This window comes from Mycobacterium toneyamaense, from assembly GCF_055384815.1.
Window position 1 is genome coordinate 2544779 of sequence record NZ_AP040333.1, and the last position, 57671, is coordinate 2602449.

Annotated in this window: 53 protein-coding genes and 1 pseudogene (2 of these 54 running past the window's edge); 37 read left to right on the plus strand and 17 right to left on the minus strand. The window is 68.5% G+C overall.

What is annotated here, in order from left to right; all coding sequences use genetic code 11:
* Both ACZ5IQ_RS12295 and ACZ5IQ_RS12300 read right to left on the minus strand, forming a co-directional pair.
* Nucleotides 1–804: the 5' portion of a DMT family transporter gene (locus tag ACZ5IQ_RS12295; protein ID WP_407665082.1), read on the minus strand. It extends 183 nt beyond the left edge of the window; the window shows 804 of its 987 coding nt (coding positions 1–804); it begins with the start codon at nt 802–804; the stop codon falls past the left edge of the window.
* A 64-nt stretch (nt 805–868) separates the two neighbouring features.
* Nucleotides 869–2281 (minus strand): aminotransferase-like domain-containing protein, encoded by a 1413-nt coding sequence (locus tag ACZ5IQ_RS12300; protein WP_138248871.1) that lies wholly within the window; start codon nt 2279–2281, stop codon nt 869–871.
* Nucleotides 2282–2528: 247 nt separating this feature from the next.
* On the opposite strand from ACZ5IQ_RS12300, the gene ACZ5IQ_RS12305 reads away from it, so the two are divergent.
* The 4 genes from ACZ5IQ_RS12305 to ACZ5IQ_RS12320 are packed head-to-tail and all read left to right on the plus strand — an operon-like array spanning nt 2529 to nt 7244.
* Nucleotides 2529–4274, plus strand: a complete 1746-nt coding sequence (locus ACZ5IQ_RS12305) for a penicillin-binding transpeptidase domain-containing protein (RefSeq protein ID WP_464481465.1) — start codon at nt 2529–2531, stop codon at nt 4272–4274.
* A 13-nt stretch (nt 4275–4287) separates the two neighbouring features.
* Nucleotides 4288–4869, plus strand: a complete 582-nt coding sequence (locus ACZ5IQ_RS12310) for a DUF1707 SHOCT-like domain-containing protein (protein ID WP_020101980.1) — start codon at nt 4288–4290, stop codon at nt 4867–4869.
* A 25-nt stretch (nt 4870–4894) separates the two neighbouring features.
* On the plus strand, nt 4895–5752 hold the full coding sequence (gene map / locus ACZ5IQ_RS12315) for a type I methionyl aminopeptidase (protein WP_133426004.1): 858 nt from the start codon (nt 4895–4897) through the stop codon (nt 5750–5752).
* A gap of 1 nt (nt 5753) precedes the next feature.
* The gene (locus tag ACZ5IQ_RS12320; protein ID WP_133426005.1) at nt 5754–7244 is read left to right on the plus strand and encodes a cobyric acid synthase; all 1491 of its coding nucleotides are present in this window, start codon (nt 5754–5756) and stop codon (nt 7242–7244) included.
* On the opposite strand, the gene ACZ5IQ_RS12325 is transcribed toward ACZ5IQ_RS12320, so the two are convergent.
* The 4 genes from ACZ5IQ_RS12325 to ACZ5IQ_RS12340 all read right to left on the minus strand — a co-directional run bounded on the left by ACZ5IQ_RS12325 (nt 7245) and on the right by ACZ5IQ_RS12340 (nt 11889).
* Nucleotides 7245–8825, minus strand: coding sequence for an amino acid permease (locus ACZ5IQ_RS12325; RefSeq protein ID WP_133426006.1), 1581 nt, complete (start codon nt 8823–8825; stop codon nt 7245–7247).
* Between the two features lie 103 nt (nt 8826–8928).
* Nucleotides 8929–9858 carry a TAXI family TRAP transporter solute-binding subunit gene (locus tag ACZ5IQ_RS12330; RefSeq protein ID WP_133426007.1) on the minus strand — a complete coding sequence of 310 codons (930 nt, stop codon included), beginning with the start codon at nt 9856–9858 and terminating at the stop codon, nt 8929–8931.
* Nucleotides 9855–11228, minus strand: coding sequence for a sensor histidine kinase (locus ACZ5IQ_RS12335; protein ID WP_464481314.1), 1374 nt, complete (start codon nt 11226–11228; stop codon nt 9855–9857). The genes ACZ5IQ_RS12330 and ACZ5IQ_RS12335 overlap by 4 nt, the downstream gene beginning before the upstream one ends.
* A gap of 1 nt (nt 11229) precedes the next feature.
* Complete coding sequence (locus ACZ5IQ_RS12340; protein WP_061001804.1) at nt 11230–11889, minus strand: response regulator transcription factor; 660 nt, start codon at nt 11887–11889, stop codon at nt 11230–11232.
* 153 nt (nt 11890–12042) lie between these two features.
* Here ACZ5IQ_RS12340 and ACZ5IQ_RS12345 point away from each other — a divergent pair, with 153 nt between their 5' ends.
* The 3 genes from ACZ5IQ_RS12345 to ACZ5IQ_RS12355 all read left to right on the plus strand — a co-directional run bounded on the left by ACZ5IQ_RS12345 (nt 12043) and on the right by ACZ5IQ_RS12355 (nt 16518).
* Complete coding sequence (locus ACZ5IQ_RS12345) at nt 12043–12294, plus strand: hypothetical protein (RefSeq protein WP_133426009.1); 252 nt, start codon at nt 12043–12045, stop codon at nt 12292–12294.
* Between the two features lie 410 nt (nt 12295–12704).
* Nucleotides 12705–13241 (plus strand): alpha/beta hydrolase, encoded by a 537-nt coding sequence (locus ACZ5IQ_RS12350; protein ID WP_464481466.1) that lies wholly within the window; start codon nt 12705–12707, stop codon nt 13239–13241.
* A 40-nt stretch (nt 13242–13281) separates the two neighbouring features.
* The gene (locus tag ACZ5IQ_RS12355) at nt 13282–16518 is read left to right on the plus strand and encodes a DEAD/DEAH box helicase (RefSeq protein WP_464481315.1); all 3237 of its coding nucleotides are present in this window, start codon (nt 13282–13284) and stop codon (nt 16516–16518) included.
* 31 nt (nt 16519–16549) lie between these two features.
* Here ACZ5IQ_RS12355 and nicT read toward each other — a convergent pair whose 3' ends face one another.
* From nicT to ACZ5IQ_RS12375, 4 genes are all read right to left on the minus strand, one after another.
* Nucleotides 16550–17710, minus strand: a complete 1161-nt coding sequence (gene nicT, locus ACZ5IQ_RS12360; RefSeq protein ID WP_464481316.1) for a Nickel transporter NicT — start codon at nt 17708–17710, stop codon at nt 16550–16552.
* Nucleotides 17711–17827: 117 nt separating this feature from the next.
* Nucleotides 17828–18172 carry an ArsR/SmtB family transcription factor gene (locus ACZ5IQ_RS12365; RefSeq protein WP_061000198.1) on the minus strand — a complete coding sequence of 115 codons (345 nt, stop codon included), beginning with the start codon at nt 18170–18172 and terminating at the stop codon, nt 17828–17830.
* Between the two features lie 40 nt (nt 18173–18212).
* Entirely contained in the window at nt 18213–19589 is a 1377-nt protein-coding gene (gene mtr, locus ACZ5IQ_RS12370) for a mycothione reductase (protein WP_464481317.1), read from the minus strand.
* Between the two features lie 4 nt (nt 19590–19593).
* Entirely contained in the window at nt 19594–20628 is a 1035-nt protein-coding gene (locus tag ACZ5IQ_RS12375; protein WP_464481318.1) for an alpha/beta hydrolase, read from the minus strand.
* Nucleotides 20629–20769: 141 nt separating this feature from the next.
* Between ACZ5IQ_RS12375 and mqo the strand changes: the two genes are divergently transcribed.
* The 11 genes from mqo to ACZ5IQ_RS12430 all read left to right on the plus strand — a co-directional run bounded on the left by mqo (nt 20770) and on the right by ACZ5IQ_RS12430 (nt 33811).
* The gene (mqo, locus tag ACZ5IQ_RS12380; RefSeq protein WP_318984334.1) at nt 20770–22266 is read left to right on the plus strand and encodes a malate dehydrogenase (quinone); all 1497 of its coding nucleotides are present in this window, start codon (nt 20770–20772) and stop codon (nt 22264–22266) included.
* 6 nt (nt 22267–22272) lie between these two features.
* Nucleotides 22273–22740, plus strand: coding sequence for a GNAT family N-acetyltransferase (locus tag ACZ5IQ_RS12385; protein ID WP_212811805.1), 468 nt, complete (start codon nt 22273–22275; stop codon nt 22738–22740).
* A complete protein-coding gene (locus tag ACZ5IQ_RS12390) occupies nt 22740–24587 on the plus strand; it encodes a magnesium chelatase subunit D family protein (protein ID WP_212811804.1) in 1848 nt (615 codons plus the stop codon). Before ACZ5IQ_RS12385 ends, ACZ5IQ_RS12390 begins: the two co-directional genes overlap by 1 nt.
* 10 nt (nt 24588–24597) lie before the next feature.
* Nucleotides 24598–25212: a cob(I)yrinic acid a,c-diamide adenosyltransferase gene (gene cobO, locus ACZ5IQ_RS12395; protein ID WP_212811803.1), complete on the plus strand. Its 615-nt coding sequence runs from the start codon at nt 24598–24600 to the stop codon at nt 25210–25212.
* 19 nt (nt 25213–25231) lie between these two features.
* Nucleotides 25232–26596 carry a cobyrinate a,c-diamide synthase gene (locus ACZ5IQ_RS12400; RefSeq protein ID WP_212811802.1) on the plus strand — a complete coding sequence of 455 codons (1365 nt, stop codon included), beginning with the start codon at nt 25232–25234 and terminating at the stop codon, nt 26594–26596.
* A 22-nt stretch (nt 26597–26618) separates the two neighbouring features.
* Nucleotides 26619–27848 (plus strand): uroporphyrinogen-III C-methyltransferase, encoded by a 1230-nt coding sequence (gene cobA, locus ACZ5IQ_RS12405; RefSeq protein ID WP_212811801.1) that lies wholly within the window; start codon nt 26619–26621, stop codon nt 27846–27848.
* Between the two features lie 55 nt (nt 27849–27903).
* Nucleotides 27904–29439 carry an MFS transporter gene (locus ACZ5IQ_RS12410; protein WP_244872949.1) on the plus strand — a complete coding sequence of 512 codons (1536 nt, stop codon included), beginning with the start codon at nt 27904–27906 and terminating at the stop codon, nt 29437–29439.
* 33 nt (nt 29440–29472) lie between these two features.
* Entirely contained in the window at nt 29473–30840 is a 1368-nt protein-coding gene (locus ACZ5IQ_RS12415; RefSeq protein ID WP_212811799.1) for an alpha/beta hydrolase, read from the plus strand.
* Nucleotides 30841–30900: 60 nt separating this feature from the next.
* Entirely contained in the window at nt 30901–31317 is a 417-nt protein-coding gene (locus ACZ5IQ_RS12420; protein WP_213020312.1) for a hypothetical protein, read from the plus strand.
* Between the two features lie 80 nt (nt 31318–31397).
* Entirely contained in the window at nt 31398–32054 is a 657-nt protein-coding gene (locus ACZ5IQ_RS12425) for a VOC family protein (RefSeq protein ID WP_212814845.1), read from the plus strand.
* Between the two features lie 11 nt (nt 32055–32065).
* On the plus strand, nt 32066–33811 hold the full coding sequence (locus tag ACZ5IQ_RS12430) for a proline--tRNA ligase (RefSeq protein ID WP_464481319.1): 1746 nt from the start codon (nt 32066–32068) through the stop codon (nt 33809–33811).
* A gap of 64 nt (nt 33812–33875) precedes the next feature.
* Here the strand turns inward: ACZ5IQ_RS12430 and ACZ5IQ_RS12435 are convergent, their stop codons facing one another.
* The 3 genes from ACZ5IQ_RS12435 to ACZ5IQ_RS12445 form a co-directional block, all read right to left on the minus strand.
* Complete coding sequence (locus ACZ5IQ_RS12435) at nt 33876–34808, minus strand: type IV toxin-antitoxin system AbiEi family antitoxin domain-containing protein (protein WP_133426017.1); 933 nt, start codon at nt 34806–34808, stop codon at nt 33876–33878.
* 118 nt (nt 34809–34926) lie between these two features.
* Nucleotides 34927–35400, minus strand: coding sequence for a ferritin-like domain-containing protein (locus ACZ5IQ_RS12440; protein WP_029118349.1), 474 nt, complete (start codon nt 35398–35400; stop codon nt 34927–34929).
* Nucleotides 35397–35933 (minus strand): hypothetical protein, encoded by a 537-nt coding sequence (locus ACZ5IQ_RS12445; protein ID WP_133426018.1) that lies wholly within the window; start codon nt 35931–35933, stop codon nt 35397–35399. The genes ACZ5IQ_RS12440 and ACZ5IQ_RS12445 overlap by 4 nt, the downstream gene beginning before the upstream one ends.
* A 168-nt stretch (nt 35934–36101) precedes the next feature.
* Between ACZ5IQ_RS12445 and rimP the strand changes: the two genes are divergently transcribed.
* From rimP to ACZ5IQ_RS12480, 7 genes are all read left to right on the plus strand, one after another.
* The gene (rimP, locus tag ACZ5IQ_RS12450) at nt 36102–36656 is read left to right on the plus strand and encodes a ribosome maturation factor RimP (RefSeq protein WP_061006985.1); all 555 of its coding nucleotides are present in this window, start codon (nt 36102–36104) and stop codon (nt 36654–36656) included.
* The gene (nusA, locus tag ACZ5IQ_RS12455) at nt 36653–37690 is read left to right on the plus strand and encodes a transcription termination factor NusA (RefSeq protein ID WP_133426019.1); all 1038 of its coding nucleotides are present in this window, start codon (nt 36653–36655) and stop codon (nt 37688–37690) included. Before rimP ends, nusA begins: the two co-directional genes overlap by 4 nt.
* Before the next feature lie 167 nt (nt 37691–37857).
* The gene (locus ACZ5IQ_RS12460) at nt 37858–38064 is read left to right on the plus strand and encodes a DUF448 domain-containing protein (protein ID WP_306307993.1); all 207 of its coding nucleotides are present in this window, start codon (nt 37858–37860) and stop codon (nt 38062–38064) included.
* A 133-nt stretch (nt 38065–38197) separates the two neighbouring features.
* Nucleotides 38198–41041: a translation initiation factor IF-2 gene (infB, locus tag ACZ5IQ_RS12465; protein WP_133426020.1), complete on the plus strand. Its 2844-nt coding sequence runs from the start codon at nt 38198–38200 to the stop codon at nt 41039–41041.
* On the plus strand, nt 41042–41518 hold the full coding sequence (gene rbfA, locus ACZ5IQ_RS12470) for a 30S ribosome-binding factor RbfA (RefSeq protein ID WP_060999649.1): 477 nt from the start codon (nt 41042–41044) through the stop codon (nt 41516–41518).
* Nucleotides 41493–42494: a DHH family phosphoesterase gene (locus ACZ5IQ_RS12475; RefSeq protein WP_464481320.1), complete on the plus strand. Its 1002-nt coding sequence runs from the start codon at nt 41493–41495 to the stop codon at nt 42492–42494. The genes rbfA and ACZ5IQ_RS12475 overlap by 26 nt, the downstream gene beginning before the upstream one ends.
* 85 nt (nt 42495–42579) lie before the next feature.
* A complete protein-coding gene (locus ACZ5IQ_RS12480; RefSeq protein ID WP_267325578.1) occupies nt 42580–43878 on the plus strand; it encodes an MATE family efflux transporter in 1299 nt (432 codons plus the stop codon).
* 162 nt (nt 43879–44040) lie between these two features.
* Here ACZ5IQ_RS12480 and ACZ5IQ_RS12485 read toward each other — a convergent pair whose 3' ends face one another.
* Nucleotides 44041–44790, minus strand: a complete 750-nt coding sequence (locus ACZ5IQ_RS12485) for an enoyl-CoA hydratase (RefSeq protein WP_020101948.1) — start codon at nt 44788–44790, stop codon at nt 44041–44043.
* A 71-nt stretch (nt 44791–44861) separates the two neighbouring features.
* On the opposite strand from ACZ5IQ_RS12485, the gene ACZ5IQ_RS12490 reads away from it, so the two are divergent.
* A complete protein-coding gene (locus ACZ5IQ_RS12490; protein WP_060999751.1) occupies nt 44862–45128 on the plus strand; it encodes a DUF2277 domain-containing protein in 267 nt (88 codons plus the stop codon).
* Nucleotides 45125–45673: a DUF1802 family protein gene (locus tag ACZ5IQ_RS12495; RefSeq protein ID WP_060999651.1), complete on the plus strand. Its 549-nt coding sequence runs from the start codon at nt 45125–45127 to the stop codon at nt 45671–45673. The genes ACZ5IQ_RS12490 and ACZ5IQ_RS12495 overlap by 4 nt, the downstream gene beginning before the upstream one ends.
* Here the strand turns inward: ACZ5IQ_RS12495 and ACZ5IQ_RS12500 are convergent.
* Entirely contained in the window at nt 45662–47305 is a 1644-nt protein-coding gene (locus ACZ5IQ_RS12500) for a CocE/NonD family hydrolase (protein ID WP_464481321.1), read from the minus strand. The two genes, ACZ5IQ_RS12495 and ACZ5IQ_RS12500, sit on opposite strands and share 12 nt — an antisense overlap.
* Before the next feature lie 63 nt (nt 47306–47368).
* Nucleotides 47369–47944 (minus strand): DUF3558 domain-containing protein, encoded by a 576-nt coding sequence (locus ACZ5IQ_RS12505; RefSeq protein WP_212811786.1) that lies wholly within the window; start codon nt 47942–47944, stop codon nt 47369–47371.
* A 156-nt stretch (nt 47945–48100) separates the two neighbouring features.
* On the opposite strand from ACZ5IQ_RS12505, the pseudogene ACZ5IQ_RS12510 reads away from it, so the two are divergent.
* The 3 genes and pseudogenes from ACZ5IQ_RS12510 (at nt 48101) to truB (ending at nt 50611) form a co-directional block, all read left to right on the plus strand.
* A pseudogene (locus tag ACZ5IQ_RS12510) lies at nt 48101–49047 on the plus strand (metallophosphoesterase family protein).
* Nucleotides 49047–49712, plus strand: a complete 666-nt coding sequence (gene pptT / locus ACZ5IQ_RS12515) for a 4'-phosphopantetheinyl transferase PptT (RefSeq protein ID WP_212811784.1) — start codon at nt 49047–49049, stop codon at nt 49710–49712. Before ACZ5IQ_RS12510 ends, pptT begins: the two are co-directional and overlap by 1 nt.
* A complete protein-coding gene (gene truB / locus ACZ5IQ_RS12520) occupies nt 49709–50611 on the plus strand; it encodes a tRNA pseudouridine(55) synthase TruB (RefSeq protein ID WP_212811783.1) in 903 nt (300 codons plus the stop codon). The genes pptT and truB overlap by 4 nt, the downstream gene beginning before the upstream one ends.
* A 73-nt stretch (nt 50612–50684) precedes the next feature.
* Here the strand turns inward: truB and ACZ5IQ_RS12525 are convergent, their stop codons facing one another.
* Nucleotides 50685–51623 (minus strand): AraC family transcriptional regulator, encoded by a 939-nt coding sequence (locus tag ACZ5IQ_RS12525; protein WP_464481322.1) that lies wholly within the window; start codon nt 51621–51623, stop codon nt 50685–50687.
* Between ACZ5IQ_RS12525 and ACZ5IQ_RS12530 the strand changes: the two genes are divergently transcribed.
* From ACZ5IQ_RS12530 to ACZ5IQ_RS12560, 7 genes are all read left to right on the plus strand, one after another.
* Nucleotides 51585–52532, plus strand: a complete 948-nt coding sequence (locus tag ACZ5IQ_RS12530) for an SDR family oxidoreductase (RefSeq protein ID WP_464481323.1) — start codon at nt 51585–51587, stop codon at nt 52530–52532. The two genes, ACZ5IQ_RS12525 and ACZ5IQ_RS12530, sit on opposite strands and share 39 nt — an antisense overlap.
* A 185-nt stretch (nt 52533–52717) precedes the next feature.
* Nucleotides 52718–53383: a TetR/AcrR family transcriptional regulator gene (locus ACZ5IQ_RS12535; protein ID WP_212811779.1), complete on the plus strand. Its 666-nt coding sequence runs from the start codon at nt 52718–52720 to the stop codon at nt 53381–53383.
* A gap of 122 nt (nt 53384–53505) precedes the next feature.
* Nucleotides 53506–54711 carry a lipid-transfer protein gene (locus ACZ5IQ_RS12540; protein WP_212811778.1) on the plus strand — a complete coding sequence of 402 codons (1206 nt, stop codon included), beginning with the start codon at nt 53506–53508 and terminating at the stop codon, nt 54709–54711.
* A 55-nt stretch (nt 54712–54766) separates the two neighbouring features.
* On the plus strand, nt 54767–55207 hold the full coding sequence (locus ACZ5IQ_RS12545; protein WP_212811777.1) for a type II toxin-antitoxin system Rv0910 family toxin: 441 nt from the start codon (nt 54767–54769) through the stop codon (nt 55205–55207).
* Between the two features lies 1 nt (nt 55208).
* A complete protein-coding gene (locus tag ACZ5IQ_RS12550; RefSeq protein WP_212811776.1) occupies nt 55209–56084 on the plus strand; it encodes a MaoC/PaaZ C-terminal domain-containing protein in 876 nt (291 codons plus the stop codon).
* Between the two features lie 22 nt (nt 56085–56106).
* Nucleotides 56107–56973, plus strand: a complete 867-nt coding sequence (locus ACZ5IQ_RS12555) for an SDR family oxidoreductase (RefSeq protein ID WP_318984340.1) — start codon at nt 56107–56109, stop codon at nt 56971–56973.
* Nucleotides 56970–57671, plus strand: partial view of an acyl-CoA dehydrogenase family protein gene (locus ACZ5IQ_RS12560; protein ID WP_318984341.1) — the 5' portion only. 567 nt of this gene lie beyond the right edge of the window; 702 of the gene's 1269 nt are visible here — the first part of the coding sequence; it begins with the start codon at nt 56970–56972; the stop codon falls past the right edge of the window. Before ACZ5IQ_RS12555 ends, ACZ5IQ_RS12560 begins: the two co-directional genes overlap by 4 nt.

A 57671-nucleotide genomic window follows, 5' to 3' on the forward strand; every position in this document is an offset into this window, starting at 1 on the left:
CAGCACCGGCTGCGTCAGTTGGGTTTGGCTGACCTGTGCCATGGGTCCGATCGCCAGTCCGCGGTACCACGCGAAGAATCCGAGAAACATGCTGACCGCGGCGAGGTAGGCGAACGACGCCCATTCCGTCGGGCCCGCGACGGGCGGACCCGTGGCCACCGACACCGCGGTGAGCGCGACCATGAGCGGGGACGCAGCCACCAGGGCCCACGAAATCGTCTGCCACGCACCGAGTTCGCGAGTCAACAGACCACCCTCGGCGTAGCCGACCGCCGCGGCCACCACCGCGCCGATCAGCAGCAGATCCGAGATGTGCAACGTCCCCAGGCCGTCGCCCTGCAAGCCGGCGAAGGCGACGGCGGCGACCGCGCCGAGCGCTGCCGCGAACCAGAAGCGGCTCGGCGGACGTTCCCCGGTGCGCAGTACCGAGACGACGGCCGTTGCCGCGGGCAACAGCGCGATGACGACGGCACTGTGCGCGGCGGACGTGGTGGTCAGCGCATACGTCGTCAGCAGCGGAAAGCCGATCACCACGCCGCCGGCCACGATCAGCAGACGTCCCCACTCGACACCGCGGGGCAGCCGCTGCCGGGTGACGGCGAGGGCTCCGGCGGCCAGCAGCGCGGCGACGACAGCTCGACCCGAGCCGACGAACAACGGAGACATGGCCCCGTGCTGCACGGCGATGCGGGTCAGGGGGACGGTGAACGAGAATGCGAGGACACCCAGCATGCCCCAGGCAAAGCCGGAGTTCGCGGATAGCGGTTCCAGCCGATTATGGATAGCGCTACTTTGTACTTTCACATTTGACGATGGCAGTAGCGCCCGGGCGTGAGCCATTGAAATTTGGGCCGCCGGGGCCGCGGCGTCAGGTCAACTGAGCGGCCAAAGCCTGCCCGAGCACGCGCACGCCATCGGCGAAGCGCGCGGGATCCGCGCCGGCGTAGCTGAGTCGCGTGTGGTTTCCGACCGGTTCGGCCGGAAACCACTCGATGCCATCGGGGATGAGGAGGTCGGCGCCGGCGCAATCGCGTACCAGTCGGTCCAACTCCACGTCGTCGGGCAGCCGGACCCAGAGATACAGGCCGCCTGCGGGAAGGTGGTCCACGACGGCTTGTGGTGCGTATTCGGCCAGGCAGTGCGCAAGCAGATCGCGGCGCTCCCGCAACTGCCGGCGCAGGCTGCGGAGATGCGTTCGCCATGCCGGCTGCAGGACGACGTCCAGGGCGGCCGACTGCAGAACGCCACTCACGTACATGGACTCGGCGGCCCGGTCCGCCAGGATCCGGTCGCGCACCGGGCCGCGGGCGATCACCGCACCCACCCGCACCGCCGGTGACATGCTCTTGGTCAGCGACCGCAGATACACCACATGCCCGACGTCGTCGTACGCCGCCAAGGGCAATGGGGTGCTGTCGATGCCGAAGTCGTGGGCCCAGTCGTCCTCGACGAGGAAGGCGCCGTGCTCTCGCACCACCGCCAGGATTTGTTCGCGCCGGGCCGGAGACCATTGCGCACCAGTCGGATTCGCGAAGTTCGGTTGTGCGTAGAACACGCGCGCACCCGTCTCCGTGAAAGCCCGGGCCAGGTCGTCGGGGTCAGGGCCGTCGCTGTCGCCGGTGACCGGGGCTGTTCGCACGCCGGCGTGTGCCGCCGCCAGGATCGCGCCCCAGTACGTCGGCGATTCCATGATCAAGGGCTGTCCGGGTCCGACCAGCGCGCGGAAGATGGAACTCAGCCCACTTTGCGTACCGGGGACGACGATGACATCGCGCGGCGCGGGCGCGGCGACTCCGGCCGGCGTCACCGCGGCCAACTCGTTGGCGAACCACGTCTGCAACGCCGGCAGTCCCGTGACGGGGGACCTGGTCATCGCGGTATCGGCGCGCGCGGCGCGAGCCAGCGCGGTCCGCACGGCGCGGTCGGGGAGCAGGTCGACGGCGGGGAAGCCGGAGTGCAGCCCGATCGCGTCCTGGGTGATGTCGCGCAACGCGGTGGGCAGGCTCGGGGTCCGGGCATTGGCGCTTCGCAGGGCGCCGGCCTGCCAATTGACATTCAACGGGCGCGCGGCGCGAGCGCCCCTGACGAAGCTGCCGGCGCCGGGCCGGCTTTCGACCAGGCCGAGGCCGATCAACGTCTGCATGGCCCGCTGCACCGTCACCGGGCTGGCCTCATACCGGGCCACGAGTGTGCGGCTCGACGGGAGTTGCGTGCCCGGCGCGGCATCGCGGATCCAGGTCCGCAGGTCGGCGACGATCCGGTCAGCGCTGCTGTGCCCCATCGCGGAATGGTAGCGCTTTCCTGGGACATCGTTTCGCTCGTCGCGCTGCCGGCCGGCTGATCGACTGCGTCCCCGGGCCGATGCCGTCCCAGGGTCGACGGATCTCACAAAACTGTCACGGTTGCGTCTCGGTGTGCCTCCGTGCCGCGCGCTGGTCACACTTCTAACATCAGCCCCAATGGCAACGCACACATCATCCGTTTCACGCTCGGCCGCGTTGTTGTCGGTGGTGGCGGTCGCAGGAGCGATGACGGCCTGCACCCCGAAACCCAACGGCCCCGAGCCCACCGCGCAGGCGTTCTTCGCCGCGCTCGGCCGCGGCGACACCGGCGCCGCCGCCGAGCTGGCCGACAAGCCCAACGATGCCCGCACCGCGATCAATCAGGCCTGGTCGGGTCTGCAGGCGACGAAGCTCGACGCGCAGGTGCTCGGCTCCAAGTACACCCAGGACACCGGCAAGATCACCTACCGGTACACCTGGCATCTGCCCAAGGACCGCACCTGGGCCTACACCGGGCAGCTCAACATGATCCGGCAGGACGGCCGGTGGCAAGTCCGTTGGGGCAGCACGGATCTGCATCCCAATCTGGGGGAGCACCAGAGCTTCCAGCTGCGCGCCGACCAGCCGATCCGTGCCTCCGTCAACGAACTCGGCGGCACGAACGTTCTGGTACCGGGGTACCACTACAACTACGCGCTGAACGCGCGTTCCGCGGCGGGCGAGCTGATGCGGACCTCCCGCGTGGTCGCCGATGTCCTGCGGCAGTTCGACAACACCATGGACGCCCAGCGGCTCGCCGAACAGGCCAGCTCGTCGACCGGGCCGCTGAACCTGATCACCCTGCGCCGCGAGGACAACGACAAGGTCTCGGGTGCGCTCGGCCACCTGCCGGGCGTGGTGATCACCCCGCAGCCGGAGATGGTGCCCACCGATCCGCGGTTCGCGCCGGCCATCGTCACCGAGGTCAAGAAGCAGGTGGCCGATCAGCTGGTCGGCCAGCCCGGCTGGCGCGTCGTCAGCGTCAACCAGAACGGCGCCGACATCGACGTGCTGAACGAGGTACCGGGTAAGCCGGCCCCGTCGATCACCATCAGCCTGGACCGCAACGTGCAGAACGCCGCCCAGGATGCGGTGAACATGGTGGGCCGCAAGGCGATGATCGTCGCGATCAAGCCGTCGACCGGCGAAATCCTGGCGGTGGCCCAGAACGCGGCAGCCGACGCCGACGGCCCGACCGCCACCATGGGCCTGTACCCGCCCGGGTCGACGTTCAAGATGGTCACCGCCGGTGCCGCCATCGAATCGGACATGGCCGGACCCAACACCCTGCTCGGGTGCCCCGGCACCATCGACATCGGGCACCGGACCATCCCCAACTACGACCGGTTCGATCTGGGGGTGGTGCCGATGTCGCGAGCCTTCGCGAACTCGTGCAACACCACCTTCGCCGAGCTCGCCAGCCGGATGGCGCCGCGGGCTCTGACCAACGCGGCGGCCCAGTACGGCATCGGCGCCGATTACCAGGTCGCCGGCATCGACACCGTCACCGGAAAGGTGCCGCCCACGGTGAACCTGGCGGAGCGCACCGAGGACGGCTTCGGGCAGGGCAAGGTCGTGGTGAGCCCGTTCGGGATGGCGCTCGCGGCTGCCACCGTCGCGGCCGGCAAGACGCCGCTCCCACAGCTCATCGAGGGCCGCCCGACAACGGTGTCCGGCAACACCGCGCCGATCAGCCCGAAGATGGTCGACGGCCTGCGGCCCATGATGCAGCTGGTGGTGACCAGCGGTACGGCCAAGGATCTGCACGCCAGCGGCGACGTTCGCGGAAAGACCGGTGAAGCCGAATTCTCGGGTGGCTCACATGCCTGGTTCGCCGGCTACCGTGGCGACATGGCCTTCGCGGCCCTGATCGTGGGCGGCGGCGGGTCGGAGACCGCGGTGCGCATGTGCCGGGACATGTTCAAGGGACTGCCGCCGGATTATCTGGCCTGAGTAACCTGTTTGGGTGACCAACAGCGACGAGATCGCGGTCCTGCGCGTCTCCGACGCCGACCGCAACGGCACGCTCCGGCGGCTGCACAACGCGGTGGCCCTGGGGCTCATCGACATGGACGAGTTCTCCGAGCGGTCCGCGCTGGTCGCCCTCGCCCGGCAGCAGGCCGAGCTGGCCGTCCTGGTCGGCGACCTGCCCGCGCCCAACGCGATCGTGACGGGCTCGGCCGACCGCGTCGAGCTGCGCGGTGTCATGGGGTCGCTCAAGCGGCAGGGTGAGTGGGTCGTCCCGACCCGGCTCGCGCTGGTCCGCCGCGTCGGCTCCATCGACCTGGATCTGACGCGGGCCCGGTTCGGCGGGCCGATCGTGGTCATCGAACTCGATCTCAAGTTCAGCTCGCTGGACCTTCGGCTGCCCGACGGCGCCAGCGCCTCCATCGACGACGTCGAGGTGGCCGTCGGCAGTGCCACCGACCACCGCAAGGACGCGCCCGCCGACGGCACTCCGCACGTCATCCTGACCGGGCGGGTGGTCTTCGGTTCGGTCGACATCCGCGGACCGCGCCGGACCTGGTTCGGCCGCGGCGACCGCTAACTGCGGCGCCCGTTAAGCTGGGATGATGTCAGTTCGTACCGCGCTTCGCCCCGGCGAGGTGTCTCCGACCCTGCCGGTGCCCAAGTCGATCCCGCGTCCGGAGTACGCGTGGAAGCCGACGGTGCGCGAAGGCAGCGAGCCCTGGGTGCAGACCCCTGAGGTGATCGAGAAGATGCGCGTCGCCGGCCGCATCGCAGCGCAGGCGCTCGCCGAGGCCGGCAAGGCCGTCGCACCCGGCGTCACGACCGATCACCTGGACAGGGTGGCGCACGAGTACATGCTCGACCACGGCGCCTACCCGTCGACGCTGGGCTACAAGGGTTTTCCCAAGTCCTGCTGCACCTCGCTGAACGAGATCATCTGCCACGGCATCCCCGACTCGACGGTCATCGAGGACGGTGACATCGTCAACATCGACGTCACCGCCTACAAGGACGGCGTGCACGGCGACACCAATGCCACCTTCCTGGCGGGGGACGTGTCGGAGGAGCATCGGCTGCTGGTCGAGCGCACCCACGAAGCCACCATGCGGGCCATCAAGGCCGTCAAGCCGGGACGGCAGCTGTCGGTCGTCGGCCGGGTCATCGAGTCGTACGCAAACCGGTTCGGCTACAACGTGGTTCGCGACTTCACCGGGCACGGCATCGGCGAGACCTTCCACAACGGCCTGATCGTGCTGCACTACGACAAGCCCGAGGTCGAGACCGTCCTGGAGCCGGGCATGACCTTCACCATCGAGCCGATGATCAACCTCGGCTCGCTGGACTACGAGATCTGGGACGACGACTGGACCGTCGCGACCGTGGACAAGAAGTGGACGGCGCAGTTCGAGCACACCCTCGTGGTGACCGACGACGGCGCCGAAATCCTGACCCTGCCCTGACGTGACCGGCGGGGCGCTGCTGGTCGCCGGGACGACGTCGGACGCCGGCAAGTCGATGGTGGTGGCCGGCCTGTGCCGGCTGCTGGCGCGCAAGGGCGTGCGGGTCGCGCCGTTCAAGGCGCAGAACATGTCCAACAACTCGGCCGTCACGGTCGAGGGCGGCGAGATCGGCCGGGCCCAGGCGATGCAGGCCCGTGCCGCCGGATTGGCGCCGAGCGTGCGGTTCAACCCGATCCTGCTCAAACCCGGCGGGGACCGGACGTCGCAGCTCGTGGTGCGTGGCGTCGTCTCCGGCACGGTGGCAGCGGGGGACTACTTCACCCGGCGGACCCAGCTGGCCGCCGTCGTGGCCGACGAATTGGCTTCGTTGCGAAGCGAATTCGATGTGGTGATCTGCGAGGGCGCAGGCTCGCCGGCAGAGATCAACCTGCGGGCGACCGACGTGGCCAACATGGGGCTGGCCCGCGCCGCGAACCTGCCGGTGGTCGTCGTCGGCGACATCGACCGGGGCGGGCTGCTGGCGCACCTGTACGGCACCGTGGCGGTGCTCGAGCCCGATGACCAGAAACTGATCGCCGGCTTCCTGGTCAACAAGTTCCGCGGCGATCCGGCGCTGCTGGAACCCGGTCTGCGGCAACTGGAATCGCTCACGGGCCGCCCGACCTACGGCGTGCTCCCGTACTGCGACGACCTGTGGCTCGACGCCGAGGACTCGCTGTCGGTCACGCCGCGCGGACAGCTGGGCCGGCCGGCGGCACCGCGGGGCGCGGAGGCACTGACCGTCGCCGCGGTCCGGTTGCCCCGCATCTCGAACTCCACCGACGTCGAGGCCCTGGCGTGCGAGCCGGGTGTGCACGTCCGCTGGGTCGACACCGCGGCCGAGCTGGCCGGCGCCGACGTGGTGGTGCTGCCGGGCAGTAAGGCGACGGTCTCGGATCTGAATTGGCTGCGCGACCGGGGACTCGCGGAAGCCGTTGTCGCGCATGCCCGGTCGGGCCGCGCGGTGCTGGGCGTCTGCGGCGGGTTCCAGATGCTGTGCTCGACGATCCACGACACCGTCGAGTCCGGCGCGGGCCGGGTGGCCGGTCTGGGTCTGCTCGATGCCGACATCGAGTTCGACGCCGACAAGACTCTGAAGCACTGGGATACCCCGTTGTACGGCTACGAGATTCACCACGGCCGCCTCGCGCGGTGCGCGGAGCCGGACTGGCTGGGGGTCGGCATCCGGCGGGGTCAGGTGTACGGCACCCACTGGCACGGGCTGCTGGACAACGACGCCGTGCGGCGGACCTGGCTCGCCGAGGTGGCGGCCGGTGCCGGCCGCAGTGGGTTCGTGGTGTCCGACGACGTGAACGTCGCGGCCCTGCGCGACGCGCAGCTCGACGTGATGGCCGATCTGCTTGCCGCACATGTGGACATCGGCGCCGTGCTGGGACTGGTCGAATCCGGTGCGCCGGCGCGTCCGGTTATCGCGAGCAGCCTGCTCCCGTGATCAGCTCGGTTCGCCCACGGGCTCCAAGGGGTCGAGCGGCTCCTCGACCTGCTTGATGGGGCCGGTGAACCAGTTCTTCACCGACACGTGCCAGTAGACGTAGAGCAGCAACAGGACGCTACCGACCAGCAACGGCGTGTAGTTCACGAACTTCCACTCGAAACTCGGGTCCCACGGCACCCCGCCGAGGGATGTCGGGAACATCGCGATGACCGAGGTGATCGTGATCTCGGCCAGCGCGACCGGCGCCATCCACCGGTGGTGGCCGCGCAGATTCCAACTGCCCGTTTCGAATTCGTCACCGGCGCGCCAGCGGTAGTAGATCGGCACCGCGAAGCACAGGTACACCCCGACGACCCCGATGGAGACGACGGCGTAGAACGCCACCGGGGTGGGCGTGCCGTTGATGTCGACCTTCACCAGGGCCGGCAGGGTCAGCGCGGCGGCCACGACCGCGGTGATCGTGACGCTGTGTGTCGGCACCCGGTGCTTGTTGACCTCCGACCACCACCGGTGGCCCGGCACCGCGCGGTCGCGGCTGAAGGCGAACAGCATCCGGGATGCGCTGGTCTGGCAGGCGACGGCGCAGAAGAACTGGCCGGCCGTCGAGATGAACAGCACCGCCGTCGCCCAGCCCGAACTCATCGCCTGGTTGAAGATGGCGGCCACGGCGCCGCCGCCCTTGGACACGCCGTCGGCGTCCTGCACCGCAAACAGGAAGGCCAGCAACAGAATCCAGCCGCCGACGGCCGAGTAGAAGATGGACCGCCAGATACCCTTGGCGGCCGCGCCCGCCGCGCTCTTGGTTTCCTCCGACAGGTGGGCCGACGCGTCGTAGCCGGTGATCGTGTACTGCGTGAGGATCACCGAGATCGGCAGCACGACCAACAGCCAGCCCGCGCCCGAGGTGGCGCCGCCGAACATGCCGCTGTTGTTGATCGTCTTGGCGAAGACGTCCGAGAAACTCGCGTGGTGGCTCGGCACGAAGATCAGGATGCCGATGACGGCAGCCGCACCGAAGACGTGCCACCACACCGAGACGTTGTTGATGATCGCCAGCAGGTGGCTGGAGAAGATGTTGATCAGCGCCGAGATACCGAGGATGGCCACGAAGATGACGAATGTCCGGGTGAGGCTGTATCCCGCCAGCCAGTCGGCGCTGAGGGTGCCCAAGGTGAGGTCGATGAACGTCGCGCAGCCGTAGGCGACGGACGCGAGGATTGCCACCAGGCCGATGAGGTTGAGCCAGCCGGCGTAGAAACCGGCCTTTGCGCCGCCGAGTTTGGCTGCCCACCAATAGATTCCGCCGGAGGTGGGAAAGGCTGACACCAGCTCGGACATACAGAGGCCGATGACGAGGATGAACGCCGCGACGATGGGCCAGCCCCAGGCGATCGCGGCCGGTCCGCCGTTGTTCCAGCCCAGCCCGAACGAGGTGAAGCACCCCGAGAGAATGGAGATGATCGAGAACGAGATGGCGAAATTGCTGAAACCGGACCAGGAGCGCTGCAGTTCCTGGCTGTATCCGAGCTTGGCCAGTAGCAGCTCGTCCTCGGTAAGTGCTTCGTGTCCTTCTGGCACTGCGGCCTCCTTAGGCGCCCCCGGATGTTGAAGAACAATATGGCGCGTCCGGGTTTCGCGCTGGCCAACCGGTGCCGGCGTTACGGCGATGTTTCGGCCCCGCTCAGCCGTGCAGGATGCGGTATTGCTCGATCGCCCCGGGGTGCAACGGGGTTCGGCCGGTCTGGATCATCGACGGGGGTTGCAGGTACTGCAGACCGCGAACCTCGGGGGGCATGAGTTGGGTTGCGTCCGTGGCCAATACATCGACGGCGGCGGCCACCAAGGGGTTCGGCAGGCCGGGCTGGCACAGCAACAGATCGGCGGAGCCGATGGTGTACACGTTCGCCGGAACGTAGGCGCCGATCGGCGCGCGCAGCAGCAGGTAGGGGTAGGACGCCAGTTCCGACATCGGCGCGACCCATGGCGTCAGGTCCAGGATGCGCAACGGCAACGTCTTGTCGAGCTCGGCGATGGCGGGCGTCGGGATACCGCCCGACCAGACCAGCGCGTCGATGGTGTGGTTGCCCAACGCGGCCACTGCCTCGTTGAGGCGCATTTCGGTGCGCCGGAGCCGGTCGGTCAGGTTCGCCGCACGAAAGAGCACCGTGGTGACGGCCGCGACGCCGGAGCCGGCCGGTCCCGTTGAAACCGTCAGTCCGGCAAGGTCGTTCACCTGGCGGATGGCGGAGTGGTCGGGGACGACCAGCTGTACGTAGTTCTCGTAGACTCGCGCGACCGCCAGTGGCGCATCGGGAGCCGGCCCGGATCGCAACCGCTGCTCGACCACGTCTGCCTGCGCGAGCGCCATGTCGGCCTGGCCGGACCGCAACAGCTCGAGATTGTCGACGCTGCCTGCGGTGGACATGACGGTGACCGTGATGCCGGGATACCGCACCCGTAGGCGCTCGGCGAAGATTTCGCAGACCGCCAGGTACAGACCACCGCGATCACCCGCGGCCAGCCGGATGGTGCCGCGCGTGCCGTTCGGCAGGCAGGCCGCGACGACCGTCGCGGCCGAGGAGGCGAGGAAAGCGCGCCGGGTCAGGGTCATGACGTGCTCGCCGGTAGCTGATAGCGGACCGCGAGACCGCCGTCGGGGGAGCGGCCAACCGACGCCAATCCACCGTTGGCGGCGGCGATTTCGGTGGCGATGGCCAGACCGAGGCCCGTGCCCTGGCTGTCGTCGTGCCCGCGCCAGAAGCGGTTGGCCGCCTGCGAGACGGCGTCGGCGGGTAGGCCGGGGCCGTTGTCGCTGACGGTGAGATCGATACCGGCGTCGGTGGGCACCGTCGACACGATGACGGTGGTACCCGTACCGGAGTAGCGCAACGCGTTGTCCAGCGCGATGTCCAAGAGCTGCTCCACATCGTGGCGCGGCATCTGGACGGCGAGGTGCGGGTGGGCGGTCTCGAAGCGCAGTCGCTGCTCGTTGGGGTCGGCGGTGGTCTGCCAGAAGTCCAGCCGCTGTTCGACGACACTGTCCAGATCTGTTGAATCATGAACTGCCGCAGCCAGACCGGTGCGGTGGCTGTGACTGGCTTCCTCGGCGCGCGCCAGGCGCAGCAATTGGGCCAGCAGGTTCTCCAGGCGGTCCAGCTCCGCCGACATCGACTCGTAGGTCGGGCGTCCCGAGTCGGCGACGTGGTCCTCCAGGGTGTCGGCCCGCAGCCGCACGGCCGCCAGCGGGTTGCGCAACTGGTGGGAGGCATCGGCGATGAGCCGGCGTTGATGGTCGAGCGAGGCGTGCACGGCCTGTGCCATGGCGTTGAACGCCGACGTGAAGCGCCGCAGCTCAGGCGGTCCCGACACGTGAGCCGGCTGGCCGGCGATGCCGCCGGCCATGTCCTCGACGGCCCGCTCCAGCCCGACCAGCGGCCGCAGCACCCACCGGGTCACGCTCTGCGCGGTGACGGCCGCAACCCCGAGCAACACGATGCAGCCCGCCGCGATCCACAACCAGTCCACGGTGATGTCGTGTGCGGCGGTGGCCGGGTCGACGCCCAGGACCACCGCTCCGACCAGCTCGCCGTTGCGCCGAATTCCCTTGGCCTGCAGCATCGGTCGCCGGTCCCACGGCATGATCCGGCTCCGCGGTGCGGCGGGAGCGTCGGACAGCGCGCGCTCGGCGGCCGTCGTCACCCCGGGATCGGTGACCGACAACCCGGCGGCGGCGAGCGTCCGGCCGTCCGCGTCGACGATCAGCACGCCTTCGCCGTACACCCGGTGGTAACGCTCGACCAGTTCGGTGTCGAGTGCGCCCGCGCTGGCAGCGACGTCGGCCAGCGTCGTCAGTTGCCGCTCGCGTTCGGTGTGCAGCACGTTGGTGCGGTGGTCGGCCAGGCTCAGGGCAAGCGGGATCGCCAACGCCGCCGTCGCGATGAGCAGCAGCGTCATCAGCAGCGCACGAACCCGCAGACCCACGTCAGTGATCCAACCGGTAACCGAAGCCACGCACGGTGTGCAGCGGTATTCCGGCCAGCTTGGACCGAATCTGGCCCACGAAGAAATCCAGGGACCGGGAGCGGCCCACCACCGCGGTGCCCCAGCACTCGAGCATCACCTCTTCACGGCTGACCGCCTCACCCTGACGGGCGGCCAGCGTCGCCAGAATCTGGTACTCGGTCTTGGTCAGCGCCTGCGCCTGTCCGGCCACGGTGACCTCGTGCCGGTCGCGATCGATGGTCACCGGCCCGGCCACCACGGGCGGGCGCGCGACGGGACCCGTGCCACGCTGCACGCGTCGCATGACGGCCTCGATCCGGGCCAGCAGCACCGCCTTTCGGACGGGCTTGACCAGGTAGTCGTCGGCCCCGGCGCGCAGCCCCAGCACCACGGCGCCGTCGCTGTCGCGTGCCGTCATGATGATGACCGGTGCGGTCGACGCCCGGCGCAGCGTGCGCAGCACGTCCAGCCCGTCCATGTCGGGCAGGCCCAAATCCAGTAACACGAGGTCGCAGCCCTTGACGCGATTGAGTGCGTCGTCGCCACGAGTGGTGTGGGTGACGGTGAGCCCGGTCTGTTCCAGCAGCTCGACGAGCGCAGCGGCGACCCCCTGGTCATCCTCGACGAGCAGCACGCGCATGGGCCGATGGTAGGGCGCGTGCTGGGCGGACCCGCTGATTTCGCGCCGAATCTGAGGATCGTGCAAGGAAAGACCCGGCGCGGGCCGCGGAGTCTTCCGGTGGACCCGGCGCGCGGAAACCATGTGCTCATCAACAGGCACGAGGAGGTCACGATGTACGCGAACACCCATTTCTCCCGGGCGGCGGTCTCCGTCGTGGCAGGTGCCCTGATCGCCATCGGCGCCCACGGGTCTGCCTGGAGCACAACTGGATTCATGCCCGCGGCGGATGCCGTGGCGACCGGTCATTCCTGCGACGTCGTGGTCGTGGCGAACACGCTGTGTCAGAGCGGGCAGCACCGGCACGGCACGGCGCCCACGGTCGGCCGGGCCTACCTCGACCTGAACCCGCGGCCGACGGCCTGAGTGACGAGCGGACGGAGCAGATCATGAACGTGGCACTCGCAAGCAGCGCGGCTCGGCTGGCAGCCGTCGCAAACCAGGACTCCTCGTGGATCCCGATGGTCGTGTGCTTCGCGGTCGTGGGCATCATCGTCGGCATGGCGATCCTGATGGGCCGGCGACAGCCCGCCGCCGCGCGGGGACAGGCCGGCGCGCGGGCGCGGCCGGCGCCTACGGCTACGGCTACGCCGGCTCCGATGGCGGCGGCTGGGACGCCGGCGGGTCCGCGTGCTCGGACGGCGGTGGCTCGAGTGGCTGCTGCGGCGGCGGAGGTTGCGGTGGCGGCGGGTGCGGGGGCGGCGGTGGCTGCGGCGGTGGTGGCGGCTGCTGAATATCGGTACCGGCGGTCCGGTGGTGTTCGCTACGGTGGCGTCATGCCAATCATCCCGACCGTCGACGGTTTCGGCGCCACCGTCGACGTGTCTGGCCCCGACGCCGCCACGACAGTCGTCATGCTCACGACCAAGCCGGCGACGGGCGCCCTGTGCGAATTGCTGCACACCGCATCGCTACGCACCGTGGTGATCGAGGCCGACGACCGGCTGACCGTGAATTCGGTTGTCGGCATTCTGGATACGCTCGGGGTGAAGTGGGCACTGTTGTTCGCCGACGGCGGTGCGGGAGAGCTGGCCTGGCGGCTGGCGGCCACCCGACTGGACCGGTTCACCGCCCTGGTGGCCATCGACGGCAGCCATCCGCGCGCCGCCGGGGACGCGGGCGACGGGTGCCCGCCGGTCGAGATCAACACCACCGTCGTTGTAACCAGCGCCGATGCCCGCGCGCGGGCGCAGGCCGGGCAACGGTTCATCTATGGCGAATTCCGGATGTCCGAGCTCATGGGCCGGCGCAGTGCCGAGGAGTTCACGGCCCAGGTGGCCAACGAGATCGTGCTGCGTAGCAGTACCTGGTGACCGGCCGGCCACTGTCGGTCCCGGCCGTTATCGTGACGACATGGAAGGCACGGACTCGACGGCCGGGCTAGCGCTCGCGCCACACGAGTTGCTTCGTGCCTTCAACGCACAGACCCTGGCCCGCGGCGAGACCTATGCGAACCAGGGGCGCGTGGTCGCCGCCAGGTACGACCGGGTCGACGGCACGCTCACCGGCTCGTGCCTGGGTTCGAAGTCCGAGTACTACGACGTCGAAGTGGCGTTGTCGGGTCCCCGCACCGGCCTGGAGATCGAGTACACCGTCTGCACCTGCCCGGTGGGGCGGTACTGCAAGCATGCGGTGGCCCTGCTGTTGGCGGCCGTCCCGAGCGCACCCGACCGCGCGGCCCCACAACGCTGGCAGGTGGTGCTGGGTTCGCTGCTCGACGAGATGACCGGCGCCGACACCGACACCGGCGGCAAGCCGCTGGCCCTGGAGTTCGGGATGCTGCCGGCGGGCCGGTACCACACGACGCCGATCGCGACGCTCCGGGCGCTGACGGTCGGCAAGCGCGGAAACTGGATCAAGAGCGGCATCAACTGGCGGCGCCTGTTCGACACGGCCGATCCGGGGGAGTTCGACCGGGACCAGTACAGCGCGCTGCGGGCATTGGTGCTCGCGGTGCCCGGTTACTATCCGTACAGCAGCGACCAGTTGGTGCTTTCGGCTGTGGGACAGAGCTTTTGGGCCGATCTGGACCAGGCTGTGGAGGCCGGCGTCACGCTGCTTCCCGGCGCGCAGATCCGGGCCGTGGAGTTCGCCAAGGACGTTCGGCTGCGGCTGGACTTCGCGGTATCCGACACCGGCGGCGCGCAGATGTCGACGGTGCTCGTCGTCGATGGCGAACCGCGGTCGCCCCAGGGCATCGGGCTGGTGGGCACCCCGACGCCGCACGGCTTCCACCAATTGGTGGACGGCATCCTGCATCTCGGCGCCTTCGCACCGGCGCCCGGTCCCACGCTGCTCCGGCTGATCGCCGGCGGCGAGAAAGTACAGATCCCGCCCGAGGCGCTGTCCGAGTTCGCGGTCGACGTGCTGCCGCGGCTGCGCCGGACGGTGGCCGTCGACATGCCCGAGGGGCTGTTCGCCGAACCGGACATCGTGGGGCCGTTGCCCGTCCTGAGCATCACGGCCGGCGAGGTCGACGGCCACGTGAAGTGGCGCACCCGCTACGAGGTGAACGGGCAGCGTCAGGAGTTCGACGCGGTGGGCGTCACGCGCACGAGCGGTATCCGGGACAACGCCGCCGAGGACGCGATGTGGCGGGCGATCGCGCCGGCGCTGGAACTGATCTCGGGTCTGTCGGCGACGGACGATCCGCTGGCCTCGCTGCTGCTGTCGCGCCGGCTGTCCCTGCCCCAGATCGCGGTGTTGTGCCACGAGGTGCTGCCGCAGCTCGCCGGGTACGAACAGCTCATCGTGGAGATCGATGAGCGGGCCGCGGCATTCCGGCGCTCGGTCGCCGGCGCGCAACTCGGATTCGGCACCGCGTCCTCCGACGAGGCGCCGGCGCAGGACTGGTTCGACCTGCACATCACCATCGACGTCGACGGCCACCCCGTGGCGCTGTCTGCCGTCATCGCCGAACTGGCCCTCGGCGCCACCCACATGCTGCTGTCGAACGGGGTCTACTTCCGGCTCGACACCCCCGAGCTGCTCAAGTTGCGCTCGCTGATCGACGAAGCCCAGGCGCTGGGCGAGCTCGACGGCGACCGGGTGAATGCGGCATCGCTCAACGCGACGTTGTGGGACGAGCTGCTGGGCCTCGGCGTCGTCGACCGGGAACTGGCGCAGTGGCGCGACAACATGGCCCGGCTGGCCGCGGCACAGCCGCCCGTTGCCGTGCCCACGCCCGCCGGACTGCAGGCCGAGCTGCGCGACTACCAGCGCGACGGGCTCAACTGGCTGGCGTTCCTGTGGGACAGCGGACTGGGCGGGGTGCTGGGCGACGACATGGGGCTCGGCAAGACGGTCCAGACCCTGGCCCTGATCAGCCGCGCCGTCGAGCAGGGTGCGGGCAAGTTTCTCGTCGTGGCACCGACCAGCGTGGCCTCCAACTGGGCCGCCGAGTGTGCGAAGTTCGCACCGGGACTCACGACCGTCGTCGTGTCGAGTACCGAAGCCCGCGGCGCGGTGCCCATCGCCGAGCAGGTCGCCGCGGCCGACATCGTCGTCACGACCTACACGCTGCTGCGGATCGACAACGACAAGTACCGCGAAATCGCCTGGGCCGGAATGATTCTCGACGAGGCGCAGTTCGTGAAGAATCACCACAGCAAGACGCACCAGTGTGCGCGTCGCCTCGATGCGCCGTTCAAACTGGCCATCACCGGCACTCCGATGGAGAACAACCTGATGGAGCTGTGGTCGCTGCTGTCGATCACGGTGCCGGGCCTGTTTCCCAGCCCGAAGATTTTCGAACGCTACTTCCGCAAGCCCATCGAGTCCGACGGCGAGCCCGGCCGCCTGGCGCTGCTGCGGCGCCGCATCAAGCCGGTGTTGTTGCGCCGCACCAAGGATCAGGTCGTCAAGGAGCTGCCGCCCAAACAGGAGCAGATGCTGGCCATCGAGTTGTCGGCCAAACACCGCAGGATCTACGACACCCGGCTGGCGCGTGAGCGGCAGAAGGTGCTCGGCCTGCTGGGGGAGTGGGAGAAGAACCGCTTCCAGATCTTCCGGTCTCTCACCCTGCTGCGGCAGCTCAGCCTGCATCCCGGCCTCGTCGATCCCGAGACCATGGAGGCCGGGTCCACCAAGGTGGACTTCCTGATCGAACAACTGGACCAACTGGTCGCCGAGGATCACAGCGCGCTGGTGTTCAGTCAGTTCACCGGTTTTCTGGCGATCCTGCGCGACCGTTTGGACGCGGCCGGGATCGGGTACAGCTATCTGGACGGCTCGGTGGACGCGCGGGGCCGGGCGCAGGCCATCGACGACTTCAGCGGCGGGCGGACCAAGGTGTTCCTGATCAGTCTGAAAGCCGGTGGTTTCGGACTCAATCTCACCGCGGCCGACTACTGCTTCCTGTGCGACCCGTGGTGGAGCCCGGCCGCCGAAGCGCAGGCCGTCGACCGGGCGCACCGCATCGGTCAGCAGCGGCCGGTGAACGTCTACCGGCTGGTCTCCGAGAACACGATCGAGGAGAAGGTCATCGCGCTGCAGGAGCGCAAGCGCGCGCTGTTCGCCGCGGTGATCGACGACGGCGACATGTTCGGCACCGCAATCACCGCCTCCGACATTCGCGAACTATTGCGCTGAATCGCCTTACCCGCCATGGATTTTGTCGCCACTATGCGGGGTCTGCGAAGGCGGGCTCGGTGAGTTTTGCCGACCAGCGTTCTTCGACGTTGCCGAAACGCCACACGGCCAGCGCGGTGAGCCAGGAGACCACGAACAGGGCGACGATGCCGTAGCCGACGAAGTCGAGGTTGATGTTGGCAATCCAGGCCAGGGGCCCCGCGTCGATTCCCAGGCGCTCGGCGATGACGCCGACGAGTTCGATGGTGCCGATCACCAGCGCGACGGCGACGGAGATCGAGGTGATGGTCAGGTTGTAGAACACCTTGCGTACCGGTTTGGCGAAAGCCCAGCCGTAGGCGTAGTTCATGAACACGCCATCGGTGGTGTCCATCAGGCACATTCCGGCCGCGAACAGGATCGGTAGTACCAGGACGGCGTAGAAGGGCAGATTGAACGCCGCGGCGCCGCCCGCGAGGACGAGCAGGCCGACTTCGGTGGCGGTGTCGAACCCGAGCCCGAAGAGCACGCCGATCGGATAGATGTGCCAGGGCTTGGTCACGGATTTGGTCAACCCGCCGAGGAATCGGTTCATGAAGCCGCGGGAGGCGAGGTGCTTTTCCAGGGCCGCCTCGTCGTAGTGGCCGCGGCGGATGTCCCGGAAGACCTTGATGATGCCCACCAGGGCAACAAGGTTCAGGATGCCCAGGATCCACAGAAAGATGCCCGAGACAGACGGCCCGATCAGCGCGGTGACGGTGTGCAGTGTGGACCGTTCGTCTTCGACGGGCCCGACGAGAGCCTTGACTCCCAGTGCCAGCAACAGGGACAGGGCGAACACGATGGTGGAGTGCCCGAGGGAAAACCAGAACCCCACCGAGAGCGGCTTGCGATCCATCCCGTTGTCGAGGTTGTCGGCGATCAACTTGCGGGTGGTGTTGTCCACCGCGGCGATGTGGTCGGCGTCGAAGGCATGCCGGAGCCCGAGGGTATAGGCCAGGATTCCCACGCCCACCGTGAAGACCGGATGGTCTCCGCCCAGGTGATAGTTGTTGGGCGCGATGAACGCGAAGAGCACCACGAAGCCCACCGCGTGCAGTAGGACGATGAATCCGTACATCCCCCAAAGGGATTGCTTGTCGCCCCGGGACAGGCTGCGGCGGAACTGGGCCAGCCCGGATGCGGTTCGATCGGTCACGTCGCTGGTTGTCATGTGACCGTCCCCCATCGTGGTGTGTCCGTGCGGGCACCCACAATCGGGGCTCAGGAGCACTTTCGGATCAGGCTATCCACCACCTGTTCACCTGTCCACGTGAACAGATATCTGCCATCAGCCGTGCTGTGCGCCGAGCCAGTGCAGCAATTCGTGCACTGTGTCATCGGCCAGCCGGTAACTGACGGTGCGCCCCACTCGGGTGGCCGTCACCCAGTGCTGGCTGCGCAGAACGCGCAGTGCCTGGGATACCGAGTTCTCAGATCGGCCGACCGCGGCGGCGAGATCGCCTACGCAGATTCCGGGAGCGCGATGCAGCGCCAGCAGGATGTCCAGACGATGCGGGTCCGAGAGGAGTTCGAACCGCATCGACCATGCGGCTGTGTCGACGTCGGCACGAGCAGACTTCGCCGAATCGACTTTCGCCGCATCGACCTTTGCGGCTGCGTCCGAGTCGCTCATCAGCACAATCTAGCCATAGCGCTCGGCGACTGGCACGGCGTCAGACCAAGCCCAGCAGCGCGTTTTCGATCACCTCGGACAGCGCCGGGTGAATCCAGTACTGGCCGCGGGCCACGTCCTGTGCCCGCTGTCCGAACGACATCGCCTGGATCAGGGGCTGAATCAGTGACGACGCCTGATAGCCCATCAGGTGCGCGCCCAGAATCCGGCCGGTGCCGCGCTCGCCGATCAGTTTGACGATGCCCGTCGTGTCCTCCATGGCCCAGCCGTACGCGGTGTCGCCGTACTCCTGCACCTTGACCACGACGTCGAAACCGGCTGCGCGCGCCTCGGCTTCGTTCATGCCGACCATCGCGACCTGCGGGTCGGTGAACACCGCGGCGGGCACGAACCGGTGGTCGCTGGCCACCAGCTCGCCGTCCCAGTCGCGCAGCAGGTTCTCCTTCACGGTCCGGGCCTCGTGGTTGGCCACGTGCTTGAGCTGGTGGTGCGACGAGACGTCACCCAGCGCGAAAACCCCACGCGCCGTGGTGCGTTGGAACTCGTCGACGACGACGTAGCCGTCGTCGTCGAGGCCCACCCCGGCGAGCTGCACATCGAGCAGATCGCCGTTGGGCACGCGGCCGGTGGCGACCAACAGGGCGTCGGCACGCAGGGTCTCGCCGTCGTCGAACTCGAGCACGACGCCGTCACCATCGCGCTGTGCGCCGACGACGTTCTCCTGCGTCCGCAGATCCCATTTCTTGCCGACGACCGTGCTGAACCGCCGGCAGATCTCCTCGTCGCAGCGCCGCAGCAGCCGGTCGCCGCGCAGGACGATGGTCACCTTCGAGCCGAGGGACGAGAACACATGCGCGAACTCCACCGAGATGAAGCCGCCGCCGATGATCACCAGATGGTCGGGCAGCGCCGGGATGCGCATGATGTCGTCGCTGGTGAAATACGGGACGCCGGAGCCGGCGATGTTCGGGGGAATCCAGCTGCGCGAGCCCGCCGCGATGACCACCTTGTCGGAGCTGAACTCGTCTCCCGCGGCGGTCCGCAACGTGTAGGTGCCGTCGGGCAGCGTCGGCCCGAAGCGGGTGTGGCTGCCGTAGACCGTGACGTTCGGCAGTCCGCGGCGGTACTCCTCGCCACCGGCCGCGATGGGGTCGATTCGGCCGAAGACGCGCTCGACGATGTCCGGCCAGCGCACGCCGTCGAGGTGCGAGTCGACGCCGAACGTCGCGCTGTGCCGGATGGTCTGCGCCACGTCGGCGGCGTAGACGAACATCTTGGTGGGGATGCACCCGACGTTGAGGCAGGTGCCGCCGAAGGTGCCCTGCTCGCAGATCGCGACCTTCAGACCGTCGTACCGCTCGTCGAGCACGCTGTTGCCCGAGCCGGTTCCGATGATGGTGACGTCGTAGTGCTCCATGAGTTCAGGCCTGTTCGTGTTGCGTTGTGCGGGAGACCGCTTGGGGGAGATACCAATCCAGCCAGTGGTTCAGCTCGCCGAACGCGACGGCACGCGGCGCCGGGAGCGACAGGAACACGTCGTGTTTGGCGTCGGGGACGGGGACGACGGTGCTGCGGCTGCCGACACATCCCGCCCAGCGGGCGATCTGGCTGACGTCCAGCACGGCGTCGCCGCGCTCCATCCCGACCGAGGTCGTGGTCTCGGCGACGGTGTGGTCCGAGCGCAGAATCAGATTCGGCACCCCGACGTCGAGTCCGCGATGCAGCTGCAGTTGTCCGCGCCGGATGGCGTTGATCCAGCCGACGGTGACCGGGAAGCCGCCCAACGGTTTCCAGTCCAGGTTGTAGTCGAACTCGCCGCCGTGGTCGCGGTGCAGGCTGGTGCCGTAGCCGCCCTCGGTCGGCTGGCGGATCACCGCCAGCTTGCGGAAGCGGGCCAGTGCCCGCAGGGTGCCGGACACCGGAGCCGAACGCAGGACCGCCGGCCCGTGCAGATCGAAGAACGGGCTGTTGAGGATCAGGCCCGTCACGCGGTGGGCCGCCAGTGCGCTGTCGCGGCGCAGTCGGTCGGCGAACAGCGTCGCGATCAGTCCGCCGGCGGAGTGGCCGTACAGGCACACCCGGGCGCCGGCGGTGTCCGCGGCGATGAGCTGCAGGGCCCGACGGAGTTCGCCGTGGTATGACGCCAGGTCGGTGGTGAAGTGCGGGGTCTGTCCGGGGCGCCGCGACCGTCCGCACTTGTGCAGGTCTATCGCGTAGAACGCCATGCCTCGGGCGGCGAAGCGATCGGCGAGCTCGGTGTGGAAGAAGTAGTCGGTGTAGCCGTGGACCACCAGCACGGCGTGCTCGGCCCGGCCCGGCTGACCGCGCCGCACGACGGTGGCGACCAGGTCGCCCTCGCCGTCGGGGTCGGGACCCAGTGCGATGGTCTGCTGCCAGTACCCGGGCAGCACGTCCGGCTGCCACTCGGGTTGTCCCTGTGGCTCCTGCGGCGTCACGTGTTCAACCCTAACTGCGACGAACATCATGGTCGATGGGAGGAGATAGCGCGTCAGCGGCGAAAGCGGTCGCGATAACCTTGAGCACCGAGCATCCGTCAATACCGGCGGGTAACCCGAGTGCGAAGGACGAGCGATCACGTGTCGAATGCAAACGTAGCTGGGAGCGCACAGACCGACGTCGTCCTCGTGGGCGCGGGGATCATGAGCGCCACCCTCGGGGCACTGATCCGGCTGCTCGAGCCGGAGTGGTCCGTCACCATGATCGAGCGCCTCGACGGCGCCGCCGCCGAGAGCAGCGATCCGTGGAACAACGCGGGCACCGGCCACTCGGCGCTGTGCGAGCTCAACTACACGCCGCAGAACTCCGACGGCACCATCGACATCAAGAAGGCCGTCACCGTCAACGAGCAGTTCCAGGTGACGCGGCAGTTCTGGGCGTACGCCGTGGAGAACGGCGTGCTGCCGGACGTCAAGAGCTTCCTCAACCCCATCCCGCACGTCAGCTTCGTGCACGGTGCCGACAACATCGACTACCTGCGTAAGCGGCGCGAGACGCTGGTGACCAACCCGCTCTTCTCCACCATGGAGTACATCGACGACAAGGACGAGTTCGCCCGCCGGCTGCCGTTCATGGCCGAGCAGCGCGACTTCAGTGAACCGGTCGCACTGAACTGGACCACCGACGGCACCGACGTCGACTTCGGTTCACTGTCCAAGCAGCTCATCGGGTTCGCCGCGCAGCGCGGCATGGAGACGCTGTTCGGGCACGAGGTGACCAACCTCAGCAAGCAGTCCGACGGCAGCTGGAAGCTCAACGTCGTGAACCGGCGCACCGGCGACCGGCAGAAGATCAACGCCAAGTTCGTGTTCCTCGGCGCCGGTGGCGGTGCGCTGCACCTGCTGCAGAAGGCCGGCATCCCGGAGGCCAAGGGCTTCGGCGGTTTCCCGGTCGGCGGCGCGTTCCTGCGCACCGACAACCAGGACCTGACGGTCAAGCACCAGGCCAAGGTGTACGGCCAGGCATCGGTCGGCGCCCCGCCGATGTCGGTGCCGCACTTGGACACCCGCATCATCAACGGCCAGTCCTGGCTGCTGTTCGGGCCGTTCGCCGGCTGGTCGCCGAAGTTCCTCAAGCAGGGCTCGATCACCGACCTGCCGTTGTCGGTCAAGCCCAACAACCTCGCGTCGATGCTCGGTGTGGGCGTCACCGAATTGGGCCTGGTGAAGTACCTGCTCGAGCAGCTGGCCCTCAGCGAGGGTGAGCGGGTCGATTCGCTGCGCGAATTCGCCCCCAGCGCAGTCGATTCCGACTGGGAGCTGGATGTCGCGGGTCAGCGCGTGCAGGTGATCCGCCGCAAGGGCATCGGTGGCGTGCTGGAGTTCGGCACCACGGTCCTGACCGCCGAGGACGGCCGGATCGCCGGTCTGCTCGGTGCGTCGCCGGGCGCCTCCACCGCGGTGCCGGCCATGATCGAGGTGCTCGAGCGCTGCTTCGGCGACCGCTACCAGACCTGGCTGCCCAAGCTCAAGGAGATGGTGCCGTCGCTGGGCGTGAGCCTGTCCGGCGAACCCAAGCTGTACCGCGAGGTGTGGGACTGGGGGACCAAGGTGCTCAAGCTCGACCAGCCGGCCTGATCGCGCATGACGGTCGCGCCGAGGCGCAGCTGGGCCAAGGATCTCGATGCCGCAACGCTTTACGAGCTGCTCAAGTTGCGGGTCGAGGTCTTCGTGGTCGAGCAGGCGTGCCCGTACCCCGAACTCGACGGCCGCGACCTGCTGGCGGAAACCCGGCACTTCTGGCTGGAAAGCCCTGACGGAGAAGTCATCTCGACGCTGCGGCTGATGGAGGAACATCCCGGCGGTGAGAAGGTGTTCCGCATCGGCCGGGTGTGTACCAAACGCAGCGACCGGGGGCAGGGCCACACCACCCGGTTGATGCAGGCGGCCCTGGCCGAGGTGGGTACCTACCCCTGCCGGATCGACGCCCAGACCTATCTCGAGGACATGTACGCCCGCCACGGATTCGTCCGCGACGGTGAAGAATTTCTGGAGGACGGCATACCGCATGTGCCGATGATCAGACCAGGTCTGGGAGCGGGGCAGCAGTAGTGACCTATCCGTTCAGCGCGCTGGTGGGCCAGGACCAGCTCCGGCTGGCGCTCATCCTGTGCGCGGTGCGTCCCGATATCGGCGGCGTGCTGATCCGCGGCGAGAAGGGCACCGCGAAATCGACCGCGGTGCGTGGTCTGGCCAAGGTACTGGCCGCCGTGGACGCCGACGCCCGACTGGTGGAGCTGCCGATCGGCGCGACCGAGGACCGCGTGGTCGGGTCGATCGACCTGCAGAAGGTGCTGCGCGACGGCGAACACGCCTTCTCGCCCGGCCTGCTGGCCCGCGCGCACGGCGGCGTCCTGTACGTCGACGAGGTGAACCTGCTGCACGACCACCTGGTCGACGTGCTGCTGGATGCCGCTGCCATGGGTCGGGTGCACATCGAGCGTGATGGCGTCTCGCATTCGCACGAGGCCCGATTCATGTTGGTGGGCACCATGAATCCAGAGGAGGGGGAGCTGCGTCCGCAGCTGCTCGACCGTTTCGGATTGACCGTCGACGTCTACGCCTCCCGGGACGTCGACGTCCGGGTCGAGGTGATCCGGCGCCGCATGTCCTACGAGGCCGACCCGGCCGGTTTCGCCGAGCGGTACGCCGTTGATGACGCCGAGCTGGCCGGCCGGATCGCCAAGGCCCGTGCCGCGGTGGCGTCGGTGTCGTTGCCGGACAACGAGTTGCGCCGGATCGCGGCGCTGTGCGCGGCGTTCGACGTCGACGGCATGCGTGCCGACCTGGTGGTGGCCCGCACGGCCGTCGCCCACGCCGCCTGGCGCGGCGCGTCCGCGGTGGATGCGGAGGACGTCCGGGTCGCCGCGGAACTCGCGCTGCCGCACCGGCGCCGTCGCGACCCCTTCGACGACCCGGGCCTGGACCCGCAGCAGCTCGACGACGCCATGGCGCAGGCCGAAGCCGAAGCGCAATCTCAGCCGGAGCCGGATCCCGAATCCGATCCGCCGGGCGGCGGCGTCTCCGCGGACAGCTCGGAAGAGGCGGCGCCGCAAGGAAACTCGGCCGGGCCCGGCAGTGCGTCGCGGCCCAGTGCGCCGCCGTCGGCGACGTTCCGGACCCGGGCGCTGGTGGTGCCCGGCGTGGGGGAGGGCGCTCCCGGCCGGCGGTCGCGGGCGCGCAACCGCACCGGCACCCCGATCTCGGCGACTGACGACGCCCAGGCCGGACACGGCGTGCATGTGTTCGGCACGCTGCTCGCCGCGGCCGACCGCAGGCCACAGGCCGGACGCCTGCAGGTGGCCCCCACCGACGTCCGCCACGCGATTCGCGAAGGGCGCGAAGGCAATCTGGTGATCTTCGTGGTCGACGCGTCGGGCTCCATGGCCGCGCGGGACCGCATGTCCGCGGTCAGTGGCGCGACGCTGTCCCTGCTGCGTGATGCCTACCAACGCCGCGACAAGGTCGCCGTCGTCACCTTCCGCGGCGCCGAGGCCGCCCTGCTGTTGCCGCCGACGTCGTCGGTGCACATCGCGAGCCGGCGCCTGGCCCGTTTCGACACCGGCGGGAAAACTCCGCTGGCGCAAGGGCTTCTGGCCGCGCGGGATGTGGTGCTGCGCGAGAAGACCCGGGACCGGGCCCGTCGTCCGCTGGTGGTCGTGCTGACCGACGGCCGCGCCACGGGTGGCCCCGATCCACTCGGCCGGACCCGGACCGCCGCCGGCCTCCTCGTCGCCGAGGGCGCAGCCGCCGTCGTCGTCGATTGCGAAACCTCCTATATTCGACTGGGATTGGCGCAGCAGTTGGCCGGCCAGCTCGGTGCGCCCGCCGTGCAACTGGCGCAGCTGCGCGCCGACAACCTGGCCCGTGTGGTCCGGGCCGGGCAAGCCGCCGCGTAAGGAAACTGTTATGCCACAAGGACAACCGCTCGTCGTCCCCAACGACGGACTGACCACCAGGGCGCGCCGCAACGCGCCGATCCTGGCCGTGCACACCGGCCCGGGCAAGGGAAAGTCCACCGCCGCCTTCGGGATGGCACTGCGCGCCTGGAACCAGGGCTTCGACGTCGCGGTGTTCCAGTTCGTCAAGAGCGCCAAGTGGAAGGTCGGCGAGGAAGCGGCATTCCAGACGCTCGGCCGCCTGCACGACGAGCAGGGCGTCGGGGGACCGGTGCAGTGGCACAAGATGGGCTCGGGCTGGTCGTGGACGCGCCGGCAGGGCTCCGACGAGGACCATGCCGCTGCGGCCGTCGAAGGCTGGGCCGAGATCTCGCGGCGGCTGGCCGCCGAGCAGCACGACTTCTACGTACTGGACGAGTTCACCTACCCGCTCAAGTGGGGCTGGCTCGACATCGATGAGGTGGTGTCGACGCTGACCCGGCGTCCCGGCACCCAACACGTCGTCATCACCGGCCGCGACGCCCCGCCGCAGCTCCTCGACGCCGCCGACCTGGTGACCGAGATGACCAAGGTCAAGCACCCGATGGACGCGGGCCGCAAGGGCCAGCGCGGCATCGAATGGTGAGTTCTCCCGCGGGGACGAAGTGACCACGAATCCCGTCCCGGCGGTCGTGATCGCGGCGCCGGCGTCGGGTAGCGGCAAGACCACCGTGGCCACCGGCCTGATGGGTGCCCTGCGCCGCGCCGGCCACACGGTGAGCGCCGCGAAGGTCGGCCCCGACTTCATCGATCCGGGCTATCACGCACTGGCCACCGGCCGGCCGGGCCGCAACCTGGACCCGGTCCTCGTCGGCGCCGAACTGATCGGTCCGCTCTACCGGCACGGCAGTGCGGGCGCCGACGTCACCGTCATCGAGGGCGTCATGGGCCTGTTCGACGGCCGCATCACCGAGCAGGCGATGTCGCCGGCGCCCGGGTCGACCGCCCACGTCGCCGGGCTGCTCGGCGCGCCGGTGGTGCTGGTCGTCGATGCCCGGGGACAGAGCCAGAGCATTGCCGCTCTGCTGCACGGCTTTTCGACGTTCGACCGAGCTGTGCGGATCGCCGGGGTGATCCTCAACAAGGTCGGCTCGCCGCGGCACGAGGAGGTCTTGCGGCAGGCCTGCGAGCAGGCGGGCGTCCCGGTGTTCGGCGCCATCCCGCGCAACAGCGGGCTGGAGATTCCGTCGCGGCATCTCGGTCTGGTCACCGCCGTCGAACACGGCCGCCGGGCGCACGAGGCCGTCGACGTCATGACCGAGCTCGTCGCCCGCCACGTCGACATCGAGGCGGTGGCCCGGTGTGCCGGGATCGGCACTCTTGAACCGCAGTGGGCTCCTGAGCTGGAGTCCGGTCCGGCCGCAACGGTCGCGCTCGCCGCCGGCAAGGCCTTCAGTTTCGGGTACGCCGAGCACGCCGAGCTGCTCGAGATGGCCGGCGCCGAGGTCGTGGCCTTCGACCCACTCAGCGACCCGCTGCCGGATGGCACGCAGGCGCTCGTCATACCCGGTGGTTTCCCCGAGCAGTTCACCGCGGAACTGTCGGCCAATGCCGTTGTCCGCGAACAGATTGCCGCGCTGGCGGCCTCCGGCGCGCCGGTGCATGCCGAGTGTGCCGGGCTCACGTACCTCGTCGACGACCTCGACGGGCACCCAATGTGTGGCGTGCTGTCCGGCTCGGCGCGCTTCACCGAACGGCTGACACTGGGCTACCGCGATGCCGTGGCAACGGTCGACTCCAGCATGCACGCCGCGGGGGAGCGCGTCACCGGCCACGAATTTCACCGCACCACAGTCGAATTCGCCGAGCAGCAGCCGCCGGCTTGGGTTTTCCGGGGCGCTGGGCAGGCCACCGTGCACGACGGGGCCGTCCGCGGCGGCGTGCACGCGGGCTACCTGCACACCCATCCGGCCGCGCATCCGCACTCGGTGCGTCGGTTCGTATCGGCGGCAACTAAACTCGCCGAGTGATACTGCGCACGCGAGGAGCAAAATGACGTCCCAGCATGCCTACCTCGTGGGGCTGCATCTGTCCGGCAAGAAGGTCGTGGTCGTGGGTGGCGGCAGCGTCGCCCAGCGCCGCCTGCCGCTGCTGATCGCCAGCGGCGCCGACGTCCACGTCGTGGCGCCCGCTGCCACCCCGGTGGTCGAAGCACTCGTCGACAACCCCGACGGCACCGGCATCACCTTCATCTCGCGGGAATTCCAGACCGACGATCTCGACGGTGCCTGGTACGTCCTGGCCGCGACCGACGACGACGCCGTCAACGCCGCGGTGGCCGCGGAAGCCGACCGCCGCCGCATCTTCTGCGTCCGCGCCGACGCCGGCCAGGAAGGGTCGGCGGTGACCCCGGCGTCCTTCGAATACGACGGGCTGACGGTCGGTGTGCTGGCCGGCGGCGAGCACCGGCGCTCGGCGGCGCTGCGCACCGCCATCCACGAGGCGCTGCAGCGCGGCGCCATCGGCGACGCCGCCGAACCCGACAGCTACCGCGGTGTGGCCCTCGTCGGCGGTGGCCCGGGGGACCCCGAGCTGATCACCGTCCGCGGTCGCCGGCTGCTGGCCCACGCCGACGTGGTGGTGGCCGACCGGCTGGCCCCGCAGGAGCTGCTCGCCGAACTCGGCCCGCACGTCGAGGTGATCGATGCCGCCAAGATTCCGTACGGCCGGGCGATGGCCCAGGACGCGATCAACGCCGTCCTGATCGACCGGGCCAAGGAGGGCAAGTTCGTGGTCCGGCTCAAAGGCGGTGACCCGTTCGTCTTCGCGCGCGGCTATGAAGAGGTGCTGGCATGCGCCGACGCCGGCATTCCGGTCACCGTCGTACCCGGTGTGACCAGCGCCATAGCGGTTCCGGCCCTGGCCGGCGTTCCCGTCACCCACCGGGCCGTGACGCACGAATTCGTGGTGGTCAGCGGCCACGTCGCGCCCGGGCACCCGGAATCGTTAGTGAATTGGGACGCACTGGCCGCGATGCGCGGCACGATCGTGCTGCTGATGGCCGTCGAGCGCATCGAGCTTTTCGCGAAGGTTCTGCTGCAAGGGGGCCGACCTGCGGAAACACCGGTGCTGGTGGTTCAACACGGGACGACGGCGGCACAGCAGACGCTGCAGACCACGCTTGCCGACGCGGCGGAGGACATCCGTTCGGAGGGCATCCGGCCCCCCGCGATCATCGTGATCGGGGACGTCGCGGCCTTCGCAGGGTTAAAGAAATCTTAAGATTACTGTAAGGTAGCTTTCCATGACGGCTCTCAACGACGCTGAGCGCACCGCCATGGCACACAGCCGCCGCGAACCGCTCACGATTCACGTGGGGCAGACCGAGGACGAACGAAAGAGCTGGTATCCAGCTTGGCTTCCGTCCCCCCGCTTTCTTTCCGCGGTCATCGCCATCGGTGGCATGCAGCTGCTGGCCACGATGGACAGCACCGTCGCCATCGTTGCCCTTCCTAAGATTCAGGACGAGCTCGGGCTTTCCGATGCCGGCCGCAGCTGGGTGATCACCGCTTATGTGCTGACGTTCGGTGGTCTGATGCTGCTCGGTGGCCGCCTCGGCGACACCATCGGCCGCAAGCGCACCTTCATCGTCGGTGTCGCGCTCTTCACCATCGCTTCCATCCTGTGCGGTGTCGCGTGGGACGAGACGACCCTGGTCATCGCCCGGCTGCTGCAGGGTGTCGGTTCGGCGATCGCCTCGCCGACCGGCCTGGCGCTCGTCGCCACCACCTTCCCGAAGGGTCCGGCCCGAAACGCCGCCACCGCGATCTTCGCGGCCATGACCGGCGTCGGCTCGGTGATGGGCCTCGTCGTCGGCGGCGCGCTGACGGTGTTCTCGTGGCGCTACGCGTTCCTGGTGAACGTGCCGATCGGCCTCGTCATGATCTACCTGGCCCGCACCACGCTGACCGAGACGTCCCGCGAGCGCATGAAGCTCGACGCGGCCGGCGCCATCCTGGCGACCCTGGCCTGCACCGCGGCGGTGTTCGGCTTCTCGATGGGGCCGGAGAAGGGCTGGCTGTCCCCGCTGACGCTGGGCTCCGGCGCCGCGGCGGCCGTGCTGTTCCTGGCGTTCCTGTTCGTCGAGCGCAGCGCCGAGCACCCCGTCGTGCCGTTCAGCCTGTTCCGGGACCGCAACCGCGTGGCCACCTTCGCCGCGGTCTTCCTCGCCGGTGGCGTGATGTTCACGCTGACCGTCCTGATCGGCCTGTACGTGCAGGACATCATGGGCTACAGCGCGCTGAAGGCCGGCATCGGCTTCATCCCGTTCGTCATCGCGCTCGGCATCGGTCTGGGCCTGTCGTCGCAGCTGGTGGCGATGTTCTCGCCGCGCGTGCTGGTGATCGCCGGCGGCATCCTGGTGCTCGCCGCGATGATCTACGGGTCCACCCTCAACGGCGGTATCCCGTACTTCCCGAACCTCGTCATCCCGATCACCGTCGGTGGTTTCGGTATCGGCATGATCGTGGTGCCGCTGACCGTCTCGGCCATCGCCGGCGTCGCGCTGAGCGACATCGGTCCGCTGTCGGCCATCGCGCTGATGCTGCAGAACCTGGGTGGGCCGGTCGTGCTGGCCGTCATCCAGGCCGTCATCACGTCGCGCACGCTGTACCTCGGCGGGACCACCGGTCCGGTCGCCAAGATGAACGCCGCGCAGCACACGGCACTCGACCACGGTTACACCTACGGCCTGCTCTGGGTCGCTGCGGTGGCGGTGATCGTCGGCGTGGTGTCGCTGTTCATCACCTACACCGCCGACGAGGTTGCGGCGGCGCAGGACACCAAGGAAGCGCTGGACGCCGGCGAGCTGTAGCTCGATCTCGACGTAGCTTCCTGGAGGATCGGCGTGCCTTCGTTCGTCACCCATGCGTCGCTGACGCATGGGTGGCTTCCGTTTCTGATCCAGCTACTGACTTTCGCGGCACTGTGCTGTGCGGTCGGGCGACGGTCGCGGCAGTGGAGCATCAGCCGGCTGCCGTGGGCACTCGCGGTCGGCGTCGCGTGCGCGGCCGGTCTGTACTGGTACATCACTTCGCTCGGTATCGCCGGCGACCCGGCCCCGGTACTGCTGTGGATCTGGACGGCGCTCGGCGGGTTCGCCGCCACGGTCCTGATCCTCGGCTGGCGCGGATCCCCCTGGCGGCGCCGCGGGGTGGCCCTGCTCGCGGTGCCCCTGTGCGCACTCTGCGCGCTGCTGATGATGAATGTCTGGGTCGGGTACTTCCCGACCGCGTACGTGGCGTGGCACAAGTTCACCGTCGGCAAGGTGCCCGACGAGGTGGACCGCTGGACGGTCACGGCCATGCAGCTCAAAGGCATCCGGCCGCCGCGCGGTGTCGTGGTGCCCATCGTGACCACCTCGCAGGAATCGAACTTCACGCACCGCGCCGAACTCGTCTACCTGCCACCGGCATGGTTCGCGAGCAATCCGCCGCCGCAGCTGCCGACGGTGATGATGATCGGCTCGCAGCTGAACACCCCGGCGGACTGGATCTGGGCGGGCAACGCCAAGGCCACGATCGACAACTACGCGGCGGCCCACGGCGGTGAGGCGCCGGTGTTCGTCTTCGCCGACGCCACCGGCTCGTTCAACAACGACACCGAATGCGTCAACGGCAGCCACGGCAATTCGTCGGTCCACCTGACCAAAGAGGTCGTTCCGTATCTCATCTCGAACTTCGGCGTCAGTCCCGAGCCGGAGAAGTGGGGCATCGTCGGCTGGTCCATGGGCGGCACCTGCGCGGTGCAGCTCACGACGCGCCATCCCAACCTGTTCAGCGCGTTCGTCGACATCGCCGGGGACCTGAGCCCGAACATCGGCAGCAAGGACCAGACCATCGCCAAGCTCTACGGGGGTGACGCGGCCAAATGGGCCGAGTTCGATCCGAGCACCGTGATGCGGCAGTACGGCCGGTACCACGGCATCTCCGGGTTGTTCGAGATCCCCGGCACCGTCGCGGCCTGCCACGCACCCGGCCCCGGTGTGCCGCGCGATGCGCGCGCGAATCCGGAGGGCCAGGACATCGCGGCCGGCACCTTGTGCGAAATCGCCCAGCAGCACGGCATCAACGCCGACATCCGGGCCCTGCTCGGCCTGCACGACTGGGGCTTCGCCAACGAGGCCTTCGCGGATTCGCTTCCGTGGGTGGCAGGCAAGCTGCGCACGCCGGGAGCCGCGGCACCGGCCGGCTCGCACGCCGTCCCGACGCTGTAAGGGCCGTCTGCTTCGTCGCCCGGTGGCCCGCGCTCCAGGTTGCGCTGCTATTGATGGTGCATGACTGCAATGCGAGCCCGAGCTGTGATCGTGGCGGCTGTGCTCGCCGCGACGGTGATCACCGGGTGCCAGCGCCCGCCGGCTCCCGGGCCACAGGCCGGTGCGCTGACGGGCGCCCCGATCCTCAACACCGTCACCGCGCAGGCCGTGGTGCGGGACATGGGTGCCGCGGGACTGCCGGTGGCCCACCCGCGGGATGTGGCCAAGCAGAAATGCCCCGACATCAAGTGCATCGAGGCCATCGAGACCGACACCGTGACGGTGCTGGTGTTCTCCACGACCGGCGCTGCCGAAGGGTATGCGGGAGCGACGCCGGGCACGTTCCAGGCGATGAACATCGTCCTGCAGTTCGGCCCGACGGTCAGCGTGGCGGACAAGACCGCATACGAGCAGGTGGTGAACAAAGCACTGCTCTGAGCACGTCGGACGCGCCGCAGTGCTATGCATGAGGCATGACCGCCAGGGGGGTTCGACATGGTCGCGGGGGCCGAATCATGATGCTGCGGCAGGAGATTTCGGATGCGGTAAATCCGCTGGGGTGGCGCCTGGTGCTCGGTGCCGTCTACACGGAGGTGCCGGTGGTTGGCTTGGGCGCGGCGGCGGCGCTCGCGGCCGCGGTGGTCGAGGAGACCGGCCCAGAGGCGCAGGGCCACTTGACGGTCGACGTTCGCGCCGACCGGATCGTCATGCGGCTGCGCTCGGCCGACGGGGTCACCGCGCACGACATCGCGCTGGCACGCCGCATCTCTGAATCACTCGCCGAGCGCGGCGCGGCGACCACGCCGGGCGACGTCGCGGTACAGGCGATCGAGATCGCGATCGACGCCATGGACATCCCCGCGGTGCGCCCGTTCTGGAAGGCCGTCACCGGCTACGTCGACGAAGCGGGGCCGTCGGATCTGAGCGGGGGACTCGTCGATCCCGCCGGCCGTGGCCCCGCCCTGTGGTTCCAGCAGATGGATGTGCCACGGCCGCAACGCAACCGCATTCACCTCGACGTCGACGTCCCGCACGACCGGGCGTCCGCACGCATCGCGGCGGCACTGGCGGCGGGCGGGGTGCTGCTCAGTGATCGGGCGGCACCCGCGTTCTGGGTGCTCGCCGACGCCGAAGGCAATGAGGTGTGTGTCTGCACCTGGCAGGGCCGCGATTAAGCTGGCCACCCGTGATCACCCGCATGTCCGAGCTGTTCCTGCGCACGCTGCGCGACGACCCCGCCGACGCCGAAGTGCCGAGCCACAAGCTGCTGATCCGGGCCGGCTACGTCCGCCCGATCGCGCCCGGCCTGTACAGCTGGCTGCCACTGGGCCTGAAGGTGCTGCGCAAGATCGAGGACGTCATCCGCAGCGAGATGAACGCCATCGGCGCACAGGAGATCCTCTTCCCGGCGCTGCTGCCGCGGGCCCCCTACGAGGCCACCGACCGCTGGACCGAGTACGGCGACAACCTGTTTCGCCTGCAGGACCGCCGCAAGAACGACTACCTGCTGGGGCCCACCCACGAGGAGATGTTCACCCTGACGGTCAAGGGTGAGTACTCGTCATACAAGGACTTCCCGCTGCGGCTGTACCAAATCCAGACCAAGTACCGCGACGAGGCCCGCCCGCGTGCCGGCATCCTCCGTGGCCGCGAGTTCATCATGAAGGACTCGTACTCGTTCGACATCGACGACAGCGGACTCAAGGACGCCTACCACGCCCACCGCGAGGCCTACCAGCGCATCTTCGACCGGCTGGCGGTCAAGTACGTCATCGTGTCCGCGGTGTCGGGCGCCATGGGGGGCAGTGCCTCCGAGGAGTTCCTGGCCGAGAGCGAGGTCGGTGAGGACACCTTCGTGCGCTGCCTGCAGTCCGGCTACGCGGCCAACGTCGAAGCCGTCGTCACCGCGGTGCCCGATTCGCTGCCGATCGAGGGCCAGCCCGAGGCCGTCGTCTACGACACGCCGGACGCCCCGACCATCGCCACCCTGGTCGAGTGGGCCAACACCGTTGACCTCGGCCGCGAGATCACCGCCGCCGACACATTGAAGAACGTGCTGCTGAAGGTGCGCCAGCCGGGCGGCGAGTGGGAACTGCTGGGCATCGGCGTGCCCGGCGACCGTGAGATCGACGAAAAGCGCCTGGCCGCGGCGCTCGAGCCCGCCGAGTACGCGCTGCTCGACGACGCCGACTTCGCCGCCAACCCGTTCCTCGTGAAGGGCTACGTGGGTCCGAAAGCCTTGCTGGAGAACGGCATTCGATTCCTGGTGGACCCGCGCATCGTCGACGGTTCGTCGTGGATCACCGGCGCTGACGCGCCCAACAAGCACATCGTCGGCATGGTGGCCGGCCGCGACTTCGTCGCCGACGGGACCATTGACGTCGCCGACGTCCGTGACGGCGACATGTCACCCGACGGCGCCGGCCCGCTGGTCTCGGCGCGCGGTATCGAGATCGGGCACGTCTTCCAGCTCGGCCGCAAGTACACCGACGCCTTCAGCGCCGACGTCCTCGGCGAGAACGGCAAGCCCGTCCGCCTGACCATGGGCTCCTACGGCATCGGCGTCTCGCGCATGGTCGCGGTGATCGCCGAGCAGCACCACGACGAGCTCGGCCTGCGCTGGCCGAAAGCCGTCGCACCCTTTGATGTGCACCTCGTCATCGCCAACAAGGACGCCGAAGCGCGCACCGGCGCGACCGAGCTGGCCGGGGAACTCGACCGGCTCGGCCTCGACGTGTTGCTCGACGACCGCACCTCCTCGCCGGGTGTGAAGTTCAAGGACGCCGAGCTGCTGGGCGTGCCGTGGATCGTCGTGGTCGGCCGCGGCTGGGCCGACGGCACCGTCGAGCTGCGCAACCGGTTCACCGGCGAGAAGACCGAGGTGCCGGTCGACGGCGCCGCGGCTGCCATCACGGCTGCGCTGGCGGGGTAGTCGTCAACGCCGCGGATTGCAGTCACCAGGTGACTGCAATCCGCGGCGTTGACGTATGACGGGGTCAGGCTGCCAGATAGAGGCGGGTGTATTCGCATCCCGGCCCACAGGCATGGCCACTGACGCCGATCCCATGCTGTCGCATCACCTGAGCGATCTTGGCGGCAGTCTGACACGATCGGTCGAACACCTGTTGATAGGTGAGCCGGACGGTTGCCCGGCCATCGACCGCGGCATCGAGGTCGCGCTCGAAATCTTTGTTCCGTGCGCATGCCGAGTCGTGAAACAGGCGGCCGTCGAGTTCGACAACGAGCCGTTCCGCGTATTCGGTGTCGCGGTAGACCACGCCGGCCGAGGAGACGGAGCGGGTCTGCCGCTTGGCCCGAGGCAGGCCATGCGCTCGCTCGATGCGATTGCGGTATCCGTATTCGAGAACTGAGCAAGTTCCTTCGGCAATGTCGACCAGAACTGCGCGCAGCCACCGCCGACCGCGTATGCGTTGGCGGGCATCGAGGACTCGCAAAAGACGGTCTGCCGTGGTGCGCCGCGACTGGCAGGCATCGGCCAACACCGCGACGGCATCCAAACCCGTTGCGCGGGAAGCAACGTCAAGCGCGGCTTCCTCGTACCGCAACCGTGGCGGCCCCACGTTCCACAGCACCCGGCCGTCCAGGTGGTCGACGTGGTGGATACGTACTCCTTCCGGTTCGACCAGCTTGGCCCGATGGCGCGAGACTGCGACATGGATCAGCGGGCCTTCGATCGTCAAGGCGGACTCGAGACACAATGCGGCCGGCGCCGCGTAAAGAACCGCAGCCCACGCACGTTGCAGCCAGGTCAGAGGTCCGGTGTGGTCGATGTAAACGCCGGGGTGGACCCGTGCCCATTCGTTACGCCTGAGCAGTCGTCGGATGTGGTGGTCCTGCAGCCCGGCATCGATGACTTGGCGACGCGAAATGACGCCCGCCTGCTGGCGAACCACTTCATCGATGTCCACGCGATCGATGCTGGCCGATCGACGCTGTCCGGACCAGTCTCCTGGTCGCCGGCCTGTGGATAACCACTTACGCCGCGGATTGCAGTCACCAGGTGACTGCAATCCGCGGCGTTGACGGCTAGGACTGCTCGGCGCCGCCGGGGAACGCCACGACGGCCGGCGTCACGCCGAGGGCCGCGCGCCACCGGGCGGCCAGCACCGCGCAATCGGTGAGGGCCTTGACGGCGAGGGTCCGGTCTTCGGTGGTGGTGGCCTGCTCGGCCACCGCGCGCCAGGCGACGGCGGTGTCCTCTTCCATCTGCAGTGCCAGCTTGCTCGCGTCGGCGGGGTTGTTCGCGTCGATGGGCAGCTGATAGCCCGCGGCCGGCAGCGGAGCCGGCACCGATCGACCGGCCAGCGCGGTGATACCGGCTTCGCGGTTGGCCCGGTGCTTGGCCATGGCCTCGGCCACCAGATCGTTGACGTCCGGCGTGGTGTGCGCCGACACCAGGCCATAGCCGTAGATGGTGCCGTGCTCGGTGGCGATCGCGTCGTACAGCGCAGCGTCGGCGGCGCTGCCCGGGCGGGTCGGGGTCGGTTGCGGGCTGGTCATGGCGCGGCCTGTCCGGCGAGGGTGACGGTGTGTGCCGCGGTGCACGCGGCGGCGATCGAGGCCAGCAGCCCGGCCCGGTAACCAGATTGGCCGGCCGCGGCGCGGCCCGCGCTGTCGGCGGCCTGCTCCAGCGCCGCCACGACTTCCTGCGGTGCCGGGGGCGCGGGTGCGGGGGTGGCGCCAGGCGTCGTCGCCGCACTCGTGGTGGGTGACGTCTCGGTGGTGGACGACGGTGCGGCGGGCGGCGGGCTGCCCATCCGGGTCAGTTCGTCGGACAGTGCGCGGGCATGTGCGTCCCGCAGCGCCGCGACGGACGTGAGCGCCGGCGCCGACTGCGGCGGCACGCCGGTGGCGGCGGAGGCGGCCAGTTGACTGTCGCGGCGGGCGCGGTCGAGTTCGGCGGTCAGGATGTCCAGGGCGGGATCACGCTGCGGTGCCGATCCGCAGGCCGACGCCGCGCCGCCGAGCAGCGCAAGTGCCGCCGTGCCCAACAGGACACGCCGTCGGCTGACGGTGGTTTCGGTGTGCGGCACAGCCACATCCTGCCATTGCCGACAGCGCCTTCCCGGCACCGCGGCGCCGGATGTTCTCCGGTGCCGCGGTCGCGATTGCCATTCGGCCATGCGCTGCTGGCGTATCGTTGTTACCGGGTTCACCCTTCTGGGGGCCCTGTCCGCACAACTCAAGATGAGGAGCTCGCCGTGGCCCGGGACACGCCGGAACGACCGCTGCAACCCAGTCGGTTACCGACCACAGGCCAGGTGCTTGAGCTGCTCAGCAGTGCTTTTGCGGACGCCGGATACGACATCGAAGATGTGCGGGTGGACGCTGCCGCACGGCCGCCGCGCATCGTCGTGGTGGCCGACGGTGACTCGGGTCTGGACCTCGATGCGGTCGCCGATCTCTCGCGCGTCGCATCCGAACTGCTGGACCAGGTGACCGCGGAATCCGAGCCGTATGTGCTGGAGGTCACCTCGCCCGGCGTGGAGCGTCCACTGACCGCGGAGCGGCACTACCGCCGCGCCCGTGGTCGCAAGGTCGAGCTGACCCTGGCCGACGGCACGTCGCTGACGGGCCGGCTGGGCGAGCACGACGGCAGCGCGATCCAACTGGTCGTCGCCAACCGCGGAGTGCTGTCGGTGACGACCGTCGCGCTCGCGGACATTACGAAAGCTGTTGTACAGGTTGAATTTTCACCACCCAATCGCCGGGAACTGGAGCTGGCGGGTATGACCGGAGAGGGGGCCGACGGATGAACATCGACATGGCGGCACTACATGCCATCGAGGCGGACAAAGGAATCAGCGTCGACGTCGTCGTCGACACCATCAAGACGGCGCTGCTGACCGCGTACCGCCACACCGACGGGCACGAGCCCGACGCGTACATCGACATCGACCGCAAGTCGGGCATCGTGCGGGTGATCGCCCGCCAGACCGACACCGACGGGACCGTCATCCACGAGTGGGACGACACCCCCGAGGGATTCGGCCGCATCGCGGCGACCACCGCGCGTCAGGTCATCCTGCAGCGGTTGCGCGACGCGGAGAACGAGAAGAACTACGGCGAGTTCTCGGCGCGTGAGGGCGACATTGTCGCCGGCGTGATCCAGCGCGACGCCCGGGCCAACGCCCGCGGCCTCGTGGTGGTGCGGGTCGGTACCGAGGCCAAGGGGTCCGAGGGCGTCATCCCGGCCGCCGAGCAGGTGCCGGGGGAGAGCTACGTGCACGGCGACCGCGTGCGCTGCTACGTCGTCGGGGTCACCCGTGGCGCACGCGAACCCGTCATCACGCTGTCGCGGACGCACCCCAACCTGGTCCGCAAGCTCTTCTCGCTCGAGGTCCCCGAGATCGCCGACGAGTCGGTCGAGATCGTCGCGGTGGCCCGCGAGGCCGGGCACCGGTCCAAAATCGCCGTCGCGTCGCGGGTGCCGGGGCTCAACGCCAAGGGTGCGTGCATCGGCCCGATGGGTCAGCGCGTGCGCAACGTGATGAGCGAGCTCTCGGGCGAGAAGATCGACATCATCGACTACGACGAGGACCCGGCGAAGTTCGTCGCGAACGCGCTGTCGCCGGCCAAGGTCGTGTCGGTGACGGTGATCGACGAGGCGCAGCGCGCGGCGCGGGTCGTGGTGCCCGACTTCCAGTTGTCGCTGGCGATCGGCAAGGAGGGCCAGAACGCCCGCCTGGCGGCGCGACTCACCGGTTGGCGCATCGACATCCGCAGCGACGCCGACGGTCAGGGCGCGCCGGCAGCCCCGGGAGGCCGCAGCAGCGGCCACGATCGCTGAGGCGAAAACCCGCAGTTACCGGCGGCGTGTCGGGGCCGCGACCGCGATTGAAGTTCAAGGGCCCCGAGACGGTAGACTGCACTGTGATCCAGCGCGAGACTCCGACAGCTCCGGTGCGTACCTGCATCGGCTGCCGGAAACGAGAGCTGGCCGTCGACTTGCTTCGAGTGGCCGCTGTACGCGACGGGAACGGTAAATGCGCCGTCTCGGTCGATTCAGCGGGTAACCTGCCGGGTCGGGGTGCGTGGTTGCACCCGGTTCAGCAGTGCCTCAACGCGGCAGTTCGGCGGCGAGCATTCGCCCGAGCGTTGCGCATCACCGGTTCGCCGGACACCTCTGCGGTCGAAGAGTTCTTCAGTGCCTTACCGGCCTGACGGACCCGGAACGCCACAGCAACAGAACAGGTAGCGAAGAACATGAGCACACCGTGAAGTCCCGATGACCATGCGTCATAGCTAAACCGAGGCGCGGCCTACCCACCGCTGACGCCTCACGACGAGGAGAGAAGTGGCAGCAGGTAAGGCACGCGTACACGAGTTGGCCAAAGAACTCGGTGTCACCAGCAAGGAAGTGCTCGCCCGACTGAGCGAACAGGGCGAATTCGTCAAATCAGCATCGTCGACCGTCGAGGCCCCTGTGGCCCGCCGGTTGCGCGAGGCATTCGGCGGCGGCAAGCCCGCCAAGTCCGAGGCACCGGCCGCCCCCGCGGCCAGGCCGTCGGGTGCCCCGAAGCCCGGCGCACCCAAGCCGGCTCCCGCCGCGGCACCCGCCGCGCCGGCGCCGGCAGCTCCGGCCGCAGCAGCTCCGGCACCCGCAGCACCGGCAGCTCCCGCCGCCGGTGGCCCCAAGCCCGGCGCACCCCGCCCCGCGGCTCCGCAGGCCCCGGCTCCGGCTCCCGCAGCGCCCGCCGCTCCGGCAGCGTCCGCGGCCCCGGCCACCCCGGCTCAGCCGCGTCCGGCCACCCCGGGCGCGACCCCGGGTCCGCGTCCCGGCGCACCCAAGCCCGCTCCGCGGGCTCCGCGTGTCGGCAACAACCCCTTCTCTTCGCAGCAGCCGGTCGAGCGCCCGGCCCCGCGTCCGGCTCCCGGTCCCGGTGGCCCGCGTCCGGGTCCCGGCGCCGGCGGTCCCCGTCCTGGCGGCGGCCCGCGTCCGGGTGTCACGCCGGGCAACATGCCCCCGCGTCCGCCGGGGGCCCGTCCGGGTGCCGTCGGTCGTCCGGGTGGTCCGCGTCCTGGCCCCGGTGGCGGTCCGCGTCCCGGTGGTGGCCCTCGTCCCGGCGGTGCCGGTGGCGGCGGTAACTACCGCGGCGGTGGCGCCGGCGGCGGCGCAGGTGCCGGTGCCGGTGGTGGCTTCCGCGGTCGTCCCGGTGGCGGCGGCGCTCCCGGTGGCGGTGGTCCCGGTGGCGGCGGCGGTCGTCCCGGTCAGCGCGGCGGTGCCGCGGGTGCCTTCGGGCGTCCCGGTGGCGCGCCCCGTCGTGGCCGTAAGTCGAAGCGCGCAAAACGCGCCGAATACGAGAACATGCAGGCCCCGATCGTCGGTGGCGTGCGGTTGCCGCACGGCAACGGCGAGGTCATCCGCCTCGCTCGCGGCGCGTCGCTGAGCGACTTCGCCGAGAAGATCAACGCCAACCCGGCTTCGCTGGTGCAGGCGCTGTTCAACCTGGGCGAGATGGTGACCGCCACCCAGTCGGTGGGTGACGACACCCTGGAGCTGCTGGGCAGCGAGATGAACTACGTCGTGCAGGTCGTGTCCCCGGAGGACGAGGACCGCGAGCTGCTCGAGTCGTTCGACCTCACCTACGGCGAGGACGCCGGCGACGAGGACGACCTGGCCAGCCGGCCGCCGGTGGTCACCGTCATGGGCCACGTCGACCACGGTAAGACGCGACTGCTGGACACCATCCGTAAGGCGAACGTCCGCGAGGGCGAGGCCGGTGGCATCACCCAGCACATCGGCGCCTACCAGGTGCTGACCGAGCTGGACGGCAACGAGCGTCTGGTGACGTTCATCGACACCCCGGGTCACGAGGCGTTCACCGCCATGCGTGCCCGTGGTGCCAAGGCCACCGACATCGCGATCCTGGTGGTCGCCGCCGACGACGGCGTCATGCCGCAGACGGTGGAGGCCATCAACCACGCGCAGGCCGCTGATGTGCCGATCGTGGTGGCGGTCAACAAGATCGACAAGGAAGGCGCGGATCCGCAGAAGATCCGGGCGCAGCTGACCGAGTACAACCTGGTGGCCGAGGATTACGGCGGCGACACCATGTTCGTGGACATCTCGGCCAAGCAGGGCACCAACATCGACGGTCTGCTCGAAGCTGTGCTGCTCACCGCGGACGCTTCGCTGGACCTGCGGGCCAACCCCGACATGGAGGCCCAGGGTGTGGCCATCGAGGCGCACCTGGACCGCGGTCGCGGCCCGGTCGCCACGGTGCTGGTGCAGCGCGGCACGCTGCGCGTCGGTGACTCGGTGGTCGCCGGTGACGCCTACGGCCGCGTCCGCCGCATGGTCGACGAGCATGGCGAGGACGTCGAAGAGGCGTTCCCGTCGCGTCCGGTCCAGGTCATCGGTTTCACCTCGGTGCCCGGCGCCGGCGACAACTTCCTGGTTGTCGACGAGGACCGCATCGCCCGCCAGATCGCCGACCGGCGCAGCGCGCGCAAGCGCAACGCGCTGGCCGCACGCTCGCGCAAGCGCATCAGCCTGGAAGACCTGGATTCGGCGCTGAAGGAAACCAGCCAGCTGAACCTGATCCTGAAGGGCGACAACTCGGGCACCGTCGAGGCGCTCGAGGAGGCCTTGATGGGCATCCAGATCGACGACGAGGTGGAACTGCGCGTCATCGACCGCGGTGTCGGTGGCGTCACCGAGACCAACGTCAACCTGGCGTCGGCGTCGGATGCGATCATCATCGGCTTCAACGTGCGTGCCGAGGGCAAGGCGACGGAGCTGGCGAACCGCGAAGGCGTGGAGATCCGGTACTACTCGGTGATCTACCAGGCCATCGACGAGATCGAGAGCGCGCTCAAGGGCATGCTCAAGCCGGTCTACGAGGAGAAGGAGCTCGGCCGCGCCGAGATCCGCGCCATCTTCCGGTCGTCGAAGGTCGGCAACATCGCTGGTTGCCTCGTGCAGTCGGGCATCATGCGGCGTAACGCCAAGGCCCGCCTGCTGCGCGACAACATCGTCATCGCCGAGAACCTCACGGTGTCTTCGCTCAAGCGTGAGAAGGACGACGCCACCGAGGTGCGCGAAGGTTACGAATGCGGTCTGACGCTGACCTACAACGACATCAAGGAAGGCGACGTCATCGAGACGTACGAGCTCGTCGAGAAGGCTCGGACGTAGGTGGCGGATCCAGCACGCGCCAAGCGATTGGCCAAGCGCATTTCGACGATCGTCGCTTCGGCGATCGAGTACGAGATCAAGGATCCGCGGCTCGACGGCGTGACGATCACCGATGCCAAGATGACCGGTGATCTGCACGACGCCACGCTGTACTACACGGTCATCGGGACCAGCCTCGACGAGGAGCCGGATTATGCCGGTGTCGCGGCTGCCCTCGAGAAGGCCAAGGGTGCGCTGCGCTCGAAAGTCGGTGCGGGAACCGGGGTTCGGTTCACCCCGACGCTGACTTTCGAGCGTGACACCGTGCCCGATGCGGCTCTGAAGATGGAGGAGCTGCTGGCCCGGGCCCGCGCCGCGGACGAGGACGTGGCGCGCATCCGCGAAGGTGCCAAGCACGCCGGTGACGCCGATCCGTACCGTGTGGTGGGGGACAGCGATTCCGAGGATGCAGGTGACGGCGATCGAACCGACGACTGAGATTCGGCCGCAGGGCGCGCGGGTTGACGCGCGCGGTGCGGCCGATCTGCTCGGTGCGGTCGACAGCGTCAGCGTAGTTGCCCACGTCTACCCCGACGCCGACACCATCGGGGCGGGCCTCGCGCTCGCATTGGTGCTCAGCGAAGCCGGCAAGGATGTGCAGGTCGGCTTTGCCGCTCCTGCGACCGTGCCGGACTCGCTGCAGACCCTGCCCGGCGGGCACCTGCTGGTGCCGCCGGATCAGATGCGGCCCGACGCCGACCTGGTGGTCACCGTCGACATCCCGAGCGTCAACCGCCTGGGGTCGCTGGCCAAGCTGGCCGATCCCGGGCGGCAGGTGCTGGTGATCGATCACCACGCCTCGAATCGGTTGTTCGGCACCGCGAATTACGTTGACCCGTCGGCTGATTCGACCACCATGCTGGTGGCAGAGCTGCTGGACGCCTGGGGTAAGCCGATCGAGCTGCCGGTGGCGCACTGCCTGTACGCCGGGCTGACCACCGACACGGGGTCGTTCCGCTGGGCCAGTCCGCGGGCCTACCGGCTCGCGGCCCGGCTGCTGGACATCGGCGTCGACAACGCCGCCGTCAGCCGCGCGCTGCTCGACACCCACCCGTATTCGTGGCTGCCCATGCTGTCCCGGGTGCTGTCGACGGCGTGCCTGGTGCCCGATGCCGCCGGCGGCAAAGGCCTGGTGTATGCCGTTGTGTCACACCAGGAATACGTGGCTGCCCGATCGGAAGAGGTCGAGAGCATCGTGGACATCGTGCGCACCACGTCCGAGGCCGAGGTGGCCGCGGTGCTCAAGGAGATCGAGCCGGGGCAGTGGTCGGTATCCCTGCGGGCCAAGACCGCGGTCGACGTGTCGGTGCTGGCGAGTCCCTTCGGCGGCGGCGGCCACCGGTTCGCGGCGGGCTACTCACCGACCGGAACCACCGAAGACGTCGTCGCGGCCCTCGTCGCCGCCCTTTCTTGATCCCGCGAGCGGCCGTGTTTGTACGCCGACACGCCGTAAATTGCGGGCATTTCGGGGCCGCTCGTCGGCCGCGACGGTGCGCATCATGACCACTGAGGTCACCGGCCGGCGGATCGCGGCGTTGGCTTTCCCGGCCCTCGGGGTGCTCGCCGCCGAGCCGATCTACCTGCTGCTCGACACCGCCGTCGTCGGCCGGCTGGGCGCGCTGCCCTTGGCCGGTCTGGCCGTCGGTGGACTGATCCTGAGTCTGGTCGGGTCGCAGCTGACGTTCTTGTCGTACGGCACGACGTCGCGGTCGGCCCGGAGTTTCGGCGCCGGTGACCGGGCCGGCGCGGTCGGGGAGGGCGTGCAGGCGACGTGGCTGGCGCTGGCACTCGGTGTGCTGATCGTCGTCGTGGTGCAGGCGCTGGCCCCGTTGCTGCTCACGGCCATCGCCGGCTCGCGGGGCGGCATCGCCGAGACCGCGTTGCCGTGGCTGCGCGTGGCGATCCTGGCCGTGCCGGCGATCCTGATGTCGATGGCCGGCAACGGCTGGCTGCGCGGCGTGCAGGACACCGTGCGACCGCTGCGGTATGTGCTTGTCGGCGTGGGTATTTCAGCGGTGCTGTGTCCACTGCTGGTGTTCGGGTGGCTCGGATTGCCGCGGCTGGGCCTGACGGGCTCGGCGGTGGCGAACCTCGTGGGGCAGTGGCTCGCCGCGGCGCTTTTCGGGTATGCGTTGTTGTCCGAACGGGTTTCGCTGCGGCTGCGGCCCGACGTGCTGCGCGCCCAACTGACCATGGGGCGCGACCTGGTGCTGCGGTCCCTGGCGTTCCAGGTGTGTTTCCTATCTGCCGGCGCGGTCGCGGCCCGGTTCGGTGCGGCCGCCGTCGCCGCCCATCAGGTGGTGCTTCAGCTGTGGAATTTCCTTGCGCTGGTGCTGGATTCGCTGGCCATCGCGGCGCAGTCGCTGGTCGGCGCGGCCCTCGGCGCGGGGGAGCCGGCGCACGCCAAGACGGTGGCACGGCGCGTGACGGTCTACTCGGCCGCCGCGGCGACGGTGCTCGCGGCCGTGTTCGCACTCGGCTCCGGCGTGCTGCCGGCAGTGTTCACCGCCGATCATGCGGTGCGGGACCAGATCGGCATCCCGTGGTGGTTCATGGTGGCCCAATTGCCCATCGCCGGAATCGTTTTCGCCCTCGACGGGGTGCTGCTGGGCGCCGGTGACGCGAAGTTCATGCGCAACGCCACCCTGATCAGCGGGCTCGTCGGCTTCCTGCCCCTGATCTGGCTGTCGCTGGCCTTCGGGTGGGGCCTGGCCGGCATCTGGTCCGGGCTCAGCACATTTTTGGTGCTGCGACTCGTCTTCGTCGGCTGGCGCGCGTTGTCCGGCCGCTGGGCGTGACTGGCCCGCCACCGCGAGTGTGCCCCATGCGCGAGCGTGCCTGTCTGCGCGCGACAAACCGAGGGTTCCGTACAGAAACGTCCCGCTCAGCGCTGGTGAGCGGGACGTTCTTGTACACCTGGAGCGGCGTGTCGGCGTACAAACACGGCCGCTCGCGGGGGGTCAGACCTGGGTGCGGCCGCGCTGCATGACGGCGTCGCGGTTGGCGGCGATGTCGTTGCCGCTGGACGCGTCCATCCACTTCCGGGCCGACGCGGCTTCGATCCACAGCCCGGCGTCGGTCTGGGAGCCGTCGATCTTGTGGTACGAGTCCAGCAGCGCGCGCACGGCGTTCTGGTTGTTCCCGACGATCGAGGCGGCCACCCGGCGCGCCGTCGGGAGCAGCTCGTCGTGCGGCACCACCTCGGTCACCAGCCCGGCGCGCAGCGCCTCGGCCGCCGACAGGTAATCGCCGGTCAGGCTCATCCTGCGGGCCAGGCCGACGCCGGCCTTCTGCGGCAGCCGCACACTGAGGCCCCACGTCGGCAGCAGCCCGACGCGGGCGTGGGTGTCGGCGAACTTGGCGTTCTCGGAGGCGATCAGGATGTCGCAGTACAGGGCCAGTTCCAGGCCGCCGGTGACGGCCGCGCCGTTGATGGCGCCGATCACGGGCTTGGTCATGTTGGGCCACTTCGGCGAGATGTCCGGCAGATCCGCGCCTTCGCCGAGTTCCTTGAGGTCGAGGCCGGCGCAGAACACCGGGTCGGCGCCCGTCAGGATCACCACGTCGACGTCCGGGTCGGCCTCGGCCTGGCGCAGTGCGCCGTAGAAGGCGTCGCGCAGTTCGTACGACAGCGCGTTCCGGGACTTGGGCCGGTTCAGCGTCAGGGTGCGAACCCGGTCGGTGGTGTCGATCAGTAGGACGTCGGTCACGTTGGCTCCTTGCGTTGCGGTCACCCACCGACACCGTAACTTGCGGCTTGGACGGGCCTATCGTGGAGGGCATGTGCCGCAACATCACCGAACTGCGTGGCCTGGAGCCGGCCGCCACGGCCGAGGAGATCGAGGCCGCCGCGCGTCAGTACATCCGTAAGGTCAGCGGGATCACCCGTCCCACCGCTGCCAACGTCGATGCTTTCGAAGCCGCTGTCGCCGAGGTCACGGCCGTCACCGAGAGGCTGTTGGACCAGCTGCCGGCCCGTCGGCAGCCGCCCAAGACGGTGCCGCCGCTGCGGCGGCCCGAGGTGCAGGCGAGGTTGGCCGCCAAGTGAATTCGCCCGCACTCAAGGAGTGGGGCGCGGCGGTCCAGGCGCTGCTCGACGGGCGGCAGACGGTCCTGTTGCGCAAGGGTGGCATCGGGGAGAAGCGTTTCGAGGTATCGGCGCCGGAGTTCGTGTTCTTCCCGACGGTCGAGCACAGCCACGCGCAACGGGTCCGGCCCGAATTCACCGATCTGCTGAACCGGGCGGCCGGGGACAGCACCGATACCGAGGTGGTTGTGCGCGGTGGCGCGAAAGTCGTTGCCGCCGTGGCAGTCGAGCGCCCGGAGCAGTTGGACGCCATCGCCGATCTTCATATCTGGACCGCTGAGTCCGTTCAGAACGACCGGCTGGATTTCCGGCCCCGGCACCGGCTGACGGTCCTGGTGGTGCAGGCGAAACCGCTCGTGGCTCCGGTGCGGCTGCCGCGCACGCCGGACTACGCCGGCTGCCGCAGCTGGGTGGAGCTGCCCGTCACACCCGAGTGGGGCTCGCCGGTGCACGACGACGCGGCGCTGGCCGCCGTCGCCCAGCGGGTGCGTGACTCAGTCGGCTGACAGCGCCACCGTCGGTAGCAGCAGCCGTGACACCCCGCCCGTCCCGTGATGGATCGTGTGCGTGGCCGGCACCATGCGCTCGCCGGAGACGACGGGCTCGCCGGTGCCGAGGTTGCGGTCGTAACGGGGGTGGCAGCCGCCCGCGACGATCACCCGTAGCCGGGACCCGGCCGGGATCCGGTGCGCGACGGCGTCGAGCTCGAGCCGGATGGTCTCGGGTTCGTCGGAAGGTGTTGTGAACCTGCGGAATCCATCGCTGACGTTGCGGGACTTGCCGTTAACGTCGACCACGCTGAGCCGGACGAAGATGTCCCGGTTGGGGTTGTCGCAGGACTGCGTCAGCTCGATCACCGGCGTGCCGACCAGGTACAGGTCTTCGGTGAGCGGCTCACCGGTGAAGTCGACGACGTCGGGCCGCCGGCTGAGGGCGGAGTCCTCCTGGTAGCCCGCCGACGACGACAGCAGCCGGCCGCCCAGCGTGGGCGTCGGCGCCGCGGGATCGAAGGTGAACCGTGACGGCGGTGCGGTATCGGCGGGCGTGGCGGCGCTGAGCCGGTGCGCCGGTTGCAGGTGGAGCTCGAGTTCGGTGGCAGCCGGTGGCCAGTCCGGCATGGTCAGCCAGCCCTGTCCGTTGACCTCGACCCGGACGGCCGCCCGTTCGGATGCCGGCGCGCGCTCGGCCAGGTGGGTGTCGAGCCACGCCAGGGATTCGCGCAGCACCGTGGCGCCGCCGCGGGTCATCACCTGGGTGTGGGTCCACGATCCGATGGTGACGGCGGTCGGCACGCCACGCGATTTCAGGCGCTGGAACTGCGTCAGGGTCTGCTCCAGGAAAAGGTCCTGCCAGCCACCGATGAGGAGCACCGGCACGTCGACCTTGTCGAGCGTGTCGCTGAAGGCCATGTTCTCCCAGAACGGGTCGGTGCCGTCGGGGTGGCTCAGCCAGGATTCGTACCAGGTCGCTCCGGAACCCAGTAGCCGGCGTCCGGCGGCTCCGGCCGGAGCCTGTGTGTGGGTGCGGGCGACCAGGCGCGGTGCCAGGAACCGCCGCAGCACCACGGCCAGCGGCCGATCTTCCTGGTGCGCCATCATGTCGCTCCAGCCCAGGAAGTTGTCGAGCGTGAACGCGCCTGTGCCCCAGGCTGATTCAGCGAAGTCGTGAGGGCCCACCATGACGATCGCGGCCTTCAGTTCGGGTGGGGGATCGGTGAGCAGCGCCCACTGGGTGAAGCCCAGGTACGACAACCCGATTGTCGCGAACGACCCGGTGAACCACGGCTGATCGCGCAACCAGGCCGCGGTGTCCACGGCGTCGGCGATCTCGTTGACCATCGGTTCGAAGTCGCCACCGGAGCCGAACGTGCCGCGCACACTCTGCAGCAGCACGTGGTAGCCGCGGCGGGCGTATGCAGCGCCGAACACCGGGCCGAAGGGGAAGCCGCGGCCGTAGGGGCACCGAACCAGGAGGGTGCCCTTCGCGGCGCCGGTGGGTGCGTAGTGGCTGCCGACGAGTTCGACGCCGTCGCGCATCGGGGTGGTGACGCGGCTGACGGTGTAGTCCGTCGTGGGCGGCGGGACGTCGAGGATGCGGCTCAGCAACCGGGAGCCGAGATGGGCGATTCGGGAGCTCACCCTTCGGATGGTACCGATCCGTACCGTGCGGCGCCGTCCGCGAGCTCGACGGGCGGCCGACAATCAGAACTTGTAGAACGGCACCAGCTGGTTGGCGCGCTGCAGGTTGGTCTGCAGGCAATCCGGGCGGTCCGGCGACTCGATCGGTGAGTAGAACAGCGACTGGTTGATCAGGCCGTAGCTGGTCTTGAAGGTGATCATGCACGTCACCCACCACCGGTCATTCCAGTCGGTCGGCTTCATGATCCAGTACTGCGCGGCGCGGTGTCCGGCGATGTTCAGCTCGACGGCGTCGGCCGGCAGCGTCTGCTCGTAGGTGCGCCACACGATCGGCTCGACGGCCATCTGGTAGTTACCGGCGTCGTAGTGGCAGCGCAGGCCGTCTTCGTGGTCGGGCGGGGTGAAGCCCAGGCCCATGGCGTTGATGGCGTCGAGCGGAATCTGGTCGCACGGGTCGAATGGGCTCGGGTTCGTCGTGGCGATGATCGGCGACTTGATGGTGCTGCTGAGCGGGGCGGAGGTGGAGCGCAGCTCGACGTCGTCGCCGGCGGTCGGTGACACCGGGTTGGTCTGTGTGACCACCACGCCTGCCGTCACGAGCGCACACAGCGCCGACACGAGCCGCAGTTTCCCGGCCATCGCTGCCATGACACCCCTTAGATCCGAGCAATACTGCGGGGAGTCTACAAGTCGCCTGCGTCACACCGGACAGGATGGGAGAACCTGTTCTAGTTTCTCCCGCTGCGCGGGACGGTTGGCACTCCAGCGGGCGTTGCTGTCGCCCAAGTAGGCTGGATTTTTGTGTCGACCCAGCCGACCCTTTGGGCAATCAGTGACCTGCACATCGGGCATACCGGAAACAAGCCGGTCACCGAGTCGCTGCACCCGGCCTCGCCCGACGACTGGCTGATCGTCGCCGGCGATGTCGCCGAGCGCACCGACGACATCCGATGGTCCCTGGACCTGCTGCGCAAGCGTTTCGCCAAGGTCATCTGGGTGCCCGGCAACCACGAACTGTGGACCACCAACAAGGACCCGATGCAGATCTTCGGGAAGGCCCGCTACGACTACCTGGTCGACATGTGCGACCAGATGGGCATCGTGACCCCCGAGCACCCGTTCCCGGTCTGGACCGGCCCCGGAGGCGCGGCGACGATCGTGCCGATGTTTCTGCTGTACGACTACAGCTTCCTGCCCGCGGGCACGGCGACGAAGGCCGAGGGGCTCGCGCTGGCCAAGGAGCGCAACGTCGTCGGCACCGACGAGTTCCTGCTGTCGAGCGAGCCGTACGCCACCCGGGACGCGTGGTGCCGGGACCGGCTGAACGTCACCCGCAAGAGGCTCGACGACCTGGACTGGATGGAGTCCACGGTCCTGGTCAACCACTTCCCGCTGGTGCGCGAGCCCTGCGATGCCATGTTCTATCCGGAGTTCTCGCTGTGGTGCGGCACCACCGCGACCAAGGACTGGCACACCCGCTACAACGCCGTCTGCTCGGTGTACGGCCACCTGCACATCCCGCGCACCACCTACTACGACGGGGTGCGGTTCGAGGAAGTATCGGTCGGCTATCCGCGAGAGTGGCGGCGCCGCAAGCCTTATCGGTGGATGCGCCAAATCCTGCCGGACCCCCAGTACCCACCCTCTACCTCAACGACTTCGGTGGCCACTTCGAGATCACCCAGGAAATGCGGGAGCACGCGCAGAAGATGCAGGACCGGATCAATTCGAGGCGGTTGTGATGAGCGACGCCCTGTTATCGCAGGTGCTGCCCGACGTGGTGGCCACCGCCGAGACGTATTCGGACCCGGCCGATCTCGTTCCACTGCCGGAGGAAGAGCCCCTGATCGCGCGTTCGGTGGCCAAACGGCGCAACGAGTTCATCACCGTGCGGCACTGCGCCCGTGAGGCGTTGAGCAAGCTCGATGTCGGCCCGGTCCCGATCCTCAAGGGGGACAAGGGTGAACCGTGCTGGCCCGACGGCATCGTCGGCAGCCTGACGCACTGCGAGGGCTTCCGCGGCGCCGTGGTGGCCCGCGCCACCGAGGTGCGGTCGGTCGGTATCGATGCCGAACCGCACGGCGTGCTGCCCAAGGGCGTGCTGGGCGCGGTCGCGTTGCCTGCCGAGCAGGACGCCGTGGCGACGCTGCAGGGTGACCTCCACTGGGATCGAATCCTGTTCTGTGCCAAGGAGGCGACGTACAAGGCCTGGTTCCCGCTGACCCATCGCTGGCTGGGTTTCGAGGACGCGCACATCACCTTCGAGCTGGATTCGTCGGGGACCTCGGGCACGTTCCTGTCGCGCATCCTGATCGACCCGTCCGCCGAGTCCGGGCCGCCGCTGACCGAACTGCCCGGGCGCTTCACCGTGTCCAACGGCCTTGTCCTGACGGCGATCTCGCTGTGAAAGCTGCATCGAAGCCGGCCCCGCCGCCGGGTCTGGTGATCGTCGACAAGCCTGCCGGGATGACGAGCCACGATGTCGTCGGCCGGTGCCGGCGACTGTTCGGGACCCGGAAGGTCGGGCATGCCGGCACGTTGGATCCGATGGCCACCGGCGTGCTGGTGGTCGGCATCGAACGGGCCACCAAGATCCTCGGGCTGCTGACCGCCACCGACAAGCAGTACATCGCGACCATCCGGCTCGGCCAGACCACGTCGACCGAAGACGCCGAAGGCGAAGTGCTGGAGACGGTTTCGGCCGCGCACGTGACCGACGACAAGATCGAGTCGGCGGTCGCGGCCTTGCGGGGCGAGATCGACCAGGTGCCCTCGGCCGTCAGTGCCATCAAGGTCGACGGCGAGCGCGCGTACAAGCTGGTCCGCGAAGGGAAGGCGCCGGAACTGGCGGCCCGCCGGGTGCGCATCGAACGCTTCACGGTGGACGCGGTCCGTCGCGTCGAGGAGTTCGTCGACGTGGACGTCACCGTGGACTGCTCGTCGGGCACCTACATCCGGGCGCTGGCCCGTGACGTCGGCGCCGCGCTCGGCGTCGGTGGACACCTGACGGCGTTGCGGCGCACCAAGGTTGGTCGCTACGGCTTGGACGAGGCGCGCACGCTGGAACAGTTGAACGATGCGGCCGAACTGAGCTACTCGCTGGACGCTGCGTGCCTGCTCGGGTTCCCTCGCCGCGACCTGACCGATGACGAGACCGAGGACACCCGGCATGGCCGGGCCCTGAAGCCGGCCGGCATCGACGGGGCCTACGCCGCCACCGCACCCGACGGGCGGGTCATCGCGCTGCTGGAAGACGGGCCAAAGCGCACCAGCAGCGTCGTGGTCCTGCGACCGGCCACGTTGTAGCGGTGGCGCATTCCGATCCACGAAAGCCGCCTTTGACCGGTCGAGCCCGGCCGGTCATCGGACTTGCTCCAGGTCATTGCGCGACAGATCTTGGAGTCATCTGAGCTGTCCGGAACTCAAGTGGTGTGACACCCGCGCGATGCCGGAAGAACCGAGTGAATGCGGTCGGTTCAGGGAAGCCCACGGCGCGGCCGACGGCTTGCACGGATGCGGTGTCGTGGACGAGGAGGCGTTTGGCCTCGAGTAACGCTCGCTGATCGACGAGCTGTTTGACCGTCAGGCCGGTGTTGCGTAATGCGCTGCGATTGATCGTGCGCGCCGAGTAGCCCAGTTGTCGGGCGTAGTCGCCGGTGTTTCTCGTGGAGGCAAAGTTGGCGTCGATCGCCGCGGTTAGAGCGCTGAAAAGGTCTTCTGATGTTCCATGTGCAGGCTTCTCCGCCGGATCGGCGAGGGCAAGTTCGACTACCAGCATGCCCAGCATCCGGGCCAGGAGCTCTTCCTGCATGCTCGGTGGCAGCGAACGTGCTGCGGTTTCGATGAGGTCGTCGAGTCGGCGGCGGGCGGGAGACGCGTGCGCAGCCGCCCGGGACCACAAAGACCGCGGTTGAACTGATCCACTCAGCGCGCGCGCTCGCTCGTCAAGCCGGGTGGGTTGAAATAGCACGATGGTCGCGGCGACATCCGCGTAGTCGATGGCCTGCAGCGCGTGTGACGCGATAACGGCGGACGACTGCCATTCCTGGACCTGGCCGGCACGCACCCAGAGCACGTCTCCCGGACTCAGCACGTACTCGACGAAATCCACGGTGTGGCGAAACGTTCCCGCGTCGCACACCACCAGCAGATCGAAGTCCACTCGCTGAGGCCGCAAGAACTGATCCGTAATCGGCCGGGCACGTAACCGCAATTCGCTGAGAGACATCACTTCGATCGAAAGCCGACTCGTCGAGTAACGGACGTTCAAGATGCTCGAATGTCCAATTTTGTTCATCGTATGACCTCGAATCACCATGACAATGCCTTCGGTGAGCCCAAGGATAGGTTCAATATCGTTGTCACAGATCGAGGATCCATGAACAATCCGTCGCTCGCCGTCACCGGATCGACCGGTCATCTCGGCGCGATCGTCGCTCGTCGGCTCGCGAACGAAGGGGCTGCGCTGCGGCTGCTCTCCCGCAATCCGCAGAAGGCTCCCGCACTCGCGGGTGCAGTAGCGGTCCAGAGCTCATATGCCGACGACGACGTCACGCGTGCCAGTTTGGTCGGCGTCGATGTTCTGTTCATGGTGTCGGGCGCCGAGAGCGCCGACCGCCTCGACCAGCATCGGGCGTTCATCGATGCGGCGGTCTCCGCCGGCGTCCGTCACATCGTCTACACCTCGTTCGCCGGCGCAGCGAGTGATGCCGTCTTCACCTTGGCGCGTGACCACTGGGGCACCGAGCAGTACATCCGCGCCAGCGGTATCTCGTATACGTTTCTTCGGAACAACTTTTACGCAGACGTGCTCCCGGAGTTCGTGGGTGAGGACGACGTCCTGCGGGGTCCCGCCGGAGACGGGCGGCTGGCTCCTGTCACACGTGCTGACGTAGCTCGTGTTGCCGCAGCTGTCGTCAAAGAGCCGGCCGCACACGCCGACGCGACCTATACCCTCACAGGTCCGGAAGCCCTGACGTTGACTGAGGTCACCCGGATCATCTCTGAGGTCTCGGGACGCTCGGTGACCTACCACAACGAGACGATAGAAGAAGCCTATGCGTCACGCCGACGACTCTGGAACGTTCCACAGTGGCAGTACGACGCCTGGGTATCGACCTACACTGCAATCGCCGCCGGCGATCTCGCCGACGTCACCAACGACGTCCGCGCGGTGACCGGACATGCTCCCGAGAGTCTGCGCCAGTACCTGCAGTCTCGAACGTGAGACGAAAGTCGTTCTCTCGCAGGTGCAGTCAAAGTCGGTGCCAGCCGAATGCCGAGGCGCTTCTCGTGGAGCCGGGTTCGCCGTCGAGTAGGCACTGAGCAGGCGGCTCGCCGTGTTGCCCAGCGGCACATTTACATACCGATTCGCATCGTTTATCGTCCGGGCTGGATCTGCGTCCACGTAAGATGCAACGCGTGACTGCAGGTGTGGAGGGGCAGGCCAAGCGCCGTACCCAGGCTGAGCGCAGTGCCGCAATGCGCACCCGCCTGCTCGACGCCACAGTCGAATGCCTGGTCACCTACGGATATTCCGGAACCACGACGCAACGGGTCGCGGAGATCGCCGGCGTGACGCGTGGGGCGCAGGTTCACCATTTCCGCTCCAAGGAAGACCTGGTGGCAGCCGCGGTCGAGCACCTGGCCGAGCAGCGGGTGCAGGCCGCCGTCCGCGACCTCGGGCGGGTGCAAAGCAACCCTGACCCGGTTTCCACGATGCTCGACTACCTCTGGGAATCGCATCAGGGGCCGGTCTTTTTTGCGACGCTCGAACTCTGGGTGGCGGCGCGTACCGATCCGGGTCTGGCCGAGCACATCGACCGCGTCGAACCCATTGTCACCAGCGCATTGGTCAGCGCGCTGGCGCAGCTGGTTCCGAATCGGGCCGCGCAGAAGGACTTGCGCGACTTGGCGTTCACCGCCATGGACGCGCTGCGGGGGATTCTGCTCTCGAGCTTTGTGGACCGGGACACAGATCGGGCCAGAAAGCGCTGGAACCGGGTGTGCGGCCAGCTGCACGGCATGTTTGTCGAAGCTCTCGACGGGAACGCCGTCAACTCCGAAATAACCTCCTAAGTAACACTTTTCGCCGTGTCGCGGCGGCAAACTCGGTTGGTTTGCCGCCACCTTTCGCTACCCTCTTGTAAAGATACAAACAGGTTGGTATGTTTCTGTCACCGCACAGAAAGAGAGGGTTCATGCCCAACAAGGTGTATGTGATCGGCGTCGGCATGACGAAGTTCGAGAAGCCCGGCGCTCGGCTCAATCCGGACGGGTCACCCTGGGACTACCCCGACATGGCACGCGAGTCCGGCTCAAAAGCATTGGCAGACGCGGGAATTGACTACCGTGAGATTCAAGAGGCGTACGTCGGCTATGTGTACGGGGAGTCGACGTCGGGTCAGCGGGCGGTCTACGAACTCGGCATGACGGGCATCCCGGTCGTCAACGTCAACAACAACTGCTCGACGGGCTCCACCGCGCTGTATCTCGCGGCACGGGCGGTGCGCAGCGGTCTGGCGGACTGCGCCCTGGCGCTCGGGTTCGAGAAGATGCAGCCCGGATCGCTCGGTTCGACCTACGACGATCGCGAGCAGCCCATGGCCAAGCACATCATGGCCATGGCCGAGATCTCCGAGGTGCTGTTCCCGCCGGCGCCGTGGATGTTCGGCGCGGCCGGTCGCGAGCACATGAAGCAATATGGTTCCACCGCTGAGCATTTCGCCAAGATCGGCTACAAGAACCACAAGCACTCGGTCAACAACCCGTACGCGCAGTTCCAGGACGAATACAGCCTCGAGGACATCCTGGGCGCGCGGATGATCTACGACCCGCTGACCAAGCTGCAGTGCTCGCCGACGTCCGACGGCTCCGGTGCGGCGATCCTGGCGAGTGAGGCGTTCGTCGACAAGCACGGACTGGCCGACCGCGCGGTGGAGATCGTCGGACAGGCGATGACCACCGACTTCGACAACAGCTTCGACGGCACCTGTAAGGCGCTGATCGGCTACCACATGAACGTCGCTGCCGCGCAACAGGTTTACGAACAGGCCGGCCTGGGCGCCGAGGACTTCCAGGTGATCGAGCTGCACGACTGCTTCAGCGCCAACGAACTGCTGCTATACGAAGCGCTGGGGCTGTGCGGCGAAGGTGAGGCCGCGAAGCTGGTCGACAACGGCGACACCACCTACGGCGGACGTTGGGTGGTCAACCCGTCGGGTGGGCTCATCTCGAAGGGTCATCCGCTGGGCGCCACGGGCCTCGCGCAATGTGCCGAACTGACCTGGCAGCTGCGCGGCACCGCCGACAAGCGTCAGGTCGAGAACGTCACGGCCGCGCTGCAGCACAACATCGGCCTGGGCGGGGCGGCCGTCGTCACCGCCTACCAGCGCGCCGAGCGCTGAACCGAAACATCAACGAACACAACACAACCGATCAGCAAGAACTAGGAGTACAACCATGGGACACATCGAAGCCACCAAGCAGCTGTCGGCCAGCCCGGAGGCGCTGTGGTCGATCGTTTCGGATCTCTCCACCTGGGACAAGTGGTTCACCGTCCACGAGAAGTGGCTGAGCGACGTACCGGCGACCGTCACCCCGGGCACCACGCTGACCGCGAAGATCGTCATGCTCGGTATGGCCAACAAGATCGAATGGACGATCCAGAAGATGGACGCCCCGACCTCGTTCGCGTTGTCCGGAACCGGCATGGCGGGCGTGAAGGCGCTCTTCGAGTTCACGGTGACGCCGTCTGGTGACGGTTCGGAGTTCAAGGTGGCCGGCGATTTCGAGGGTGCGCTGGTGAAGGGCGCGCTGGCCAAGGCCGTGGAGAAGGACGGCGCCAAGCAGCTCGACAAGACGCTCGAGCAGCTCGATGCCCTCGCCACGGCGGCGGTCTGACATGCCGGATGAGGAACTGGTTTTCGACGATTCCGGCCTGAACAAATGGACCGATGAGGATCACTTCGAGGTCACCCGCGACCATCTCATCGACTACGCCAAGGCCACGAACGACCCCATCTCGGCACATCTGGCGGGTGATGTCGCGCCCCCGATCTTCGCGATCGTGCCGGTGTTCGAATCGCTGCTGACACCCACCGTCGACGTGGCGCCGGTGGAGTTGATTCCGCGGGTGGTGCACGGGGAGCAGGACTTTCACTTCCACCGGCCGATCTACCCCGGCGACAGGCTGGTGTCGCGCGGCATGATGCTCGGGTACGAAGGACTCGAGAACGGCACCCGCGCAGCTGTCTACCTGGAATGCCGAACGGACGACGGCGACCTGGTCAACGAACAGTACGTGACGTGCTTCTTCCGCGGATTCAACGCAGGCAAGAAGATCGGCGAGCTGGGTCCGTCGCACAAGTTCGATGCCGCACTGCGTGACCAGCCGCCGCTGGCCACCGTCATCCAGCACGTCGATGCGGACCAGACGTTCCGGTACTCACCGGCATCGGGTGACCCGATGCCGATCCACCTCGACGAAGAGGTGGCCAAGGACGCGGGTCTGCCGGGCATCATCGCCCATGGCCTGTGCACCATGGCGTTCACCTCATGGGCCCTGCTGACCGAGGTCGGCGGGGAAGACGTCAACCGGCTCAAGAGATTTGCCGTCCGGTTCTCGAAGATGGTCTTTCCCGGAGATGACCTGGAGACCCGAATCTGGAAGGCCGGTCGCGGCAGTCACACGACGCGGTACGCGTTCGAGACGGTGCGAAGCGGCAGCGCCGGCGAGGAATTCGCCATCACCGACGGCCTGGCCGTCTTCGCCGACTAGTTGACTTGAAAGGACTTCAGACATGGGAGCTTTGGCAGGACGGATCGCCGTCATCACCGGCGCCGGGCGCGGCATCGGCCGCGAACACGCGCTGCTGTTCGCGCGAGAGGGGGCCAGCGTCGTCGTCAACGACCTCGGCGGGAGCAACTCCGGTGAGGGCGCCGATGCCGGCCCGGCACAGGAAGTGGTCGACGAGATCGTCGCCGCCGGCGGAACAGCCGTCGCCAACACCGACAACATCGCCAGCTGGGCGGGCGCGGCCGGTCTGATCGATCAGGCGGTCAGCGAGTTCGGTGGTCTCGACATCGTGGTCAACAACGCCGGGATTCTGCGTGACGGTTTCATCCCGACGCTCGAGGAATCACAGTGGGACGCTGTGGTTTCGGTGCACCTCAAGGGCCACTTCTCGGTGCTCCGGCACGCCGCCGCCTACTGGAAGGCGCAGAGCAAGGCCGGTAACCAGCCGAACGCCTCGGTCATCAACACGGCATCGGGGTCGGGCCTGACCATCCCCAACGCGGGCCAGGCGAACTACGGCGCGGCCAAGGCGGGTATCGCGGCGTTGACGTTGGTGGCGGCGGAAGAACTCGAGCGCTATGGCGTGCGGGCCAACGCCATCGCCCCCATCGCGCGCACCCGGCTCACGCTCGCCACCCCGGGCATGGGTGCCCTGATGGCCGAACCCGATGAGGGCGAGGTCGACCTGTTCAGCCCGGCGAACATCTCGCCGCTGGTCGCCTACCTGGCGACCGAGAAATGCCCCGTCACCGGAAAGGTTTTCGCGGTGCAGGGCGGTGCGATTTCCGAACTCGGCGGCTGGCACGACGTGTCGACCATCGAGACCGACGGCCTGTGGGAGATCGACGACATCGCGGCGAGGTTGTCATGATCGAGTGGTCTGAATCCGATGAACTCATTCGCGAGAGTGTCCGCGAGTTCATCGACAAGGAGATCGAGCCGCACCGGGACGGATTGGAGCGCGGCGAGATATCGCCGTATCCGGTCGTGCGGAAACTGTTCAGCGAGTTCGGACTTGACGCGGTGGCCGCGGAAGCGGTCAAGACCATGCTGGAGAAGGAGCGGGCGAAGGCCGCCGCGGTGGCTGCGGGGGAGCCGAAGCGGGAGAAGCGCGCGGGCTCGTCCGCCGGCATGGGCGATCTCGGTGGGCAGATGTCGATGGCCGCGGTGCTGGTGTCCGAGATCGCCGGGGTCAGTATCGGTCTGCTGAGCACCGTCGGTGTCAGCCTGGGATTGGGTGCGGCCACCATCGCCAGCCGCGGCACCTTGGCGCAGAAGGAGCGCTGGCTGCCCGAGCTGGTGACGCTGGAGAAGATCGCGTGCTGGGCGATCACCGAGCCGGATGCCGGCTCAGATGCGTTCGGCGGCATGAAGACCTACGTCAAGCGTGATGGGGCCGACTACATCCTCAACGGCCAGAAGACGTTCATCACCAACGGCCCCGATGCCGACGTGCTGATCGTGTACGCCAAGCTGGATGAAGGCGATCCCGATGCCGATCGCCGCAACCGCAAGGTGCTGACGTTCGTCCTCGAGGCGGGGATGCCGGGGCTGACGCAGGGCAGGGCC

Coding starts and splice junctions, on each gene's coding strand:
- ACZ5IQ_RS12300 (WP_138248871.1), bottom strand. CDS start 2,281: ATGGGGCACAGCAGCGCTGACCGGATCGTCGCCGACCTGCGGACCTGG.
- ACZ5IQ_RS12305 (WP_464481465.1), top strand. CDS start 2,529: ATGACGGCCTGCACCCCGAAACCCAACGGCCCCGAGCCCACCGCGCAG.
- map (WP_133426004.1), top strand. CDS start 4,895: ATGTCAGTTCGTACCGCGCTTCGCCCCGGCGAGGTGTCTCCGACCCTG.
- ACZ5IQ_RS12330 (WP_133426007.1), bottom strand. CDS start 9,858: ATGACCCTGACCCGGCGCGCTTTCCTCGCCTCCTCGGCCGCGACGGTC.
- ACZ5IQ_RS12340 (WP_061001804.1), bottom strand. CDS start 11,889: ATGCGCGTGCTGCTCGTCGAGGATGACCAGGGGGTCGCCGCTGCGCTC.
- ACZ5IQ_RS12345 (WP_133426009.1), top strand. CDS start 12,043: ATGTACGCGAACACCCATTTCTCCCGGGCGGCGGTCTCCGTCGTGGCA.
- ACZ5IQ_RS12350 (WP_464481466.1), top strand. CDS start 12,705: ATGCCAATCATCCCGACCGTCGACGGTTTCGGCGCCACCGTCGACGTG.
- ACZ5IQ_RS12355 (WP_464481315.1), top strand. CDS start 13,282: ATGGAAGGCACGGACTCGACGGCCGGGCTAGCGCTCGCGCCACACGAG.
- nicT (WP_464481316.1), bottom strand. CDS start 17,710: ATGACAACCAGCGACGTGACCGATCGAACCGCATCCGGGCTGGCCCAG.
- ACZ5IQ_RS12365 (WP_061000198.1), bottom strand. CDS start 18,172: ATGAGCGACTCGGACGCAGCCGCAAAGGTCGATGCGGCGAAAGTCGAT.
- mtr (WP_464481317.1), bottom strand. CDS start 19,589: ATGGAGCACTACGACGTCACCATCATCGGAACCGGCTCGGGCAACAGC.
- ACZ5IQ_RS12385 (WP_212811805.1), top strand. CDS start 22,273: ATGACGGTCGCGCCGAGGCGCAGCTGGGCCAAGGATCTCGATGCCGCA.
- cobO (WP_212811803.1), top strand. CDS start 24,598: ATGCCACAAGGACAACCGCTCGTCGTCCCCAACGACGGACTGACCACC.
- cobA (WP_212811801.1), top strand. CDS start 26,619: ATGACGTCCCAGCATGCCTACCTCGTGGGGCTGCATCTGTCCGGCAAG.
- ACZ5IQ_RS12410 (WP_244872949.1), top strand. CDS start 27,904: ATGGCACACAGCCGCCGCGAACCGCTCACGATTCACGTGGGGCAGACC.
- ACZ5IQ_RS12420 (WP_213020312.1), top strand. CDS start 30,901: ATGACTGCAATGCGAGCCCGAGCTGTGATCGTGGCGGCTGTGCTCGCC.
- ACZ5IQ_RS12425 (WP_212814845.1), top strand. CDS start 31,398: ATGCTGCGGCAGGAGATTTCGGATGCGGTAAATCCGCTGGGGTGGCGC.
- ACZ5IQ_RS12440 (WP_029118349.1), bottom strand. CDS start 35,400: ATGACCAGCCCGCAACCGACCCCGACCCGCCCGGGCAGCGCCGCCGAC.
- nusA (WP_133426019.1), top strand. CDS start 36,653: ATGAACATCGACATGGCGGCACTACATGCCATCGAGGCGGACAAAGGA.
- ACZ5IQ_RS12480 (WP_267325578.1), top strand. CDS start 42,580: ATGACCACTGAGGTCACCGGCCGGCGGATCGCGGCGTTGGCTTTCCCG.
- ACZ5IQ_RS12490 (WP_060999751.1), top strand. CDS start 44,862: ATGTGCCGCAACATCACCGAACTGCGTGGCCTGGAGCCGGCCGCCACG.
- ACZ5IQ_RS12505 (WP_212811786.1), bottom strand. CDS start 47,944: ATGGCCGGGAAACTGCGGCTCGTGTCGGCGCTGTGTGCGCTCGTGACG.
- pptT (WP_212811784.1), top strand. CDS start 49,047: ATGAGCGACGCCCTGTTATCGCAGGTGCTGCCCGACGTGGTGGCCACC.
- ACZ5IQ_RS12530 (WP_464481323.1), top strand. CDS start 51,585: ATGTCCAATTTTGTTCATCGTATGACCTCGAATCACCATGACAATGCC.
- ACZ5IQ_RS12525 (WP_464481322.1), bottom strand. CDS start 51,623: ATGGTGATTCGAGGTCATACGATGAACAAAATTGGACATTCGAGCATC.
- ACZ5IQ_RS12535 (WP_212811779.1), top strand. CDS start 52,718: ATGCAACGCGTGACTGCAGGTGTGGAGGGGCAGGCCAAGCGCCGTACC.
- ACZ5IQ_RS12540 (WP_212811778.1), top strand. CDS start 53,506: ATGCCCAACAAGGTGTATGTGATCGGCGTCGGCATGACGAAGTTCGAG.
- ACZ5IQ_RS12545 (WP_212811777.1), top strand. CDS start 54,767: ATGGGACACATCGAAGCCACCAAGCAGCTGTCGGCCAGCCCGGAGGCG.
- ACZ5IQ_RS12550 (WP_212811776.1), top strand. CDS start 55,209: ATGCCGGATGAGGAACTGGTTTTCGACGATTCCGGCCTGAACAAATGG.
- ACZ5IQ_RS12555 (WP_318984340.1), top strand. CDS start 56,107: ATGGGAGCTTTGGCAGGACGGATCGCCGTCATCACCGGCGCCGGGCGC.